52 protein-coding genes, 1 tRNA gene and 2 pseudogenes (1 of these 55 running past the window's edge) are annotated in these 57,671 nt (G+C 72.3%); 41 read left to right on the top strand and 14 right to left on the bottom strand.

Going from position 1 to position 57,671, the window contains the following annotated elements:
* Positions 1–59, bottom strand: partial view of a sigma-70 family RNA polymerase sigma factor gene (locus IF99_RS0120960; RefSeq protein ID WP_030998145.1) — the 5' end (the start) only. 529 nt of this gene lie to the left of the window's left edge; the window shows 59 of its 588 coding nt (coding positions 1–59); the start codon lies at positions 57–59; its stop codon lies off the left edge, out of view.
* 597 nt (positions 60–656) lie between these two features.
* On the opposite strand from IF99_RS0120960, the gene IF99_RS0120955 reads away from it, so the two are divergent.
* From IF99_RS0120955 to IF99_RS0120925, 7 genes and pseudogenes are all read left to right on the top strand, one after another.
* Entirely contained in the window at positions 657–1,118 is a 462-nt protein-coding gene (locus tag IF99_RS0120955; RefSeq protein WP_030998144.1) for a hypothetical protein, read from the top strand.
* Positions 1,119–1,121: 3 nt separating this feature from the next.
* Positions 1,122–1,682, top strand: a complete 561-nt coding sequence (locus IF99_RS0120950; protein WP_030998143.1) for a hypothetical protein — start codon at positions 1,122–1,124, stop codon at positions 1,680–1,682.
* 444 nt (positions 1,683–2,126) lie between these two features.
* Positions 2,127–3,305, top strand: a complete 1,179-nt coding sequence (locus tag IF99_RS0120945; RefSeq protein ID WP_234340787.1) for an MAB_1171c family putative transporter — start codon at positions 2,127–2,129, stop codon at positions 3,303–3,305.
* Positions 3,302–3,889: a hypothetical protein gene (locus IF99_RS0120940; protein WP_030998141.1), complete on the top strand. Its 588-nt coding sequence runs from the start codon at positions 3,302–3,304 to the stop codon at positions 3,887–3,889. Before IF99_RS0120945 ends, IF99_RS0120940 begins: the two co-directional genes overlap by 4 nt.
* Before the next feature lie 247 nt (positions 3,890–4,136).
* The gene (locus IF99_RS0120935) at positions 4,137–5,603 is read left to right on the top strand and encodes an FAD-dependent monooxygenase (RefSeq protein WP_030998140.1); all 1,467 of its coding nucleotides are present in this window, start codon (positions 4,137–4,139) and stop codon (positions 5,601–5,603) included.
* A 93-nt stretch (positions 5,604–5,696) separates the two neighbouring features.
* A pseudogene (locus tag IF99_RS30980) lies at positions 5,697–6,463 on the top strand (class I SAM-dependent methyltransferase).
* Between the two features lie 301 nt (positions 6,464–6,764).
* The gene (locus IF99_RS0120925) at positions 6,765–8,093 is read left to right on the top strand and encodes an alkaline phosphatase (RefSeq protein WP_030998139.1); all 1,329 of its coding nucleotides are present in this window, start codon (positions 6,765–6,767) and stop codon (positions 8,091–8,093) included.
* A 101-nt stretch (positions 8,094–8,194) separates the two neighbouring features.
* Here IF99_RS0120925 and IF99_RS0120920 read toward each other — a convergent pair whose 3' ends face one another.
* The 4 genes from IF99_RS0120920 to IF99_RS0120905 are packed head-to-tail and all read right to left on the bottom strand — an operon-like array spanning position 8,195 to position 12,436.
* Positions 8,195–9,055, bottom strand: coding sequence for a DUF1295 domain-containing protein (locus tag IF99_RS0120920; protein ID WP_030998138.1), 861 nt, complete (start codon positions 9,053–9,055; stop codon positions 8,195–8,197).
* Entirely contained in the window at positions 9,052–10,371 is a 1,320-nt protein-coding gene (locus tag IF99_RS0120915; protein WP_030998137.1) for an SAM-dependent methyltransferase, read from the bottom strand. The genes IF99_RS0120920 and IF99_RS0120915 overlap by 4 nt, the downstream gene beginning before the upstream one ends.
* A complete protein-coding gene (locus IF99_RS0120910) occupies positions 10,368–11,132 on the bottom strand; it encodes a DUF1365 domain-containing protein (protein WP_078655189.1) in 765 nt (254 codons plus the stop codon). The genes IF99_RS0120915 and IF99_RS0120910 overlap by 4 nt, the downstream gene beginning before the upstream one ends.
* Positions 11,129–12,436: an NAD(P)/FAD-dependent oxidoreductase gene (locus IF99_RS0120905; protein ID WP_030998135.1), complete on the bottom strand. Its 1,308-nt coding sequence runs from the start codon at positions 12,434–12,436 to the stop codon at positions 11,129–11,131. Before IF99_RS0120905 ends, IF99_RS0120910 begins: the two co-directional genes overlap by 4 nt.
* A gap of 176 nt (positions 12,437–12,612) precedes the next feature.
* Between IF99_RS0120905 and IF99_RS0120900 the strand changes: the two genes are divergently transcribed.
* The 3 genes from IF99_RS0120900 (at position 12,613) to IF99_RS0120890 (ending at position 17,104) form a co-directional block, all read left to right on the top strand.
* The gene (locus IF99_RS0120900; RefSeq protein WP_030998134.1) at positions 12,613–14,472 is read left to right on the top strand and encodes a molybdopterin-dependent oxidoreductase; all 1,860 of its coding nucleotides are present in this window, start codon (positions 12,613–12,615) and stop codon (positions 14,470–14,472) included.
* Between the two features lie 150 nt (positions 14,473–14,622).
* The gene (locus tag IF99_RS0120895) at positions 14,623–15,288 is read left to right on the top strand and encodes a fasciclin domain-containing protein (protein ID WP_030998133.1); all 666 of its coding nucleotides are present in this window, start codon (positions 14,623–14,625) and stop codon (positions 15,286–15,288) included.
* An 895-nt stretch (positions 15,289–16,183) separates the two neighbouring features.
* Complete coding sequence (locus IF99_RS0120890; protein WP_199806530.1) at positions 16,184–17,104, top strand: chitosanase; 921 nt, start codon at positions 16,184–16,186, stop codon at positions 17,102–17,104.
* A gap of 125 nt (positions 17,105–17,229) precedes the next feature.
* Here the strand turns inward: IF99_RS0120890 and IF99_RS0120885 are convergent, their stop codons facing one another.
* On the bottom strand, positions 17,230–17,595 hold the full coding sequence (locus IF99_RS0120885; RefSeq protein WP_030998131.1) for a PH domain-containing protein: 366 nt from the start codon (positions 17,593–17,595) through the stop codon (positions 17,230–17,232).
* A gap of 196 nt (positions 17,596–17,791) precedes the next feature.
* On the opposite strand from IF99_RS0120885, the gene IF99_RS0120880 reads away from it, so the two are divergent.
* Positions 17,792–18,403: an MSMEG_1061 family FMN-dependent PPOX-type flavoprotein gene (locus IF99_RS0120880; protein ID WP_030998130.1), complete on the top strand. Its 612-nt coding sequence runs from the start codon at positions 17,792–17,794 to the stop codon at positions 18,401–18,403.
* A 143-nt stretch (positions 18,404–18,546) separates the two neighbouring features.
* Positions 18,547–18,942, top strand: coding sequence for a hypothetical protein (locus IF99_RS0120875; protein WP_234340785.1), 396 nt, complete (start codon positions 18,547–18,549; stop codon positions 18,940–18,942).
* A gap of 74 nt (positions 18,943–19,016) precedes the next feature.
* Here the strand turns inward: IF99_RS0120875 and IF99_RS0120870 are convergent, their stop codons facing one another.
* The gene (locus IF99_RS0120870; protein WP_030998128.1) at positions 19,017–20,240 is read right to left on the bottom strand and encodes an MFS transporter; all 1,224 of its coding nucleotides are present in this window, start codon (positions 20,238–20,240) and stop codon (positions 19,017–19,019) included.
* Between the two features lie 442 nt (positions 20,241–20,682).
* Here IF99_RS0120870 and IF99_RS0120865 point away from each other — a divergent pair, with 442 nt between their 5' ends.
* From IF99_RS0120865 to IF99_RS35785, 6 genes and pseudogenes are all read left to right on the top strand, one after another.
* On the top strand, positions 20,683–21,723 hold the full coding sequence (locus IF99_RS0120865; protein WP_030998127.1) for an aldo/keto reductase: 1,041 nt from the start codon (positions 20,683–20,685) through the stop codon (positions 21,721–21,723).
* Between the two features lie 241 nt (positions 21,724–21,964).
* Positions 21,965–22,261: a hypothetical protein gene (locus IF99_RS0120860; protein ID WP_007824959.1), complete on the top strand. Its 297-nt coding sequence runs from the start codon at positions 21,965–21,967 to the stop codon at positions 22,259–22,261.
* Between the two features lie 195 nt (positions 22,262–22,456).
* Entirely contained in the window at positions 22,457–24,637 is a 2,181-nt protein-coding gene (locus tag IF99_RS0120855) for a hypothetical protein (RefSeq protein WP_030998126.1), read from the top strand.
* The gene (locus IF99_RS0120850; protein ID WP_030998125.1) at positions 24,634–29,691 is read left to right on the top strand and encodes a DNA repair ATPase; all 5,058 of its coding nucleotides are present in this window, start codon (positions 24,634–24,636) and stop codon (positions 29,689–29,691) included. The genes IF99_RS0120855 and IF99_RS0120850 overlap by 4 nt, the downstream gene beginning before the upstream one ends.
* 311 nt (positions 29,692–30,002) lie before the next feature.
* Positions 30,003–30,773 (top strand): polysaccharide deacetylase family protein, encoded by a 771-nt coding sequence (locus tag IF99_RS0120845; RefSeq protein ID WP_030998124.1) that lies wholly within the window; start codon positions 30,003–30,005, stop codon positions 30,771–30,773.
* A 217-nt stretch (positions 30,774–30,990) separates the two neighbouring features.
* Positions 30,991–31,490: pseudogene (locus IF99_RS35785) on the top strand (hypothetical protein).
* A 41-nt stretch (positions 31,491–31,531) separates the two neighbouring features.
* Here IF99_RS35785 and IF99_RS0120835 read toward each other — a convergent pair.
* Positions 31,532–32,365, bottom strand: a complete 834-nt coding sequence (locus IF99_RS0120835) for a PIG-L family deacetylase (protein ID WP_030998123.1) — start codon at positions 32,363–32,365, stop codon at positions 31,532–31,534.
* A 377-nt stretch (positions 32,366–32,742) separates the two neighbouring features.
* Between IF99_RS0120835 and casA the strand changes: the two genes are divergently transcribed.
* From casA to IF99_RS0120790, 9 genes are all read left to right on the top strand, one after another.
* Entirely contained in the window at positions 32,743–37,518 is a 4,776-nt protein-coding gene (gene casA / locus IF99_RS0120830) for a type I-E CRISPR-associated protein Cse1/CasA (protein ID WP_158716633.1), read from the top strand.
* Positions 37,515–38,216 (top strand): type I-E CRISPR-associated protein Cse2/CasB, encoded by a 702-nt coding sequence (casB, locus tag IF99_RS0120825; protein ID WP_030998121.1) that lies wholly within the window; start codon positions 37,515–37,517, stop codon positions 38,214–38,216. Before casA ends, casB begins: the two co-directional genes overlap by 4 nt.
* Positions 38,213–39,463 carry a type I-E CRISPR-associated protein Cas7/Cse4/CasC gene (gene cas7e / locus IF99_RS0120820; protein WP_030998120.1) on the top strand — a complete coding sequence of 417 codons (1,251 nt, stop codon included), beginning with the start codon at positions 38,213–38,215 and terminating at the stop codon, positions 39,461–39,463. Before casB ends, cas7e begins: the two co-directional genes overlap by 4 nt.
* Positions 39,460–40,188: a type I-E CRISPR-associated protein Cas5/CasD gene (gene cas5e / locus IF99_RS0120815; RefSeq protein ID WP_030998119.1), complete on the top strand. Its 729-nt coding sequence runs from the start codon at positions 39,460–39,462 to the stop codon at positions 40,186–40,188. Before cas7e ends, cas5e begins: the two co-directional genes overlap by 4 nt.
* Positions 40,185–40,895, top strand: a complete 711-nt coding sequence (cas6e, locus tag IF99_RS0120810; protein WP_030998118.1) for a type I-E CRISPR-associated protein Cas6/Cse3/CasE — start codon at positions 40,185–40,187, stop codon at positions 40,893–40,895. The genes cas5e and cas6e overlap by 4 nt, the downstream gene beginning before the upstream one ends.
* Before the next feature lie 3 nt (positions 40,896–40,898).
* Positions 40,899–41,912 carry a type I-E CRISPR-associated endonuclease Cas1e gene (gene cas1e, locus IF99_RS0120805; protein WP_030998117.1) on the top strand — a complete coding sequence of 338 codons (1,014 nt, stop codon included), beginning with the start codon at positions 40,899–40,901 and terminating at the stop codon, positions 41,910–41,912.
* A complete protein-coding gene (gene cas2e, locus IF99_RS0120800; RefSeq protein ID WP_030998116.1) occupies positions 41,909–42,262 on the top strand; it encodes a type I-E CRISPR-associated endoribonuclease Cas2e in 354 nt (117 codons plus the stop codon). The genes cas1e and cas2e overlap by 4 nt, the downstream gene beginning before the upstream one ends.
* A gap of 617 nt (positions 42,263–42,879) precedes the next feature.
* A complete protein-coding gene (locus IF99_RS34080; protein WP_030998115.1) occupies positions 42,880–43,194 on the top strand; it encodes a hypothetical protein in 315 nt (104 codons plus the stop codon).
* On the top strand, positions 43,191–43,877 hold the full coding sequence (locus IF99_RS0120790) for an HAD family hydrolase (protein ID WP_030998114.1): 687 nt from the start codon (positions 43,191–43,193) through the stop codon (positions 43,875–43,877). The genes IF99_RS34080 and IF99_RS0120790 overlap by 4 nt, the downstream gene beginning before the upstream one ends.
* A 278-nt stretch (positions 43,878–44,155) precedes the next feature.
* Here IF99_RS0120790 and IF99_RS0120785 read toward each other — a convergent pair whose 3' ends face one another.
* From IF99_RS0120785 to IF99_RS0120775, 3 genes are all read right to left on the bottom strand, one after another.
* A complete protein-coding gene (locus tag IF99_RS0120785; protein WP_030998113.1) occupies positions 44,156–44,557 on the bottom strand; it encodes a hypothetical protein in 402 nt (133 codons plus the stop codon).
* A complete protein-coding gene (locus IF99_RS0120780; RefSeq protein WP_030998112.1) occupies positions 44,554–44,802 on the bottom strand; it encodes a type II toxin-antitoxin system CcdA family antitoxin in 249 nt (82 codons plus the stop codon). Before IF99_RS0120780 ends, IF99_RS0120785 begins: the two co-directional genes overlap by 4 nt.
* A 455-nt stretch (positions 44,803–45,257) precedes the next feature.
* A tRNA-Gly gene (locus IF99_RS0120775) sits at positions 45,258–45,328 on the bottom strand.
* 383 nt (positions 45,329–45,711) lie between these two features.
* Between IF99_RS0120775 and dcd the strand changes: the two genes are divergently transcribed.
* Positions 45,712–46,287, top strand: coding sequence for a dCTP deaminase (dcd, locus tag IF99_RS0120765; protein ID WP_030998111.1), 576 nt, complete (start codon positions 45,712–45,714; stop codon positions 46,285–46,287).
* Between the two features lie 4 nt (positions 46,288–46,291).
* Complete coding sequence (locus IF99_RS0120760) at positions 46,292–46,804, top strand: phosphoribosyltransferase (RefSeq protein ID WP_030998110.1); 513 nt, start codon at positions 46,292–46,294, stop codon at positions 46,802–46,804.
* A 793-nt stretch (positions 46,805–47,597) separates the two neighbouring features.
* Here IF99_RS0120760 and IF99_RS0120755 read toward each other — a convergent pair.
* Positions 47,598–48,161: a GNAT family N-acetyltransferase gene (locus IF99_RS0120755; protein ID WP_030998109.1), complete on the bottom strand. Its 564-nt coding sequence runs from the start codon at positions 48,159–48,161 to the stop codon at positions 47,598–47,600.
* On the bottom strand, positions 48,158–48,931 hold the full coding sequence (locus IF99_RS0120750) for a GntR family transcriptional regulator (RefSeq protein WP_030998108.1): 774 nt from the start codon (positions 48,929–48,931) through the stop codon (positions 48,158–48,160). Before IF99_RS0120750 ends, IF99_RS0120755 begins: the two co-directional genes overlap by 4 nt.
* A gap of 158 nt (positions 48,932–49,089) precedes the next feature.
* On the opposite strand from IF99_RS0120750, the gene IF99_RS0120745 reads away from it, so the two are divergent.
* From IF99_RS0120745 to IF99_RS34070, 12 genes are all read left to right on the top strand, one after another.
* Positions 49,090–49,425 carry a hypothetical protein gene (locus IF99_RS0120745; RefSeq protein WP_030998107.1) on the top strand — a complete coding sequence of 112 codons (336 nt, stop codon included), beginning with the start codon at positions 49,090–49,092 and terminating at the stop codon, positions 49,423–49,425.
* A 3-nt stretch (positions 49,426–49,428) separates the two neighbouring features.
* Positions 49,429–50,781, top strand: a complete 1,353-nt coding sequence (locus IF99_RS0120740; protein ID WP_030998106.1) for an FtsK/SpoIIIE domain-containing protein — start codon at positions 49,429–49,431, stop codon at positions 50,779–50,781.
* Positions 50,782–50,786: 5 nt separating this feature from the next.
* Positions 50,787–50,969: a hypothetical protein gene (locus IF99_RS0120735; RefSeq protein WP_030998105.1), complete on the top strand. Its 183-nt coding sequence runs from the start codon at positions 50,787–50,789 to the stop codon at positions 50,967–50,969.
* Between the two features lie 6 nt (positions 50,970–50,975).
* Positions 50,976–51,677, top strand: a complete 702-nt coding sequence (locus IF99_RS0120730) for a DUF2637 domain-containing protein (RefSeq protein WP_030998104.1) — start codon at positions 50,976–50,978, stop codon at positions 51,675–51,677.
* 14 nt (positions 51,678–51,691) lie between these two features.
* Positions 51,692–51,880 carry a mobile element transfer protein gene (locus tag IF99_RS0120725; protein ID WP_009067238.1) on the top strand — a complete coding sequence of 63 codons (189 nt, stop codon included), beginning with the start codon at positions 51,692–51,694 and terminating at the stop codon, positions 51,878–51,880.
* A gap of 18 nt (positions 51,881–51,898) precedes the next feature.
* Positions 51,899–52,201: a hypothetical protein gene (locus IF99_RS0120720; RefSeq protein WP_030998103.1), complete on the top strand. Its 303-nt coding sequence runs from the start codon at positions 51,899–51,901 to the stop codon at positions 52,199–52,201.
* The gene (locus tag IF99_RS0120715; RefSeq protein WP_420705690.1) at positions 52,198–52,764 is read left to right on the top strand and encodes a GGDEF domain-containing protein; all 567 of its coding nucleotides are present in this window, start codon (positions 52,198–52,200) and stop codon (positions 52,762–52,764) included. Before IF99_RS0120720 ends, IF99_RS0120715 begins: the two co-directional genes overlap by 4 nt.
* A gap of 87 nt (positions 52,765–52,851) precedes the next feature.
* The gene (locus IF99_RS0120710; protein ID WP_030998101.1) at positions 52,852–53,040 is read left to right on the top strand and encodes a hypothetical protein; all 189 of its coding nucleotides are present in this window, start codon (positions 52,852–52,854) and stop codon (positions 53,038–53,040) included.
* Positions 53,037–53,222: a hypothetical protein gene (locus tag IF99_RS34075; RefSeq protein ID WP_158716632.1), complete on the top strand. Its 186-nt coding sequence runs from the start codon at positions 53,037–53,039 to the stop codon at positions 53,220–53,222. The genes IF99_RS0120710 and IF99_RS34075 overlap by 4 nt, the downstream gene beginning before the upstream one ends.
* Positions 53,223–53,227: 5 nt before the next feature.
* Positions 53,228–54,418, top strand: a complete 1,191-nt coding sequence (locus IF99_RS0120700) for a DNA cytosine methyltransferase (RefSeq protein ID WP_030998100.1) — start codon at positions 53,228–53,230, stop codon at positions 54,416–54,418.
* The gene (gene repSA, locus IF99_RS0120695) at positions 54,415–55,803 is read left to right on the top strand and encodes a replication initiator protein RepSA (RefSeq protein WP_030998099.1); all 1,389 of its coding nucleotides are present in this window, start codon (positions 54,415–54,417) and stop codon (positions 55,801–55,803) included. Before IF99_RS0120700 ends, repSA begins: the two co-directional genes overlap by 4 nt.
* Positions 55,790–55,945 (top strand): hypothetical protein, encoded by a 156-nt coding sequence (locus IF99_RS34070; protein ID WP_158716631.1) that lies wholly within the window; start codon positions 55,790–55,792, stop codon positions 55,943–55,945. The genes repSA and IF99_RS34070 overlap by 14 nt, the downstream gene beginning before the upstream one ends.
* A gap of 3 nt (positions 55,946–55,948) precedes the next feature.
* Here IF99_RS34070 and IF99_RS0120685 read toward each other — a convergent pair whose 3' ends face one another.
* Positions 55,949–57,382 carry a recombinase family protein gene (locus IF99_RS0120685; protein WP_030998098.1) on the bottom strand — a complete coding sequence of 478 codons (1,434 nt, stop codon included), beginning with the start codon at positions 57,380–57,382 and terminating at the stop codon, positions 55,949–55,951.
* Positions 57,383–57,671: the final 289 nt, after the last annotated feature.

Below are 57,671 nucleotides of genomic sequence, written 5' to 3'. Positions count from 1 at the left end.
AGCTCTTCGAGCGGGGGCGCGGCGGCCGGGTTCCCCACGATGTAGACGGGCTCTTTCACGCGTACCTCGCTCGCTCCCACTGCCTCGGCCCCGGGCCGGTGCCTTGTCGCCCCGGTGGCCCTTGCCCCGTATGCCCCGAACGAGGGGCGCGGCGTCGGCGTTACGGGGGTGATTCGGAGCGGGGGGCGGGACGGATGGGTGCGGGATTCCGCAGGGCGGTGGGGCGGGGAGCGGACCCGGCTCTCGCCGGGAGGGGCTTCCGCATAAGTCGGCTTCGCCCCAAGTCGGCTCCGCCGGGGGCCGGTCTCCGGGCGCGCGTGCGGGCCGGGCGCCGTCCCCGGTGGTGTGCGCACGCGAAAAGGGCGCCCGGTGCGCGTCGCCCTTCCCGCAGGTGGTCCGCCTGCGGTCCGGGCGCGCGCCCCGTACGCCACGGCGCGTTCCGCAGCCGGAAGCGACCTTTCCGTCGGGGGAAACCCCACGAAACGGACACAAGCGGCTGGCGGACGCGCGTAGTCACATCGTCAGGGGACTCCCCTCGCGGCCCCCTGGCGTATGTTTTTTCGAGTTAACAGTGACGTAGAGTGTTTACGCAAGCCTGATTTCGCGTTCGGGGCCACGGAACCTCATGTTCCGGGCGAGCGGAGGGGGGAACGGGGGTGGCCGTGGAGGAGCCTGCGCCGCAGTTCAGCAGCCTGCGCGCCAAGGTCGAATACATGATCGAAAAGACGTTTCCCGGGCAGCGGGTCTCGGGACGTTTCTTCGCCGAGCATGTCCGCCGCAAGGGCGGTGCCCTCTCGCACAGCTACTTCTCCAACATCCTCGCGGGGAAGGTCACCCACCCCTCCGAGGACATCCTCAAGGCGCTCGGGCTCGGCTTCGGGGTCGACTGGCGGTTCTTCAAGGACGAGTCGGAGGTCGTCGAGGACGTGCTCTCGGGGCTGCGCTTCCTCGCCCGGCACCGCACGGGCGAGGTGAGCGGGGTCGCCGCGCGCGGGCCCGTACGGGACGGACTCCCGCCGGAACTGCTGGACTTCGCGCTGAGCCTGCTCGCCGAGGAGGACGGCGCGGCGGCGCTGGACGGCGGGCCCACCGTGACGTCCGCCGAGCCGGAGGGCTGAGCCGTGTCCCTGCGTGCGCTGCGCAAGGAGTGCGAGGAACACCTCGCGGGGCTGCCGGTGCCGAGCCCGTTCACGATCGAGGGGCTCGTCGCGGCGATGGAGGCCGCGCGCGGGCGCCGCATCGTGCTGCGCGAGCTTCCCGAGCACCTGGCCCGCCCCGGCGGCGCCTGCGGCCTCCGGCTCGCCACGCCGCGCGTGAGCCTCGTCCTCTACCGGCGCCGCCCGACCCCGTACCAGACCCAGCACGTCGTGCTCCACGAGCTGTGCCACGAGTGGTTCGACCACGGCGCCTCGCCGGACGCGGACCAACTCGCGCGGCTCCTGCCGGTCTTCGACTCGGACCTGGTCCGCAGAGTGCTCGGCGAGGGCGGCTCGGTGCAGGCGCGGGCGGGCTATGGGACCCACGACGAGCGCATGGCGGAACTGGGCGCCTCGCTCATCCCCCGGATGGCCCGCGACGCCGGGAGCGACGACATGGTGGGCCGCCTCGCCAGTTCCCTCGCCCGCCCGGTCGCCCACCGCAGGCGCGGCCTGTTCGGGAGGCGGGGGCCGGAGGAGGGCTGAGCCGGAGCGGGTGGACGACCCGGCGCGCGGACCCCCCGCGGGCACGAGGGGGCCACACGCCGGCCGGCCGAACCGTGGCGCCGGTCCCGCCCGGGTCCGGCCCGCTCGCGCCCGGGTCGCTGCCAACCCCTTTGCGCCCGGGCTGCGTTCAACCCCCTTGCGCCCGGGTCGCATTCGGCCCCCCTCGCCCGCCCGCCTGCGCGGCCCCCACGCCCAGCCGTCGCCCCCGCCCGCCCTCGTGCGCGTTCCCCCACCTCATCGGCCGCCCCCCATCGGCCACCGCCCCTCACCCCCCGCCGGTCCGCCCGCGTCCGCCCTCGCCTCGCCGGAAACCGTGCGCCCGGCCTCCGGAACCCCCGTACGCCTGTTCGTGGTGACGGCCTAGGATTTCGCTCCGTGTCCCCCACACCGCTCGACCTCGCCGGGTACGCCGTCGCGTGCCTCATGACCGCCGTCGCCCTGTGGCGTATGCCCGCCGCCCTCTGGGGGGACGAGGAGGACCGAAGACGGCGGGCGCTGTGGGGGTGCTACGCGGGGTTCGCCGCGGCCCTGTGGACGAAGACGCAGTACGTGCGCGTGCGGCTCAACGACAGTGCGGTGATCGACCTCGCCGTGATCGTGAAGCACTACACGGCGACCATCGCGATCCTCGCCATCCTCAGCTACATCGTGGCGATCTACGGGCGGTACGAGAGCGACGTCGACATCCCACGCCACGTCCGTTTCGCCCGGACCGTCCAACGCGTCGCCGCCCGCGCCGCCTTGGCCACGCTCGTCCTCCTGACCGTGCTCTTCTTCACCGTCGTCGACCGCTCGCACCCCTCGGACCGCTTCGTCGCCGACCACGCGGGCGAGTGGGGCGCGACGCTCTACTACACCGTGTTCTACGTGTACTTGGGCGCCGCCTCCGCCGTGTGCGCGGTGCAGTGGTGGCTCGCCGTGCGCTTCGCTCCGCGCCGGCACCTGCGGATCGGGCTCGGGATGATGGCCGTCGCGATGGTCATCGGCGTCGCGTACACGCTCAGCCGCAGCGTCTTCCTGTGGATCAGCGTCGCCGACCGCCCGAGCGAGAGCTTCGCGCTCTCCTTCGACAAGTGGACCGAGGCAGGGCAGGTCGTGCTCTTCACGCTCTTCGCCATCGGCGCCTCGATCCCCGCCTTCGCCACCGGGGCCAGGCGGCTGCGCCTGTGGCGCGCGCAGGCCGCGCTGCACCCGCTGTGGCGCGACCTCATGACCGCCTTCCCCGAGCAGCCCTTCGCGCCGCCCGCGCCCCTCGCCAGGGAACTCCTGCGGCTCGGCACGCCCGCGGATGTGCGGATCGACCGGTGGGCGGCCGATATCGCGGACGCTCTTGAGCAGTTGCGGCACTGGGCGCCCGAGGGCCCGGCGGCGGGCGGCGGGCCCGAGGAGTCCGCGCGCTGGATCAGGACGGCCCTCGCCGCCCACGCCTCCGGTGCCCCCGCCGGTCCGGCGGGCCCCGCCCTCGTCCCGCCGCAGGCGGCCGACCAGGACGGCGAGATCGCGTGGCTGCTGCGCGTCTCGGCCGCGTACCGCGACGCCGTGCGCAAGCCCGCGGCCTCCCTCACCCCTCCCGTACCGACCCCGAAAGGCACCCCTTCGTGAGCACGACGACCGCGCAGGACCACCGCCTGGCCCGTACCGTCACCGACGTCTTCCAGCCGCGCAACCTCCTCCTCGGCGGCATGGCGGCGGTCGGGCTCGCGGCGGCAGGTGACTGGACGGGCCTGCCCTGGGGCCTGCTCGGCGCGCTGTGCGCGGGCATCATCCCCGCCGCGTACATCGAGTGGGAACGCGGGCGCGGCACCTGGGGAGACCGGCACGTCGTCGACCGCAGGCAGCGCGCGCCGATCTTCTTCGTCATCCTCGCCTCGATCGGCACGGGCGCCGTCATCATGCTCCTGGGGCACGCCCCGAACGGCATCCTGCGCGCCATGCTCGCGCTGTGGCTCATGACGATCATCCTGCTCGCGGTCAACACCGCCTGGAAGATCAGCGTCGACGCCTCCGTGGCCTCGGCGGTCGTCGCCCTCCTCGCCTGCGTCCACTCCCCGTGGTGGCTCTGCGCCTACGCCCTGACGGCGGCGGTCTGCTGGTCGCGCGTGGCGCTGGGCTACCACACGGTGGCGCAGGTGTGCGCGGGGACGGCGCTGGGCGCGGCGACGGCGCTGGCGTACGTGGGGGCGTGAGGACGGGCTCCCGACGGGCCGGGACGGCGAGCTTCCCGCAGGCCGGGAGGGGGCGGCCGTTCCGGCTCGTGTGACCCGTCGCGTCGGCGTTTCGGGCCCGGACAGACGAAAGGGGAGCGTCTCCGCTCCCCGCCACTCTCAAGGTATAGCGCAAGGGGGGTCTTGCCGCAAGACCCCCCTTTTCGCGCAGAATCTCCCGCCTGGGGCCGGACCAGGCCGCCGGAGTAGACCGAGGGGGAACACGTACATGAGCCATGTCGTCATCGCGGGTGCCGGGCCGACCGGACTGATGCTCGCGGCGGAGTTGCGGCTGCACGGTGTCGAGGTGCTCGTGCTCGACAAGGACCCCGCGCCGTACGCGTGGTCGCGGGCGCTGGGGCTGCACGTGCGCAGCATCGAGATCATGGAGCAGCGGGGGCTTCTGGAGAAGTTCCTCGCGCGCGGGAAGGTCTTCCGCGTGGGCGGGTTCTTCGCCGCGCTCGGGGACCGGTGGCCGGAGGGGCTCGACTCGGCGCACGCGTACGTGCTGGGCATCCCGCAGACGGTGACCGAGGAACTGCTCACGGAGCACGCCACGGGGCTCGGCGCGCGGATCGTGCGCGGCGCCGAGGTGACCGGCTTCGCGCAGGACGCGGAGGGCGTCGACGTGCGGCTCGCGGACGGGAGCACGCACCGCGCCGGGTGGCTCGTGGGGTGCGACGGGGGGCGCAGCACGGTCCGCTCGCTGCTCGGCGTCGGCTTCCCCGGGGAGCCGACGCGCAACGAGACGCTGCTCGCCGAGGCGGAGGTGACCGCGCCCGCCGAGGAGGTCACGGAGGTGGTCGCGCGGGTGCGCGAGACGCAGAAGCGGTTCGGGCTCGGGCCGCTGGGCGACGGGTACTGGCGGATCGTCACGCCCGCGCGGGAAGTCGCGGGGCCAGAGGCGCCCGCGCCCTCGCTCGACGAGCTGCGGGACTCCCTGCGGGCCGCCGCGGGCACGGATTTCGGGGTGCGGGCGCCGCGCCGCCTGACCCGCTTCGGTGACGCGACCCGGCTCGCCGAGCAGTACCGGGTGGGCCGCGTCCTCCTCGCGGGCGACGCCGCGCACATCCACCCGCCGACCGGCGGCCAGGGCCTCAACCTCGGTATCCAGGACGCCTTCAACCTCGGCTGGAAGCTCGCGGCGGAGATCACGGGCCGGGCGCCGAAGGGGCTGCTCGACACCTACGAGAGCGAGCGGCGGCCCGTCGCGGAGGAGGTGCTCGACAACACGCGCGCGCAGATGGAGCTGCTGGCGACGACGCCGGGGGCGCGGGCGGTGCGGCGGCTCCTGGGCGAACTGGTCGTCTCGTACGACGCCGTCAACCAGCACCTGATCGAGAAGCTGACCGCGATCGGCGTGCGGTACGACGTGGGCGGGGGCGAACACCCGTTGCTGGGCATGAGGTTGCGGGACCTCGCGGGCGGCCGGGTGTACGCGGCCATGCACGAGGGGCGCGGCGTCCTCGTGGAGGGCGGTCCCGGGCGGCTCTCCGTGGCCGGGTGGGAGGACCGGGTCGCGCACGTCGTAGGGGCGGAGGCCGCCGAGGACGAGGGGCCGGCCGGTGAGGTGCTCCGCCAGGGCGGCGCGGTACTGGCGCGGCCGGATGGGCATGTGGTGTGGGTGGGAACGGGTGAGGACGAGGGCCTGCGGGACGCCCTGGAGCGGTGGCTCGGGGCGGCGGGGGAGCGGTAGCGCCGGAGCCGGGCCGCGCGGCGGCGGTCGTCGGCCTTCCCGGCCCGGTGGACGGTCTTCCCGGGCGGGGCGCGGGGTGGTGGGATCAGGCGCATGAACCCGTCTGCTTCCGCCACTCCCGGCCCGTCCCCCGTCTACGACCGCATCGGTGTCGGTTACCGGCGGGTGCGGCAGCCCGATCCCCGGCTCGCCGCGCTGATCCGCGAGGGCCTGGGCGGGGCCCGCACGGTCGTCAACGTCGGCGCGGGCACGGGCTCGTACGAGCCGGCCGACGCGGAGGTCGTCGCCGTCGATCCCTCGCGGGTCATGCTCGACCAGCACCCCGGGGCGCGAAAGGTACGGGCCAGTGCGTCGGCTCTTCCCTTCGCCGACGGCGCGTTCGACGCGGCCATGGCTGTCCTGACCGTGCACCACTGGCCCGATCCGCTGCGGGGGCTCGCCGAGTTGCGGCGCGTGGCGCGCAGGCGGCTCCTCTTCACGTGGGACCCGGATCACCGGCCCGAACTGTGGGTGGTCGGGGAGTACGTCCCGGAGATCCGCGCGATGGAGCGGGCCCGGTTCGCGCCCCTGTCCGAGATGGCCGAGGCGATGGGGGCGCAAGCGTCGTGCCGTTCCCCATCCCGCACGACTTCACGGACGGCTTCCAGACCGCGTACTGGCGGCGGCCCGAGATGTTCCTCGATCCCGCCGTGCGGGCGGCGAGTTCGACGTTCGCGCAGCTCCCCGGCTCCGTCGTCGGGCCCGCCGTCGCGCGGCTGCGGGCCGACCTGGAGTCGGGGGAGTGGCACCGCCGCCACGCCGAGCTGCTGACCCGCGACGCCGTGGACTACGGGTACCGGCTGCTCATCGCCGGGGAGTGAGCGGGGGCGCTCAGGGCGAGCCGTGCCGGGCCAGGTGGAGGCCGGGCGCGGGGCGAGGGCGTGACGGGCGGACGGCCCGGCCACGTGCGGCCGGAGCGGGGCCGGTCCGGGCACCGTGCCCGCGACGGCCGGATTGTCCTGACACCCTTTTCGCCTCCGTCGCTCACCCGCCGTTCACCCCGGCGCCCGTTGCCGTCCTTAGCGTCCTCGGCGCGACGGTCCTCACCGGCCGGAGCCCGCACCGTCCGCGCGAAGCCCGCAGGGCCCGCGCGGTCCACCACGAGCACCGGGGAGCAGACCCGTGGACAGCATCAGCCGCAAGCCCCGCCGCCTCGGCACGACCCTCGCCGCCGTCGCGGCGACGGCGGTCGTCACGATGGTGGTCAGCCCCACCCTGGGGGCCTCCGCCCAGGCGCCGCAGGGCGAGAAGTCCCCTCGGGCCGCCGCCGGGAAGGCGACCAAGGCCAAGAACGTCATCTTCGTCAACGGCGACGGCATGGGCCCCGCCGCGCGCGAGGCCGCCCGGCTCTACCTCGCCGGTCTCGACGGCGAGCTGACCATGGACAAGCTCCCCGTCGCCGGGCAGCTCACGACGAGCCCGCACGACCCGAAGGCCGTCGTCACCGACTCGGCCGCCGCCGCCTCCGCCTGGGCGACCGGCGAGAAGACGTACAACGGCGCGATCAGCGTCGACGTGGACGGCAACAAGCTCGCCACGCTCGGCCAGCAGGCCAAGGCCGCCGGGAAGCGGACCGGTCTCGTCACGACCGCGCAGGTCACCGACGCCTCCCCCGCCGCGTTCTTCTCCCAGACCGCCGACCGGGGCCAGCAGGACGAGATCGCGCGCCACTACCTCGACGTCTCGAAGCCGGACGTGATCCTCGGCGGCGGCGAGGACTGGTGGCTGCCGAAGGGTACCCCGGGCGCCTTCCCCGACAAGCCCGCCGAGGACCCGAGCGAGGGGAGCAAGGGCACGAAGGGGAACCTCGTCGCGAAGGCGAAGAAGAAGGGGTACGAGTACGTCTCCTCCGCCAAGCGGCTCGGCGCGGCGAAGGCGAAGGACGGGAAGCTGCTCGGCCTCTTCGCCAACGAGGAGATGTTCCAGCAGAAGCCCGAGGGGCAGGGCGACGTCTACAAGCCGGTCGTCGACCTCGCGACGATGACGGCCAAGGCGCTCGACACGCTCGACGGCAAGGGGAAGAACAAGAACACGAACGGCTTCTTCCTCATGGTCGAGGAGGAGGGGGTCGACGAGTTCGCGCACGCCAACAACGCCGAGAAGACCCTGGAGTCGATGCGGCAGCTGGAGCGCACCGTGGCGGTCGCGCGCCAGTACGTGGCCACGCACCCCGACACGCTGCTCGTCGTCACCGCCGACCACGAGACGGGCGGCCTCGCCGTCGAGGAGAACGACCCGTCCGACGAGTCGGGCTCGGGCCAGTCCACCGAGGACGGGCCCTTCCCGGTCCGCAACTCGGACAAGTCCTTCACGATCGACTGGACCACGGGCCAGCACACCTCGGTCGCCGTGCCGGTCACGGCCGAGGGCCCCTCCGCCGACCGCTTCAACGGCAAGCACCCGAACACGTACGTGCACACGGTGCTGGGCGACATCCTGACCCGGCGCTGAGGCGCGCCCGGGGGCGGCCGGCCGGGGCGCTGCCGCCCGGCGCGACCCCCGGACCGGGCGCATGTCCCGGCTCGGCGCACGTCCCGGCCTCCGCCCCCGTGTCAGTCCCCGCGCCCCTTCGGCCACACCCCCCGCGGCCACGGCAGGAAGCCGCTCGTCCGGGCCGCGTACCGCTGCCAGCCCTCGCGCTCGGCCATGCCCCGCTCCGTGAGCCGCTTGCCGCTGCCGAAGACGAGCAGATACGTCATGAGCAGCGGCGAGACGAGGGTCGCGGCGGCGGGTCCCCAGGCGGCGGCGGGGGCGCCGGGGGGCGGGGCGGTGAGCAGCCACAGCCCCCACCACACCGCGAAGTCGCCGAAGTAGTTCGGGTGCCGGGTCCAGCGCCACAGCCCGGTGTCGATGAGCGCGCCCCGGTGCGCGGGCTCGGCCTTGAACCGGGCCATCTGCGCGTCGCCGACCGCCTCGAAGAACAGGCCGAGCGCCCACAGGGCCACGCCGAGCCACGTGACCCACCACGTCCCGTACGGCAGGAGCACCGCCGCCTGCACGGGGACGGAGACGAGCCACACGAGCGCGGCCTGGGGCAGCGTGACGACGCGGAGCGCGTAGCGCGGGCGCGGGGTGCCCTCCGGGGCCTTGGACAGCATCCGGTCGTAGCGCGGGTCCTCGCCCTTGCCCCGGCCCCGGCGGGCGATGTGCACGCCGAGGCGCAGCCCCCACACCACGGTGAGCGCGACGGCGAGGCCCGCCCGGAGGGGATCGCCGGGACCCCGCGAGCCGTCCCCGTACGCGAAAAGCCACGCGACCACCGCGAGGAGGGCGAAGGCGAAGCCCCAGGCGCTGTCCACGTACCGGTAGAGCCCGCGCCGCCGCGAGAGCAGCCATGTGCACCCGAGGACGAGCGCGGAGGCTCCGGCGGCGGGCGCGAGGCCGAGCGCGAAGGCTCCCCAGGGAAAGCTCACGACGAGCGCCCGGCTCGCGCGTCCTTCGTGAACTGGTACTGCCGCACGTCCAGGTAGCCCGACCTGAACCCCGCCTCGGAGTAGGCGAGGTAGAAGGTCCACAGGCGGCGGAAGACCGCGTCGAAGCCGAGCGCCCCGACCTCGTCGGCGCGCGCGGTGAAGCGCTCTCGCCACAGGCGCAACGTTTCCGCGTAGTGCGCGCCGAAGGAGTCGGCGCGGGTCGCGCGGAGCGCGGTGCGGCGCGCGGTGACGGCCTCGATCGACTCGGCGGAGGGGATGAGGCCGCCGGGGAAGACGTACTTGCCTATCCAGGTGTGGGTGTCGCGGCTCGCGCGCATCCGGTCGTCGGGCATCGTGATCGCCTGGAGCGCGGCCCGCCCGCCCGGGCGCAGGCGCGCGTCGATCGTCTCGAAGTAGACGGGCAGGAACTCGTGCCCGACGGCCTCGATCATCTCGACGCTGACGACGGCGTCGTACCTCCCCTCCGCCTCCCGGTAGTCGCACAGCTCAACGCGCACGCGGTCGCCGAGCCCGGCCGCAGCGACCCGCTCCAGGGCGAGCGCACGCTGCTCGGCGGAGAGGGTCAGCGAGGTGACGTGCGCGCCGCGCGCGGCGGCCCGCAGGGCCAGCTCGCCCCACCCCGTGCCGATCTCCAGCAGCCGGGTGCCCGAGCGGACCCCGGCGAGGTCGAGGAGCCGGTCGATCTTGTGGCGCTGGGCTCCCGCGAGGTTCTCCCAGCGGGCCGGGAGGGCGCGGAAGACGGCGGAGGAGTAGGTGAGGGTCTCGTCGAGGAAGACGCCGAAGAGGTCGTTGGAGAGGTCGTAGTGCGCGCCGATGTTGTCGCGCGCGTTCGCCGGTGTGCCCCGGTGTGCCTCGGGACGGCGCGGGGCCCACAGGCCGCGCAGGCGCTGGAGCGGCCCGGGGACCAGCCCGGCGGCGTTCCCGGCGAGCACGGTCAGCGCGGCGACCGGGTCGGGGGCGTCCCACTCGCCCGCCATGTACGACTCGCCGAAGCCGATGAGGCCGAAGCGGCCGAGGCGCGCGTGGAAGGCGTCGGCGTCGCGGATGTCGATGAGCGGGCCGCCGAGCCCGAGCCTGCTGCCGTCGGGGAAGCGGACGAGCAGCGGCAGCCGGCGCAGCGCGTGGCGCACGAGGCGGCGCGTGACCGCCGAGCGGGCCGCCGAACTGGCGGGCACGGAGGCGACGTCGGGCCAGCGCGCGGGGTCGATCGTGAGCGGCGCGACGGAGCCCGCGCGCGTGGTGCTCGTGGCGCGCGTGGCGTGCGTGGCCTGGGTCCTGGTGGTGGGGGCGGTCACCGCATTCCCTCCTGGAGCGGGTGGCGCGGTCGCCGGACGACGGGCAGACCGCGCAGGTAGAGACGGATGCCGTGGGCGCGGATCGCGGCCGACACGACGAGGGTCGAGAGGGGGTGCCGCAGCGAGGCGCGCAGCACGGTCGCGGTACGGGCGGGGACGCGGTGCCCGCGCACCGTCGCGAGGAAGGGCCGGGTGCCCTCGCGCTCCAGGCGCACGGCGAGCGAGAGACGCGCGCCCGGCTCGGGGAGCCGCATGCGGTAGGAGCCGTCGACGGGGAAGAAGGGCGAGACGTAGAACTCCTTCGGGACGCTGAACTCCCCCTCCCCGCCCTGTGCTTGCTCGGGCCCGAGCAGGTACGCGTGCCGCTCCCCGTACGTGTTGTGCACCTCCGCGACGACGCACACGAGCGCGCCCCGCGGGTCGTGGCACCACCACAGGCTGAGCGGGTTGAACACGTACCCGCACACGCGGGCGTGCGCGAGGAGCCGCACGGGCCCGCCGCGCAGGTCGATGCCGTGCGCGGCGAGGAAGCGGTCGAGCCCGGCGCGCAGCGTGGGCGCGGTGCCGCCGAAGTGGTCGCGCGGGTCGAAGCGGGCCAGGGCGCCCAGCGGGCGCGGGAGTCGCGGCGGGCGGTCGGCGTCCACGTACCACAGGTAGGTGCGGTGGCGGACGTGCCGGCGCACCGGACGGCTGCGGAGGTGGAAGACCTCGCAGGGGTAGAGGGCGGCAGGTCCCGGGAAGTCCGCGGTGCGCGCGGTCACCAGCGACCCCCCAGCGACTCGGCGGCGCGCGCCCCCGAGAGCGCCCCGTCCTCGTGGAAGCCCCAGCCGAAGTAGGCACCGGCGAAGGCCGTGCGGCCCTGGTTGAGCGCGGGCAGGAGCCGCTGCGCACTCACCGACTCCGGGGTGTAGACGGGGTGTTCGTACACCATGCGGGCGAGCACCGAGCGCGGGTCCACGCGGTCCTCGCCGTTGAGCGTCACGAGGTAGCGGTCCGGCGTCCTGAGCCCCTGCAAGCGGTTCATGTCGTACGAGATCCGCACGTGGTCGGCGGGCGCCGCGCAGCCGGGCAGGAGGTAGTTCCAGGAGGCGCGGGCGCGCGGGGCGCGGGGGAGCACCGAGGTGTCGGAGTGCAGGAGCGTCGGGTTGCGCGAGTAGCGGAAGGCGCCGAGCGCGGCGCTCTCGGCCTCGCTCGGGTCCGCGAGGAGGGCGAGCGCCTGGTCGGGATGGGTCGCGATGACGACGGACTGGTACGTACGGGTCGTGCCGCCGCCGTCCATGACGTCCACGCCGTCCGCGTGCCGCCGCACCGCGCGCACGGGCGTGCCCGTACGGACGCGGTGCAAGCGCTTGGCGAGCAGCTCCACGTACGTGCGCGAACCGCCGGACACCGTGCGCCAGGACGGCGAGCCGGTCACCGAGAGCAGCCCGTGGTGGTCGAGGAAGCGGAAGAGGTAACGGGCCGGGTAGCGCAGCGCCGTGTGCGCGTCGCAGGACCAGACGGCGGCGACGAGCGGCGTCATGAAGTGCGTGACGAAGTAGCGCGAGAAGCGGTGCGCGGTGAGGAAGCGGGAGAGCGTCTCGGGTGCCGCCTCGTCGGGTTCGGGCGCGGCGAGCGTCGCCCGCGCGGCACGGTGGAAGCGGGGCACCTCGCGCAGCAGCCGCCGGTACGGGGCGCGGAGCGCGTTCCGGGGTGCGGCGAGCAGCCCGCCGGGGCCGCGCGCGCCCGCGTACTCCAGCCCGCAGCCCTCGCAGCGCACGGACATGCTCATCTCCGACTCGCGCGTCTCGACGCCGAGTTCCGCGAAGAGCCGCAGGAGCGTCGGGTACGTGCGCCGGTTGTGCACGATGAAGCCCGAGTCGACGTGCACGGGCAGGCCGCGGCTGTCCAGCACCTCGTGCGTGTGCGCGTGCCCGCCGAGCCGCTCGTCCGCCTCGTACAGGTCGACCGGCCGCGACCCGGTGAGGACGTGCGCGGCGGTGAGCCCCGCGACACCCGCGCCGATGACGGCCGTGTGCGGGGCCGCGCCCGGCTGTGCCGGGCCGCCGTGGTCGTGGGTGCGCATCTCTGGTTCCTCCCGCCGCGCCTGTCCTGGCAACTGTCGTGGGGGATACGGAGCGGTGCGCGGCGGGGATGGGTCTCAGGTGCGCTCTTCTTCCTCTCGCCTCCCGGAATTCCCACGAACGGGTGAACCGGGCCTCGGCACCCATCCGGAGGCGCGGGTGGCTCCGAATGCCTCGCATGACCCGGAACACCGCACGGCGCCGAGCGCCCCGTCCCCTCGCCCGCCGGGCGGTGGGCGGGCTCGCCGGTCTGCTCGCGGGCTACGCTGCCCTCGCGGCCGGTCAACTCGCGGCCGGTCTCGGGCGGGCCGAGACGGGTCCGGTCGCCGTCGTCGGGAGCGCCGCGGTCGACCTCGTACCGACCCCGCTCAAGACGTGGGCGATCCGCGAGTTCGGCGGCAACGACAAGCGCGTGCTCGAACTGGGGATCCTCGCGGTCCTCGCCCTGCTCGCCCTCGCGCTCGGCGCGCTCGCCACCCGGTGGCGTCTGAGCGGCGCGGCCGGGGTCCTCGCGATCGGCGTCGTCGGCGCCCTCGCGGCCCTGGGCCGCCCGGACAGCGCGGGCGTCACGGACACGCTGCCCTCCCTCGTGGGGGCGGCGTCGGGCGCGGTCCTGCTGTACCTGCTGGTGGGACCGGTGTACGCCGGTGCGTACCTGCCGCCGTGGGTGTGGCCCGGATCGCTCGGGCGGTGGCGCATTCGGGGCGCCACCGCGCCCGACGGCCCCCGGGGGACCGAGGGGAACCCTGGGGGCCGTTCACACGAGGAGCAGGGGGAGCACGGGGAGGACGAGGGGCGCGGGGAGCGCACGCGGCGTGCGGGCGAGAGCGGTACGGAAGCCGCGGGGGCCGCAGGCGACGGCGTTGCCGAGCCCGCGCCGGCCGAGGCCAAGGGCGGTGCTCTCGGCGGCGGTACGGAGGCCGGGGCGCAGGCTCCTCCCACTGAGCCGTGGGACCGCCGTCACTTCGTCCTGCTCGCCGCCGCGACGGCTGTCGGCGCGACGGCGGCCGGGGCGGCCGGGCGGGCGCTCGCGGGCGGGGACATCGCGGACGCGGTGGCCTCGCGGGACGCGCTCAGGCTCCCGCGCCCGGACTCTCCGGCCCGCCCGGTACCGGCCGGAGCGCGGCTGCGCGTCCCCGGCCTGTCGCCCTTCACGACCCCGAACAAGGACTTCTACCGCGTCGACACCGCCCTCGTGGTGCCGCACCTCGACGCCGGTGCGTGGCGCCTGAAGGTCCACGGGGAGGGCGTGCGCGAGGACATCGAGCTGAGCTTCGCCGACCTGCTCCGGCGCGAGACGGTCGAGCGCGACATCACGCTGACGTGCGTGTCGAACGAGGTCGGCGGCCCGTACGTGGGCAACGCGCGCTGGCTCGGGGCGCCGCTCGCGCCGCTGCTCAGGGAGGCGGGCGTACGGCCCCCCTCGCGCGGCGGGAAGGCCGACCAGCTCGTGGCCCGCTCGGTCGACGGCATGACGCTCGGGACCCCCGTCGAGGACGTCATGGACGGGCGCGACGCGCTCCTCGCCTTCGGCATGAACGGCGAACCGCTCCCCTTCACGCACGGTTTCCCGGTGCGGATGGTTGTGCCGGGGCTGTACGGCTACGTGTCGGCGTGCAAGTGGATCGAGAGCATCGAGCTGACGAGCTTCGCCGCCTACGACCCGTACTGGGTCAGGCGGGACTGGGCCCGCGAGGCGCCCGTCAAGACCTCGGCCCGCATCGACACCCCGAAGCCGCTGGCGCGCCCGAAGGCGGGCACGGTGACGATCGCGGGCGTCGCCTGGGCGCAGCACCGGGGCATCGAGAAGGTCGAGGTGCGGGTCGACGAAGGACGCTGGCGCCCCGCCGTCCTCGCCGCGCAGGACACCCGGGACACGTGGCGGCAGTGGTCGCTCCCCTGGCGGGCGACCCCCGGCACGCACACCCTCACGGTGCGCGCCACGGACGGCAACGGCCGCCGCCAGACGGCGAAGCGGGCCGGGACGGTGCCTGACGGGTCGAGCGGCTGGCACTCGGTGGTGGTCACCGTGGACTGACGACCGCCGTGCACGGCGGCGGCAGGCGATGCCGCCGTAGCCGACCTCGTGACGTGAGCATGTCATACACGCCTGTTGGCCTGGCTGACCCGCGCTTTCACGACAGCAATCTCTCCTCCCCCTCACCTCCTCACCCTCTTGGAGAACCTCATGCACACCGCCCTCCGCCGTACCGCCCTCGCGCTCGCCGTCGCCGTCCTGCCGGTGGCGCTCAGCGCGTGCTCCGGTGACAGCGACAACAACGCCTCGGACAACTCGTCGAAGGGGACCGCCGCTTCCAAGGAAGCCTCGAAGGAAGCGAGTTCACCGGCGGCCGGCCAGGACCGGTCGAGGGACGAGGCGGCTCCCTTCGGGCCCGGCTGCGCGGGCGTACCGAAGAGCGGCGCGGGGTCGTTCGACGGCATGGCACAGGACCCGGTGGCGACGGCGGCCTCGCACAACCCGGCGCTCTCCACGCTCGTGGCGGCGGTGAAGAAGGCGGGGCTCGTCGACACGCTCAACAACGCGAAGGACGTCACGGTGTTCGCGCCGACGAACGACGCCTTCGCGAAGATCCCGAAGGCCGACCTCGACAAGGTCCTCGCCGACAAGGCGCAGTTGACGAAGATCCTGACCTACCACGTCGTCGGCGAGAAGCTCGCGCCGAAGGACCTGGAGAAGGGCACCTTCGAGACGCTGGAGAAGAGCACGCTCATGACCTCCGGCTCGGGTACGTCGTACAAGGTCGACGACAGCGCCGAGGTCGTCTGCGGGAATGTGAAAACCGCCAATGCGAACGTGTACATCATCGACTCGGTGCTGATGCCGAAGAAGTGAACGTAAGCACGCCGAGAGGGAGTCGGACTCTCGGTCAGTGCGCGGTGCGGGTCCGGGAGCTTGATCGGCTCCCGGGCCCTCTCGCGTGCCATCGTGTGGCCCCGGTCCTTGGGAGGTCACCGGGCCAGCCTCTCCCCGTGCGCTCCGCCTGTGCGTCACCGCGCCAAGTGCCTTTGCGGGAGCGGGGCTTGCAGGCGCAGGGGGCTCGGAGACTCGGAGGCTCGGAGGGGAGTCGCGCCTCATCTCGCGGAAGTGTCCCGTGCCGGCCGGACGGGGTGGGGCGGTCCGTCGTCAGGGTCTTCCCGGTGGGCGGTGACGCGGTCTCTCGGCGGGTGGGGTGGACGGCCGCCTCGGTGCGTGGGCGGGAGCGGCTTCGCGCCCGGCCCGCGCACCGCAGGCGGCATCCCCCGTACCCCCCGTGGTCCCGAAGGCTCCCCCCGGCTCCTTCGGTTCCCCGTCCCCCTGGTTCCCCCGAGGGGTTCTCGTACCGGCCCCGGCGGCCCCCCGCTCTCCCCCGAGTCCCCCGTGGGAGGCCGTCCCCCGTGGGGCCGGTGCGATGGATTGATGATGCATGGGCCCGGGGGCGGCACGCATTGCCTGATCCCGGCAGCGTTGGCGGGTGCGGCGGTGCCCGGGTGGTGCCGTGCCGGGTGGCGCTGTGCGGGGGACGAGCGGGGGCCGGGGGTGATGCGGTGCGGTGTCGGCGGCTACCCGGCTGCGACGGGGCGGCCTGAAGGCGTGGGGAAGGGGGCCGGGTGGCGGGCGTGGCGTGAAGGAGCGCGGTCGAAGGTCTGTACGGAGGGCGCGAGTTCTGTTAGGAAAGCTTCCTAACAGGCCGGGTGCCGGTCTGCGGCACGTCCCATGCACCTCTCGACTCTGCGATGGAGGAAGGGCGTTGAACTCCGAAACCCCCCACACCCCGAGCACCACCCCCCACACCCCCGACCACTCCCGCTCCGCCCGCGCCCGTCGGCTGCGGCGGCTCGCGCCGTTCGTCGTGGCGGTCGCGCTGGCGGTCCCGTCCGCCTCGTACGCCCTCGCCTCGCCCGCCCCGGAGCACGGCGCGAGGGGCGCGGCGCGGGCGGAGCAGGCCCGTACGGAGGCGGCGACGGGCCTCGACGACCCGGCGAAGAAGGAGATCGCGATGCAGCTCGTCTCCAGCGCCGAGAACTCCTCGCTCGACTGGAAGGCCCAGTACCGCTACATCGAGGACATCGGCGACGGGCGCGGCTACACGGCGGGGATCATCGGCTTCTGCTCGGGGACCGGCGACATGCTGGACCTCGTGGAGCTGTACGCGAAGAGGGCGCCGGGCAACGTGCTCGCCCCGTACCTCCCCGCCCTGCGCGAGGTGAACGGCACTGACTCGCACGCGGGCCTCGGCTCCGCCTTCGAGGAGGCGTGGCGCACGGCGGCCGAGGACCCGGCCTTCCAGCAGGCGCAGAACGACGAGCGCGACCGCGTGTACTTCGACCCGGCCGTGGCGCAGGGCGAGAAGGACGGGGTCGGCACGCTCGGGCAGTTCATCTACTACGACGCGCTCGTGATGCACGGGCCCGGGGACGACGGCACGAGCTTCGGCGGCATCCGCGCCCGCGCCCTGCGCGAGGCGAAGCCGCCCGCCGGGGGCGGCGACGAGACGGCGTGGCTGAACGCCTTCCTCGACGCGAGGGTGTGGGCGATGAAGCAGGAGGAGGCGCACTCCGACACGAGCCGGGTCGACACGGCCCAGCGGGTGTTCCTGGACGCCGGGAACCTCGGGCTGGAGCCGCCGCTGGAGTGGAAGGTCTACGGGGACAGTTACCGGATCGGATGAGGCGGGCCGGGGGCGGGGCCGTGTGCGCCCCGCCCCAGTTCCGTGTCGTGAAGCGCCGTGTCGGGAGGCTCCCCCTCACGCCCGCCCCGTGCGGCACCTGCCCCGTCGCGCCTCTCCCGTCCGCCTCACCGCGTCACGAACTGCGTGAGGATCGCCTGGACTTCGTAGATGTCGACCCCCTTCGTGAAGGTCTTCGTGATCGGCACCTCCGTCCCCGAGAGCCAGATCTTCAGCTCCGCGTCGAGGTCCAGGTGCCCGGCCGTCTCGACGGCGAAGTGCGTGATGCTGCGGTACGGGACCGAGTGGTACTCGATCTTCTTGCCGGTCAGGCCCTGCTTGTCGACGAGCAGCAGCCGCCGGTCGGTGAAGAGGATCGTGTCGCGGATCAGCAGGTACGCGGCGTGCACCTGCTCGCCGGGGCCGAGCAGTCGCGCGTAGTCGTGCGCGGCCTTGGCCGGGTCGATGGTGTGGGCGTTCCCGAACAGTGCCATGGGCGGGGCTCCTTGTCGTCGCGGCTCGTACGCGGCCCGCGTGCCGCACGCCGCGTACCTTCCGTGTGCCTCCCCCCGGCCTGCCGTATGCGCTCCGCGTCGGTGCGCCGCGACTTCCTCGCGCGCTCGTACGACCGGGGGACAGCGCCGGGGGCGGGTATCGGGCATACGTGCGGAAGAAAGTAAGGTATGCCTAATGTCCACGCTCACCGGCCACGACGGCCCCACCGCCCCGCCCGCGCCCCCGGCCCCCGGCACCACGGCGCCCACCCAGGCACCGGTGACGGAGGCGCCCGCCCCCCAGGCGCCCACCACCGAGATCCGCAGCCCCCGGGAACTGGCCGCCCTCCTCGGCGAGCCCTGGCCCGTCGTGATCGAGAAGGTCCACGACCGCCTCGCTCCCGAGGACCTGGACATCCTCGCCCGCGCCCCGTTCTGCGTCCTGTCGACCTCCGACGAGGCCGGTAACTGCGACGCCTCGCCGCGCGGCGACCTCCCCGGCTTCACGCACGTCGTCGACGCCTCGACGATCGCCCTGCCCGAACGCCCCGGGAACCGCAGGGGCGACAGCCTCCACAACATCCTGCGCAACCCGCATGTCGGCCTCCTCTACCTCATCCCCGGCGGCAAGGAGGTGCTCCGCGTCAACGGCCGTGCTCGCGTCCTGAGCGAGGCGCCCTACTTCGACGCGATGAAGGCGACGGCGGCCGGCAAGGCGCTGCGCCCCGCCCTCGCCATCGAGATAGCGATCGACGAGATCTTCCTGCACTGCCCGCAGTCGCTGCGCCGTGCGGCCCTGTGGAAATAGGTGCGGCTCCCCTATAGTTCTGCGCCGTACGGGAACTGGCGAGTAGTTCTGCGCCGTACGGGAATTGGCGAGACCGCAGTGACAACGGCAGTGACAGTGGGGGGAACGGGCGGATGGCGGCGGAGCCGGAGCATCCTTCGAGTGTGGACCAGCGGTTCCAGGCCGGTACCGAGCGGCGGCTGGCCTGGGGGATCGGGCTGCTGATCGTCGCGGGCCTGTGCTGGGCCTGGTCGGCCTGGCACACCTTCACCCCGTACGAGACCGCCAACGGCATTCACTGCTCCGCACCGTTCCACCGCGAGGACGGGGAACTCTACGCGGCCACCCGGCACTCACAAGCGGACGACTCGATCGAGGCCTGTGTCGTCCAGCGCAACTGGCAGAGCTCCACCGTGCCGCTCGTCCTCTCCTTCCCCCTCGCCGTCACCGGCGTGGGCCTCCTCTCCGGCGCGCTCGCGACACGGCGGTCGCACGCCCACCGGGCGGCGATGGAGCGCGCGGAGAGGGAGTGGGAGCGCGGCAAGGGCGGCCGCGCCTAAGGGCTGTCCCTCCGGCACGGGCACCACCCGGCCCGCTCTCGTGGCCCCGGGGCTCCGTCCCGTACGGGCCCGGCTCAGTCCCGGACCTCCACGGTCTCGGGAGCCGTCGGCAGCGGCGATCCGCTCGCCACCACCTTCGTCCGGCCGCGCAGCGACACGCCGCCGTCCATCCGGCCCGCGACGAGCGCGAGCGCGAGGCCGCCGACCGCGAGGGCCGTGCCGACGAGCGCGGGCGAGGTCCAGCCCCAGCCCGCCGAGATCACGAGGCCGCCGAGCCACGCGCCGCCCGCGTTGGCCAGGTTGAAGGCGGAGTGGTTCGAGGCGGCCGCCATCGTCGGCGCCTCCTCCGCCTTCGCCATGAGGAGCATCTGCACGGGCGTCGTGATGAGCGCGCCCACCACTCCGATCAGCAGGACGCACAGGAGCGCCGTCGCGAGGACGTGGATCGCGAAGTAGAAGGCCGCGAGCGTCACCGCGAGGACGATCAGGCCGCCGTAGAGCGTGGGGCGCGGGGCGCGGTCGGTGAGCGGTCCGGCGAGGAGCGTGCCGAGCGTCATGCCGACCCCGTACAGCGCGAGGACGAACGTCGTCGACGACTCGGCCATGCCCGTGACCTCGGTGAGCATCGGCACGAGGTAGCTGTAGACGGCGAAGCAGCCGCCGAAGCCGACGACCGCCGTGGCGAGCATGATCGCGATGTGGCGGTTGCCCATCGCGCGCAGTTCGCGGCCGATGCCAGCCCCCTCGCCGCGCGGCTGGTGCGGTACGAGCTTCCCGAGCGCGGCGAGCGCGACGAGGCCGATCCCGGCGACGGCGAGGTACGCGGCGCGCCAGCCGAGCGCCTGCCCGAGCGCCGTACCGGCGGGGACGCCCACGATGTTCGCGACGGTCAGCCCGAGGAACATCATCGACACCGCGCGGGCGGCCCGCTCGGGCGCGACGAGCCGGGAGGCGACGACCGCGCCGACGCCGAAGAGCGCGCCGTGCGGCAGGCCCGCGAGGACGCGCGCGGCGAAGAGCGTGCCGAAGCCGGGCGCGAAGGCGGAGGCGGTGTTGCCGATGACGAAGAGGCCGGTGAGCCAGAGCAGCAGCTTCTTGTGCGGGATGCGGGCACCGAGCCCGGTGAGGAGCGGTGCGCCGATGACGACGCCGAGCGCGTACGCCGAGACGATGTTGCCCGCCTGCGGCACGGAGACGCCGACGCCGTCGGCTATCTGCGGCAGCAGGCCCATCGAGACGAACTCCGTCGTGCCGATGCCGAAGGCGACGACGGCGAGCGCGAGCAGGGCCAAGGGCATGGCGGGGTACCTCCGCAAAGGGGGCTGGGGACGGCCACGGAAAGAAGGGGGACGTGTGGCCGCGCCGGGCGTCCTTGCCCGCGCGCACACCGAAGCGAGGACCGGTGCGCGGTCCCCGCCACGGGTGCCAGCGCCGGGAGGCCCGCCGGGCATTCCGCCCGGACCGGCCGAAGCGGCGTGATACGTGTCACAGCAGGCGGGCCCCGTCCACCCGGACACCGCCCGCCCGGACACTGCCCTCCCGCCGCGCCCCCGCTCCGCCGGTGCGGGTCGCGAGGGCGGGCGGGGGCGTCTCCGCAGGGTCCTAGGAGGTCGCCAGGGGGCCGCGACCCCGCCGTCCAGGCGCCCCGTGACCCGTGCGGACGCTCACCGCTTGCGATCCGGAACACTGCTCCGTATTGTCTGGCTGAACGTTGTTCCGTTTTCCGTCAGGAGTTTCACCATGCACTACCGACCCCTTGGCCGGACAGGAATGAAGGTCAGCCCCTACGCCCTCGGCACGATGATGTTCGGGGCCCACGGGAACACGGACCACGAGGACTCCGTGCGGATCATCCACCAGGCGCTGGACGCCGGGATCAACTTCGTCGACACCGCCGACTTCTACGCGCAGGGCGAGACGGAGGAGATCGTCGGCAAGGCGCTCAAGGGACGCAGGGACGGGGTCGTGCTCGCCACGAAGGCGCACCTGCCGATGGGCGAGGACCCGAACATGCAGGGGAACTCGCGGCGCTGGCTGACGCGCGCCCTGGAGGACTCGCTGCGGCGGCTGGGCACGGACCACGTGGACCTCTTCCAGATCCACCGCCCCGACCAGGACACCGACATCGAGGAGACGCTGTCGGTGCTCACCGACCTCGTGCGCGCGGGCAAGGCGCGCGCGATCGGCACCTCCTCGTTCCCGGCCTCGTACCTCGTCGAGGCGCACTGGGTCGCCGAGCGGCGCGGACTCCATCGCTTCCGCACCGAGCAGCCCAACTACTCGATCCTCGACCGCGGCATCGAGAGCGAGGTCCTGCCGGTCGTCGAGCGGTACGGGATGGGGGCGCTCGTCTTCAGCCCGCTCGCCGGCGGCCAGCTCACCGGGCGCTACCGCAAGGGCCAGAGCTCGGACGGGCGGCGCGGCGCGCTGTTCTCGTACTTCGCCGACGAGCGGCGCGTGGACGCGGTCGAGCGGCTGATCGCGCTCGCCGAGAAGACGGGTATCTCGCTCACGCACATGGCGATGGCGTTCGTCCTCGCCCACCCGGGCGTGACCTCGGCGATCATCGGCCCGCGCACGAAGGAGCACCTGGACGACCTCCTCGCGGGCGCAGGCATCGCGCTGAGCGACGACGTGCTCGACGAGATCGACGCCATCGTCCCGCCGGGGACGGACATCGGCCGCCTGGACATGGTCTTCCAGCCCCCGGCCCTCACCGACCCGGCCCTCCGCAGGCGCCCGGCCCCCCAGCGCTCGGCGGCGGACGCCCCGGCGGCCTGAGCGGCGGGCCCCGGCCCGGCCCGTGCGTCAGCGCGGACCGGGCCGGGGCGCTTTCCAGGGGCGGTCGCCGGACCTCCCCCACCGGATGGTTCGCGCGAGACCTCCGCGCGCCCCGTCCCCACTCCGGCACCGACCTCCCGCCGAACATTGCCGGAACCGCGCAGTGCGCCCGGGGTGTGGAGAGGGGCAGGATCGGGGGAGCGGCCCGGCGCCAGGGCCGTGGGAACGGGGGTGGGTGACCGTGGGGGGCCGGAAGCCTTGGGCGCGTTTCGCGGGGGACGAGGGTCCCTCGCTACGGGAGTTCGTCGGCGCGCTGTGCGTCATCCGTACCGGCTGGGTCGATGTCCGCTTCGGACAGGCCGAGGTCCGCGCGGCGGACGGTTCCACCGCGCTCGTGCAGGTACGGCAGTACGAGGGCGAGGAGTTGGCGCTCGGGAGCACCGGGCTGCTCTACGCCTACGAGGAGGACCAGGGGTTCTTCTGGGTCACGCCCTTCGATCCCGGCCTCGATCCCGCCCCTCCCGAACCGGGCCGCTGAGGCCCCGCCCCACGCCGTCCGGCACGGGGCCCACCCGGGCGCGTACGTCCCCAGGACCGCCGGTCGCGGCACCACCACGTACCGGCCCGCCCGGCCGCACCACCACGTAGCGCCGCACCACCGCGCCCCGCCGCACCACCTCGCACCCCATTCCTCCGCATACACGCTGATTCGTTCCTGACCGGGGGGTCACTCGTGAATCTGCTCCTGGGGGTCGGTATTCCGGCCGTCGTCCTGCTCCTGCTGATCGCCTGCGGGCTGCTGCTCGTCAGCAAGCTCTTCCGGAAGGTCGAGCAGGGGCGGGCGCTCATCGTCTCCAAGTACCGCAAGGTCAGCGTCACGTTCACCGGGCAGGTCGTGCTGCCGGTGTTCCACAAGGCCGAGGTCATGGACATCTCGGTGAAGACCATCGAGATCTCCCGCACCGGCGCGGACGGCCTGATCTGCCGCGACAACATCCGCGCGGACATCCGCATCTCGTTCTTCGTGCGCGTCAACAAGACCGTCGAGGACGTCATCAAGGTCGCCCAGGCGATCGGCACCGCGCGCGCCAGCGACCGGGCCACGCTCCAGGAGCTGTTCAACGCCAAGTTCTCCGAGGCGCTCAAGACGGTCGGCAAGCAGCTCGACTTCACCGACCTCTACACGATGCGCGAGGAACTGCGGGACCGGATCATCCAGGTCATCGGAACCGACCTCAACGGCTACAGCCTGGAGGACGCGGCGATCGACTACCTGGAGCAGACCCCGCTCGCCCAGCTCGACCCCGCCAACGTCCTCGACGCGCAGGGCATCCGCAAGATCACCGAGCTGACGGCCGTCGAGCACGTGCGCACCAACGAGTTCCAGCGCACGGAGGAGAAGGAGATCACGCGGCAGAACGTCGACGCGCGCGAGGCGATCCTGGAGCTGGAGCGGCGGCAGTCGGAGGCGGAGAGCAAGCAGAAGCGCGAGATCGAGACGGTACGGGCGCGCGAGGACGCCGAGACGGCGCGAGTCGTCGAGGAGGAACGCCTGCGCGCGCAGGCCGCCTTCCTGCGGACGGAGGAGCAACTCGGCGTCCAGCGCGAGAACCAGGCGCGCGAGATCGCCGTGGCGCAGAAGAACCGCGAGCGGGTCATCGCGATCGAGAACGAGCGCATCGAGAAGGACCGCCTCCTGGAGGTCATCGGCCGCGACCGCGAGACGGAGCTGACCCGGATCGCCGCCGAGAAGGAGGTCGAGGGCGAGCGCCGCGCGATCGCCGAGGTCATCCGCGAGCGTGTGGCCGTGGACCGGACCGTCGCCGAGCAGGAGGAGGCGATCAAGCGGCTGCGCGCGGTCGAGGAGGCCGAGCGGCTGCGGCAGTCGGCGGTCATCGCGGCCGAGGCGGAGGCGCAGGAGCGGCTGGTCAAGGACATCAAGGCCGCCGAGGCGGCGGAGCAGGCCGCCGTGCACCGCGCGGCCGAGCAGCTCACGCTCGCGGAGGCGCGCGACAAGGCGGCCTCGCTCGACGCGCAGGCGAAGGTGCGGCTCGCGGAGGGCGTGCAGGCGGAGGCGGCGGCCGAGGGGCTCGCGGCCGTGCGGGTGCGCGAGCAGGAGGCGGCCGTCACCGAGAAGGCCGGGCTCGCCGAGGCCCGCGCCACGGAGGCGCGGCTGCGCGCCGAGGCGGCGGGCGCGCGCGAACTCGCCCTCGCCGAGGCCGAGGGCACGCGCGAGAAGGCGCTCGCCGAGGCAGCGGGCGCGCAGGAGAAGGCGCTCGCGGAGGCCGCGGCCGTGGAGAAGAAGCTCAAGGCGGAGGCGGCGGGCCTCACCGACAAGGCGGCGGCGATGGCGGCGCTCGACGAGGCCTCGCGCGGCCACGAGGAGTACCGGCTCCGTCTGGAGGCGGAGAAGGACATCCGCCTCGCGGGCCTGGAGGCGCAGCGGCACGTCGCCGAGTCGCAGGCCACCGTCCTCGCGACGGGACTGGAGCACGCGAACGTCAGCATCGTCGGTGGCGAAGACGTGTTCTTCGACCGGCTCGTGCGCTCGGTCTCGCTCGGCAAGGGACTCGACGGCTTCGTGCAGGGCTCGGAGACGGCCCGTACGCTCGCGGGCCCGTGGCTCGACGGCACGGCCTCCTTCACCGACGACCTGACCCGCGTCCTCGGCTCCGTCTCGACGGGCGACATCAAGAACCTGACCGTCTCGGCCCTGCTCACGAAGCTCATGGCCCACGGCGGTGACCCGCGACTGGCCGAACTGACGGCGACGGCACGGAGCCTGGGCCTGGCGGACCTGCCGCTCGCGGGCCTGCTCGGCGCGGGCGGCGGTACGGGCACGACCGCGGCGCCCGCCCCGGCCGCCGCCCCCGCCGCCCACAACGGTGCCGCGACCCCCGGGAGCCCCGCGTGAGCCCCGCCCCCGGGGCGGGGCTCGGCGCCGACCACGCCCGCCTCCGCGCGCGCACCGACCTCCTCGCCACCCGGCTCGCCGCGCTCGACGCCGCCCGCCGCGAGGCGTTCGGCGGGACGGACGTCGTTCCCGACCGGCACGGCGAGATCGGCGTGCCGCGCCCCGCGCACCCCGGCGACCTCCTCGCCGTCGCCCCCGACACCCTGCTCCTCGGGCAGGTGCCGGGCCCCGGGACCGTACGCGGGGAGCCCGCGGTCGGCGACGTCCTGCGCCTCTACGACGGCAAGCTGCGCCCGCTCGCCGACGACGCCGTGCCCGGACTGCTCGACGACCCGGCGTTCCGGCGGGAGTTCGCCGCGCTGCACCGCTACTTCCGGCGCGCCGCGCTCGTCCGCCTGCGCCGGGTGCCCGGCAGGCTCCTCGCCGTGTTCCGCACGGGCGAGCGCGAGGGGGACCTCAAGGTCCTCCGCTGGGAGGACACCGGGGACGGCACGTACCGCTTCCTCGACGCCGCGGGCGAGCGCGAGCACGCGGCTGCCGGGCGCTACGACGTCGACTGGCACGAGGCGGACCGCGCCGACCACGTCCCCGGGCGCCACCCGCACGTGCGCCTCGCGGGCGGCGCGCTCTACGTCTCGACCGTCGGCGGTCGGCTCAGCGTCAAGACGGAGAACGACACCGAGACCAAGGACGTCCTCCACGAGGAGCCCGTCGACGAGCCCTTCCAGTCCCTCGGCGACGCGGAGTTCGCGCACGCGCAGGCCGGGGCGCTCGTCCTGCTCCGCGTGCGCCCGTACAAGGAGGAGCCCCGCTACTTCGTCTTCCACCCGCTGACCCGCACCGTGACCAGGCTCGACGCGCTGGGCCGCTCGTTCCGGCGGCTCCCCGGCGGCGAGGGGCTCGTCTACCCCGGCGGGTACGTGCTCGCGACGGGCGAGGTGCGCCGCTTCGACCTCACCGGGCGCGAGGAGGACGGGCCACGCTTCGAGCAGGAGGTCGCCTCCCCGGACGGCGAGCAGGTCTTGTACGTCTTCCGCGCGCCGGAGGGCGGCCCCGCGCTCCTCCTCCCGTACCACAGGGTCCGCAAGGAGGTCGCGACACCGCTCACGACCCACGGCCACGCGCTGCTCGACGACGGCACGCTGTACGCGCTCGAAGCGCCGGGCACCGAGGCCACGACCGGGCACGCGGTCCGCTCCTGGCGCACGCCGTTCGCGGCCAGGGCACGCGAGGCGCGGGCGGCGGGGCCCCTGGCCCGGATCGGCGCGGCGGCGCTCGTCCGGGGCATCGCGGACTGCCTCGACGCGGTACGGCTCGCGCGGGCGGCGACCGGGGACGCGAGGACGGGGACCGCGGGGGTCGCGGTGGCCGCGGCGCCGGGGGACGCGGGGGCCGGGAGCGCTGAGGCGGGGGAGGCGGGACCCGGGGGCGGCACGGCGGACGAAGACGCCATCGAAGCCGGGTCCCCCGCACCCGGCGGCTCCGCCGACGCCGCCCCCCGGCCACCCGGCGACGCGGCCACCGACACCCCCGCCGACGCCACCACCGAGCCCGCCCACCAGGCCCTCCTCACCGCCTGCGACCGCGCGCTCGACCGCCATCCCTGGCTCGCCGCCGACGACCTGCCCGTCGATCTGCGGACCCCGCTGCGCGAGGTGCGGGAGGCGGCACGGCGGACGCTGGAGTCGTACGCGACCGTGCGGGCGCTCGCCGCCGAGTCGGCCGCCGAGGTCGCGCGCGTCGCCGAGGAGGTACGGGGCCTGCTGCGCCGTGTCGCGGGCGAGCCGGCGTCCGGGGTCTTCACGTGGATCGAGCGCCTCACGGAACTGCGCCGCGCGCAGGGCGCAGTCCTCGCGCTCGCCGGGCTGCGCCACGCGGACCCGGCGGCCGTCGACGCGCTCGCCGCCGAGACCGAGCAGGGCCTCGACGCGACCGCCCGCCAGGCCCTCGCCGCACTGGAGGACACAGCGGCCTTCACGGCCCAGGAGGAGCGGCTCGCGGCCTACGAGGCCGAAGCCGGCGCCCTCGCACAGGCGTCAGCGGCGGTCGCGTTGACGACCCGCATCGACGACCTCGCCGCCGGGCTCCGTTCCCTCACCGAGACCCTCACCTCGCTCGACGGCACCGAGGCCACCGCCCGCACCCGCGTCCTGCACCGCGTGACCGGCCTCCTCGGCGGTCTCAACCGCGCCCGCGCCCTCGCCGCCGGACGCGCCGAGGAACTGGGCGAGGCGGAGCGACAGGACGCCTTCGCCGCCGAGTTCGCCCTCTTCGGGCAGGCGGTGACGAGCGCGCTCGCCGCGGCGAGCACTCCCGAGGAGTGCGAGAGCGGGCTCACCGCGCTGCTCGCGCGCCTCGAAGGCCTGGAGGCCCGCTTCGCCGGGCAGGACGCCTTCCTCACCGCGCTCACCGAGAAGCGCGCCGAGGTGAGCGACGCCTTCGCCGGTCGCGGCCAGAGCCTGCGCGACGCCCGCGCCCGCCGCGCCGAACGCCTCGCCGACTCGGCCCGCGCCCTCCTCGCCACGGTCGCCCGCCGCGCCGCCGCCGCGCGCGAACCGGCGGCGCTCGCCGCCTACTTCGCCTCCGACCCGATGCCCCTCAAGGTGCGGGACGTCGTGCGGAACCTGCGCGCGCTCGGCGACTCCGTACGGGCCGACGAACTGGAGGCCCGGCTCGCCGCCGTCCACGAGGAGGCGCGCCGCGCCCTGCGCGACCGCGGCGACCTGTACGAGGACGACGGCGCGACCGTCCGCCTGGGCCGCCACCGCTTCGCCGTCACTCGCGAGACCCCCGTCCTGACCCTCGTCCCCGCCCCCGAGGACGACGGCCTCGTCCTCGCCCTCACCGGAACCGACCACCGCACCCCCGTCACCGACCCCGTCCTCACCTCACAACCCGACTTCTGGACCCAGGAGTTGCCGAGCGAGAACGCCGACGTCTACCGCGCCGAGCACCTCGCCGCACGCCTCTTCGCCGCCCACGGCCCGGCGGCGCTCGACGCGCGTACCGCCGAGGAGCGCGCGGCACTCGTACGCGACGAGGCCGCCGCCGCGTACGACGAGGGTCACGAGCCCGGCGTGCACGACCACGACGCCGCCCTCATCCTCGAAGCCCTCCTCGCGCTCGCCGGTTCCGCCGGGCTCCTGCGCCACCCGGCCGCCGACCGCGCCGCCGCCCGCCTGTACTGGGCCTTCGGCGCGACGGACCGCGAGGCGCTCGCCCGCGCCTGCGCGTCCCTGACCCGCGCCCGCGACACCTTCGGCGTCGAACCCGGCGCCCTCACCGCGCTCCGCACCCGCCTCGGCGCGGAGGCCGGACGCGGCGTCTGGGGAGACGGTCTGAGCGAGGGGGCGACCGCGTACCTGATCGAAGAACTCGCCACCGGCCAGGCTGATTTCGTGACGGGCCCGGGCGCGCGCGGTCTCCTCGCGGGCTTCCGCGCGCAGGTCGGCACGGTCCCGTACGCGGAGGAGGTGCGCGAGCGCCTCGCGGCGGACGACCCGGAGGGCGCGGGCGCGCTCGTCCGCGGCTGGCTGGAGGCGTACGTACGCGGCGGGACGGACCGCGAGGCGGGCCCGGAGACGGACGGTGACCTGGCCGAGGCGGTCGCGCTGGAGCTGTGCGCCCCGCGAGCGCACGACCCCGCCACCCCCGACGCTCCCCAGTCCGCCACGGTCACCGGCCTCCTCGGCACCCATCCCCGCCTGACCCCCGGCGCCACCGGAGGGCGCGAACTCACCCTCCGCATCGACGAGTTCCTCCCGCGCACCCACGCCTTCCGCACCACCACGGCCCCCGCCTTCCGCGCCTACCAGCGCCACCGCACCCGCTACCTCGCGCGGGCCCGCGCGGAACTCGGCCTCGACGGCTACGTGCCGCGCGTGGCGGGCTCGTTCGTCCGCGGACGGCTCGTCGACGAGGTGTACCTGCCGCTCGTCGGCGACAACCTCGCCAAGCAACTCGGCACCCAGGGGGCGGAGCGCCGCAGCGACCGCGGCGGCCTCCTCCTGCTCCTCTCACCGCCCGGCTACGGCAAGACGACCCTCACCGGCTGGGTCGCCGCGCGCCTCGGCCTCCTCCACGTCCGCGTCGACGGCCCCGCGCTCGGCAGCGCGACCACGTCGCTCGACCCGGACCGCGCCCCCGACGAGGGCGCCCGCCGCGAACTGGAGAAGCTGCGCTTCGCGCTCACGGCAGGCAACAACGTGCTGCTCCACATCGACGACATCCAGCACCTCTCGCCGCGCCTGCTCCAGCAGTTCATCCCGCTGTGCGACACGAGCCGCACGCTCGACGGGCACGACCTGCGCGGCAAGCGCTTCGCCGTCGTCATGACCGGCAACCCGTACACCGAGTCGGGCGAGTCCTTCCACGTCCCCGACATGCTCGCGAGCCGCGCCGACGTGTGGAACCTCGGCGACGTCCTGCGCGGCAAGGAGGACGCCTTCGCGCTCAGCTTCCTGGAGAACGCCCTCACCGCCCATCCCTCCCTCGCCCCGCTCGCCTCGCGCGCGCCCGCCGACATCCCCGCGCTGCTCGCGGACACGGCGACGGAACACGCCTACGGACCCGCCGAACGCGCCGAGATCCGCGCGGTGCTGAGCCACCTCGCCCACGCCCGGACGACGCTCCTGCGGGTCAACGCCGCGTACATCGCCTCGGCGGCCCGCACCGGCGCGGCCCGTACCGAACCCCGCTTCCAGCTCCAGGGCTCCTACCGCGACATGAACAAGATCGCGGCCCGCGTCACGGCCGGCATGACGCCCGCGGAGGTGGACACCCTCGTCACCGACCACTACCGCGCGGAGGCCCAGACCCTGGGCCCCGAGGCCGAGGCGTCCCTCCTCAAACTCGCCCACCTGCGCGGCGACCCGACCCCGGAGGAGCAGTCCCGCTGGCAGGACCTCTGCGAGGCGGAACGCAGGGCGAGCGCGCTCGCGGGGACGGGCGAGGACCCGGTGGGGCGCGCGGTGGCACTCCTCGCCGACCGCCTCGCGGACCGGCTCGCGGGGCTGGAGCGGGCGATCGCGGCGAGGCGGGAGGACGGCATGTGAGGGCGCCGGACGGCCGCGCGGAGAGGGGCGTCCGTGGGGAGGGGGCCCGCCTGGAGGGAGGGTGCCCGCGCGGAGGGGGCCCGCGCGGTGGCGGGGGCGCCCACGGGGTGGCGGGGTGTTCGCGCGGAGAGTGGCCCGCCCCGCCGCGTCGTCCGCTCTCCCGTCTGCCGTCGCGTCATCCGCCCCGGTATGTCGCCGCCGCCTCGCAGCTTTGTCCGCGTCCGGTAACCGGGGTATCACCGCAGGCCGGACGTATGACTAGATGGAGGCACGGCAACGGGGACGACGACACCGAGGGGCGGGCGGCGGAGATGGCACGGCACAGGGAGAACGGCTGGCGCGGGAAGTGGGCCGCGGCGGTGCTCGGCGTCTCGGCGCTCGCCGCGGTGACCTCGCTGTGGACCGCGCAGGCCGACACCCTCTCGGGCCCCGCGCCGCACCCGAGCCCGTCCACGACGCACGCCGCGCATCCGAAGAAGGTCGCGACCGGCATCGCGCACGCCTCGGACAAGGGCCCGCGCGGCGTCAACATCACGGTCGACGACGGCCCCGACCCCACCTGGACCCCGCAGGTCCTCGCGGTGCTCAAGCAGTACGGGGTCAAGGCGACGTTCTGCATGGTCGGCAGCCAGGCCCAGGCGTACCCGGACCTCGTCAAGCAAGTTGTGGCGGACGGCCACCGGCTCTGCGACCACACGATCTCGCACGACACCGCCATGGACCACAAGTCCGAGGCGTACCAGGCCCAGGAGATCCTCGACGCCGAGCGCATGATCACCAAGGCGTCCGGCGGCGTCCACCCCCAGTACTACCGCGCCCCGGGCGGCGCCTTCACCCCCTACAGCCGCCGGCTCGCCGCCTCCCACGGCATGCGCCCGCTGGGCTGGAACGTCGACACGAAGGACTTCGAGCACCCCGGCGTCGCGGCGATCGTCTCGACGGTCAAGAACGAACTCCCCAACGGCCCGACGATCCTCTTCCACGACGCGGGCGGCGACCGCGCCGAAACCCTGGCGGCCCTCCGCGAGGTCCTGCCGTGGCTGAAGCAGCAGGGGTACGCCTTCGGCTTCCCGGTCCGGTGAGGCACGCGTGACCACGGAGATCTGGGCCTCGGCCTAGGGTCTGTCTTCAATCTCGCCTCTGCCGCGCGACGCCCGGTACGCACTCTCGCCGTACCGGCCGAAATCCCAAGTACGCCCAGTACGAGGGGTTCCGGCCGGCACGCCGAGAGTACGCACCGGACGCCGCGCGGCCGCCCTGCGGGCGACGAGGCGAGATTGAAGACAGACTTCCTGGTCCCTGACGGGCGTCGCGCTCGGCGCCGGCCTGACCGCGCTCTCCCAGCGCGCCACCCAGCGCTCCGCCGACCGGGCCGAGGAACGCCGCCTGCGCACGGCCACGAGCGAGTCCCGCCGGGCCGAACGCCTCCAGTCCGTGAAGGACTTCCTCGCCCGTGCCCAGGAAGCCGAACGCGCCGCCAACAGCCGCCCGGACTCCTGGGGCGAGGACGCGGACTGGCGACAGCGGGCCGACGGACTGGCGACAGCGGGCCGGGGACGCCATGACGGCCCTGTGGATCGCCGAACGCCACATGGCCCTCCTGCGCCCCCCGGCCCTGGACGGCCCCCGCCCGCACCTACGCCCGCGCTCTCAACCAGGCCGTGTGGCGCGAGACCGGCGACACGGAGGTCAACGAGCACCTGGAGGCGGCCAAGACGGCCTTCATGGCGACGGCCCGCGCGATCCTCGCGCCGCCCACGGACCCCGTGGGGAACGCGCGGGGCCCCCGGGAGCGGTGAGGGTGGCGCGAGGGGCGGTCAACTCCCCGCGTACGGGCTGATCAGCGCAGCCCCGCGAAGAGGTCGTCCTCCGGCAGGGCCGCGCCGGTGGTGTCAGCGACCCGTACGAACGTCTCCGTGCCCATCAGCTCCCGGAACCGCTCCTTGCCCATGCGGAGGAAGAAGATGTTCTCGCCCTGACTCGCGTGCGCGGCCAGGGCGTCGAACTTCTGGTCGCTGAAGGCGGCGGTGTCCACCCACGTGGTGACCTCCTCGTCCGGCAGACCGATCTCCGCCATCGCGGCGAGCTCCGCGGGGTCCGGCTCCGGCATGTCGGGCTGGAACTCGCGCATGGTCTCGCCGTACCGCCGCATCGCGGAATGGGGCATCGTCGTCCAGTAGACCTTCGGCGTCAGCCCGCTCAGCTCCACCGCGGCCATCGTGACGCGGTGGGCCTGGATGTGGTCGGGATGCCCGTAGAAGCCGTTCTCGTCGTAGGTGACGACGACATCGGGCCGGTAGTGCCGCATGAGTGCGGCGAGCCGCGCCGCGGCCTCGTCGACGGGCGTCCGCCAGAAGGCGTCGGGCAACTCGTTGCTCGGCCACCCCATCATTCCGGAGTCGCCGTAGCCGAGCATCTCCAGGTCACTGATCTTCAGCACCCCACAACTCGCCTCCAGTTCCTCGCGCCGCATCGCGGCCACAACCGCTCCGTCGTGCCCCTCGTCCCCCGGCTTCACACCCCCCGGCCCGTCCCCGCACCGCCCGTCGGTACAGGTCACGAGCACGGTCCGCACCCCCTCCGCCGCATACCGCGCCAGCACCCCACCGGTCCCGGTGGCCTCATCATCAGGATGAGCGTGCACAGCCATGAGGGTCAGGGGCCGGTCGTTCATGGGGAGCATTCCTCCGGGAAGCGGGAGAGGTACGGGGTTGGTCCGCGTACGCCCGTACAAATATGCCCCACTTCCCCGAACAAGGCCCCGCCGCCCGGAACCGTCCCCGCCGAGGGACACGGCAGGGGCGGCAGCGCGGGCACGCGAGCCGACCGGGCGAGCGGGAGGAGGGCCCGGCGTTCCTGACCCGCAGGGGTGTTCACGCGGCTATGTACCTCACGGGAGGGGGAGGCAGGGAGGAGATCTCAACCGCGACAAAGCCGCGTTCCGTATTACACGCGGTACATAATCTTTTCAAGATTGATTGAACTGGAAAAATTCTGATCAATTTAGAACATCGCGCATATGCCTTTCCAGTTCCCTGTTCACTAGCCGCCGTGCCCGATCACCTCAATGCACCCACGCCGCTCGGCGATCGGCTGACCGGCGCCGCCCGTACCGTGTGGGCCAAGCACGACCGAGATACGGGGAAGTGGCTGCCGTTGTGGCGGCACATGGCGGACAGCGCAGCGGTCGCGGGGCTGCTGTGGGATCACTGGTTGCCGCGGAACATCAAGGATTTGATCGCGGAGCCGTTGCCCGGCGGGGCGGCTGACGCGCGCTCCTTGTGCGTGTGGTTGGCGGGGACGCATGACATCGGTAAAGCCACTCCGGCTTTCGCCTGCCAAGTCGAGGAGCTGGCGGGCGTGATGACTGCGGCTGGGCTCGATATGCGGACCAGCAAGCAGCTCGGCGAGGACCGCCGGATGGCCCCGCACGGGCTCGCGGGACAGGTGCTGCTTCAGGAGTGGCTGGAGGAGCGGCGCGGCTGGACGCACAGGGCATCCGCTCAGTTCGCTGTCATGGCGGGAGGACACCACGGCGTCCCGCCGGACCACATGCAGCTCCACAACCTCGACGCGCATCCGGAACTCCTGCGCACGCAGGGTTCCGCCGAGCCGCAGTGGCGCGCCGTGCAGGACGAGTTGCTCGACGCGTGTGCCCTCGCCTTCGGGGTGGAGGATCGCCTCACCGCATGGCGGACGGTGAAGTTGCCGCAGACCGTTCAGGTGCTGCTCACCGCGACCGTCATCGTTTCCGACTGGATCGCGAGCAATCCGGATCTCTTCCCCTACTTCCCCGAGGAACATCCGCGCGAGGAGGCGGAGCGGGTAGCCGCAGCCTGGCAGGGCCTCTTGCTCCCCGCCCCTTGGGAGCCCGAAGAACCGGAAGCCTCCGCCGCGGAGTTCTACGCCTCTCGCTTCGCGCTGCCGCCCGGCGCCGTCGTCCGGCCCGTGCAGGAACAGGCCCTCGCTATGGCCCGGGACATGGAGCGGCCGGGCATGCTCGTCATCGAGGCGCCGATGGGGGAGGGGAAGACCGAGGCCGCGCTCGCGGTCGCGGAGGTGTTCGCGGCGCGCTCGGGCGCGGGCGGCTGCTACGTCGCCCTGCCGACCATGGCGACGAGCAACGCGATGTTCCCCAGGCTGCTGCGGTGGCTCGACCGCCTTCCCTCCAGCGCGGGCGAGAGCATCGGGCGCGGTCGTGAGCAGCGCTCCGTCCTGCTGGCTCACGCGAAGTCGGCATTGCAGGAGGACTACGCCGCGCTGATGCGCGAGAGTCACCGCACCATCGCGGCTGTCGACGCCTACGACGAAGGCGACAGCTCCCACAGCCTCCGGCAGGAACGCCCGGACAGCGCATGGAGGGCGGCACCCGCGGAACTCGTCGCGCATCAGTGGCTGCGCGGCCGGAAGAAGGGCTTGCTCGCCTCGTTCGCGGTCGGCACGATCGACCAACTGCTGATGGCGGGCCTCAAGAGCAGGCACTTGGCACTGCGGCACCTGGCGATGGCCGGCAAGGTCGTCGTCATCGACGAGGTCCACGCCTACGACACCTACATGAACGCGTATCTCGATCGCGTGCTGGCGTGGCTGGGAGCGTACCGGGTCCCCGTCGTCGTGCTGTCGGCGACGCTCCCCGCGCGGCGACGCGCCGAACTGGCAGCCGCGTACACCGGGGAGGACGCGGCGCCCCTCGCCGACGCGACCGGCTACCCCCTCCTCACGGGGGTCGCCCCCGGCCGGGAACCAGTGCAACGTGTCGCCGCCGCGTCCGGGCGTGGCGGCCCCGTACTGCTGGAGAAGCTGGACGACGACGCGCTCGCCGACAGGCTCGACGCCGAATTGGCGGAAGGCGGCTGCGCGTTGGTGGTGCGGAACACCGTGGACCGGGTGATGGACACGGCCGCGGTCCTGCGGGAGCGGTTCGGCGCCGACCACGTCACCGTGGCCCACGCCCGCTTCGTGGACCTCGACCGCGCGCGCAAGGACGCCGAGTTGCTCGCCCGGTTCGGACCGCCCGGCCCCGACGGCAACTCCTCTCAACGCCCGCGAGACGCGCACATCGTGGTCGCCAGCCAAGTGGCCGAGCAGTCGCTCGATGTGGACTTCGACCTGCTCGTGAGCGATCTATGCCCCGTGGACCTGCTGCTCCAGCGCATGGGCAGGCTGCATCGGCATCCGCGCGGTCAGGACCAGGAGAGGCGTCCCGCGCGACTGCGGCAAGCACGCTGCCTCGTCACCGGCGTCGACTGGGAGACGGGCCCGGCCCCCGAGCCTGCTCCCGGCTCTGCCGCGATCTACGGCTCGTACGCGCTGCTGCGCAGCCTCGCGGTACTCGCCCCGCACCTCGGGACAGCCGGAGCGGCGGGACGTCCACTGCGCCTGCCCGAGGACATCAGTCCGCTCGTGCAGCGGGCGTACGGCGGGGAGGACCCCTGCCCGCCCGAGTGGGAGCCGGTGCTCGTCCCAGCCCGGGACAAGCACCGCACAGCGCGCGAGCGCCAGAGCCAAAAAGCTGAGGTCTTTCGCCTCGACGAGGTGCGCAAGGCCGGACGTCCCCTCATCGGCTGGATCGACGCCGGTGTCGGAGACGCGGACGACACCCCCGTCGGGCGCGCACAGGTCCGGGACACGAAGGAAGGCCTGGAGGTCCTGGTGGTCAGACGCCGCGTCGACGGCAGCCTGTGCACCCTGCCCTGGCTGGACAAGGGCAGGGGAGGTCTCGAACTGCCCGTCGACGCCGTGCCCTCGGCACGGGCCGCCCGTGCGGTGGCGGCGAGTGGCCTGCGACTGCCGTATCACTTCACGTCGTCCCCCCAGACGCTGGACCGGACGCTCGCCGAGTTGGAGGAGGTGTACGTCCCCGCCTGGCAGGAGAAGGAGAGCCACTGGATCGCCGGGGAACTGATCCTCGCGCTGGACGAGGAGGGTCGCGCGGCCCTCGCCGGTCAGCAACTCGTGTATGACCCCGAGGAGGGATTGCTGGTGACGAGTGCGGACGCGAACGCGGAGGGGAAGCCGGACCGCGTCACGGACGGGAAGTCGGGCCGTGCGGAGGGCGGGAATCCGGACCGCCCAGCAGGAATTAAACCGCCCGCGGATCAGCAGACGCGCCAGCCTCCAGACGGCGGGCCGCACCCCGCCCCGCCCTCCGCGGCCCCCTCCTTCGACCTCACCAGCCGCCCGTGGCTCCCCGTTCTCCTCAAGGACGGCTCCGAGCGTGAACTGTCCCTGCCGGAGGTTTTCGACCAGGCGCGGGACATCCGCCGGCTCGTCGGCGACCTGCCGACGCAGGACTTCGCGCTGACACGGCTGCTGCTCGCGCTCCTGTACGACGCACTCTCCGAACCGGGCGGGGACATGGCGCCCGCCGACATGGACGCGTGGGAGGAGCTGTGGCTTTCGCAGTCCGCCTACGCCGCCCCCGTGGCCGCCTATCTGCACCAGCACCGCGAGCGCTTCGACCTGCTCCATCCCGAGTACCCGTTCTTCCAGGCCCCGGGACTCCGTACGGCGAAGGACGAGGTCTTCTCGCTCAACCGCCTCGTCGCCGACGTGCCGAACGGGGACCCGTTCTTCAGCATGCGCAGGCCCGGCGTCGACCGGCTCGGCTTCGCGGAGGCGGCCCGGTGGCTCGTGCACGCGCAGGCGTACGACACCTCCGGCATCAAGTCCGGTGCGGTGGGCGATTCCCGGGTGAAAGCCGGTAAGGGGTATCCCCAAGGCCCGGCGTGGGCGGGCAACCTGGGCGGTGTCCTGCTCGAAGGCGACAACCTCCACGAGACGCTGCTGCTCAACCTGATCGCGGGCGACACCCCGGGGGTGCACGCGGCTAAGGCCGACCGCCCCGCCTGGCGAGCGGAGGCGAGCGGCCCCGCCCCGGCCCTGGACCTCGGCCAGCGCCCGTACGGCTTGCGTGACCTCTACACCTGGCAGTCCCGCCGCATCCGGCTGCACCACGACGCGGACGGCGTGCACGGCGTGGTCCTCGCGTACGGCGACGGCCTCGAACCGCACAACCGGCACGGGCACGAGCCGATGACGAGCTGGCGGCGCAGCCCGGCCCAGGAGAAGAAGCGCCAGGAGAGCCTCGTCTACCTGCCAAGGGAACACGATCCATCGCGTATGGCGTGGCGCGGCATGGACGGGCTGCTCGCCGGCCGCGAGACCGGCACTGCGCAAGGGCCGGACGGTGCGGAGCGGCTGGCTCCGAAGGTGGTGCAGTGGGCCGCGCAGCTCACCACCGAGGGGCTGCTCCCACGGGGCTACCTGATCCGCACCCGTGTCATCGGTGCGCGCTACGGGACGCAGCAATCGGTGATCGACGAGGTGGTGGACGACGGAGTGCTGATGCCCGCTGTCCTGTTGCACCAGGCGGACCGGCGGTACGGCGACAAAGCCGTGGATGCCCTGCACGACGCCGAGAAGGCGGTCGGCGCACTCGCCCAGCTCGCCGCCGACCTCGCCCTCACTGTCGGCACCGACCCGGAGCCGGGCCGGAACACCGCCCGCGACCTGGGATTCGGGACCCTCGACACGCACTACCGCCGCTGGCTGCGCGACCTGGGCGGCACCTCCGACCCGGAGGAACACCGCGACCGGTGGAAACAGGAGGTCCGGCGACTCGTCACGGAGCTGGGCGAGCGCCTGCTCGACGGTGCCGGGCCGGCGGCCTGGGAAGGGCGCCTCGTGGAGACCGGCAAGGGCACGCGCTGGCTCAACGAGGCCGCCGCCGAACTGCGGTTCCGGACCCGCCTCCGGGAGTTCCTGACCACCGACCACGACACACCCAATTCCCCCCGGCCCGCTCCCGTGGAGTCGCCCGCATGACCTCGTCGCCCCCCGCCCCCGCCCCCTCCGCCGACGCGCGCCCGGCCCCCCGGCTCGGGCCGGTGGGCAGCGCCGTGCACCAGCACATCAAGGCGCTGCAGAGCCGGTACCTCAAGGACCAGAGCGACGCCGTGGCCGCCCTGGCCCGGCTCCGCCGGGGCGTGGGGCGCGCCCCCGGTGAGGTGCCCGACCTGTGGGGCCTCACCGGAACCGAACCGCTTTACGAGCGCTACGCGCAGGGCACGTTCAGCGAGGAGGAGTTCCTGCGCGCCGAGGAGGCGGCGCACACGGCCGTCACGCTGTGGTCGCTGCACCAGCAGTCCCACCACGTCTCGCGGATGCACCGCAGGCCCGGCCCCGAACTCGGTACAGCGGTACGGCGGCTCACCCCCGGAGCGGCGATCGACGAGCCGACGCGCAGGCGTTTCGTCCGCGCGGGGACGGCCGCCACTCCGGTGGTGCTGGCCACGAGGCTGCGCGAACTCGTACTGCTCCTGCGCCGGGAGGAAATCCCGCTCGACTACGGGCTGCTCGCCGACCAGCTCCACCGGTGGACGCTCCCGGGAGGCGCGCAGGGCGTGCGCCGCTCGTGGGGCCGCTCCTACCTCGTACTCGCCAAGCCCGCGACGCCCGCGTCCAACTCCGGCGAGGACCACCAGCCGCTCGACCCGATCACGACGGAGGACGACACCCCGTGACCCGCACCATCATCGACGTACACGTGCTGCAAACGGTGCCGCCGAGCAACCTCAACCGCGACGACACCGGCGCTCCGAAAAGCGCTTTCTACGGTGGTGTGCGCCGCGCACGGGTCAGCAGCCAGGCGTGGAAACGGGCGACGAGGCAAGCGTTCAACGCATTCCTCGACCCACGGGAACTCGGCGTGCGCACCCGCCAGGTCCCGGTCCAGCTCGCCTCTCGCATCAAGTCCCTGGACCCCTCGCTCAGTGAGGAGTCGGCAATGAACCTGGCCGTGGAGACGCTGACCGCCGCGACCGGCTCGAAGTTCCCGATCCCGCTCCGCAAGGCCGAGAAGGCGAAGAAGAACGACCTGCCGGAGCCGCCGCCGGAATCCACGTACCTGATGTTCCTCAGCCGGCGGCAACTCGACGGGCTCGCGGAGCACGCCGTCAGCGGTGCCGCTGACAGCAAGGCGTTCTTCAAGGTCAAGGCGAACAAGGAGAAGGCGAAGAAGATCGCCGATACCCAGCACTCGGTGGACATCGCCCTGTTCGGCCGCATGGTCGCCGACTCCACCGACCTCAATGTCGACGCGGCCGCGCAGGTCGCCCACGCCCTCAGCGTGCACGCGGTGGAGAACGAATCGGACTACTTCACGGCGGTGGATGACGAGAACGAGGGCGCGGAGGATTCCGGCGCCGGCATGATCGGCACCGTCGAGTTCAACTCGGCGACGCTCTACCGCTACGCCGCTCTCGACGTGGACCGGCTGCAGGACAACCTCGGTACGGGCGTACGTTCCGACGAGGACAAGGACCAGCCGGTCCACCGCGCGGTGGACGCCTTCCTGCGCGCCTTCGTCCAGTCCATGCCCACGGGCAAGGCCAACACCTTCGCCAACCAGACGCTCCCCGACGCGGTGATCGTCACCCTCCGCTCGGCCCGCCCCATCAGCTTCGTCGGCGCGTTCGAGGAGCCGGTCGTCGCTCCCCTCGGCGCCGGCGGGCACCTGCGCGGCGCGTGCGCCCAACTGGCCGGCTATGTGGCGGACATCGAGAAGGCGTACGGGGTGAGCGGGGACCCGAGCTGGGTGCTCAGGGCAGGCACCGCCACCGAACCGCTCGCCGCGCTCGGAACCGCCGTGGGCCTGGAGGAACTCGTCCGCGAGGTGGGGGAGGCCGTCGCGGCGCGCCTGCCCGCCCGTACGCCCGAGGCCGGCGTACCGGAAGCCCGTATGCCCGAGGCCCGGACGGCTCGGGCGTGAACCGGAGTACAAGCGTCCTGACCCTGTGCCTCGCGGGTCCCCTCCAGGCATGGGGGACCTCGTCACGGTTCACGCGGCGTGCGACGGAGCGGGCCCCCACCAAGAGCGGAGTCATCGGGCTGCTCGCCGCCGCCCAGGGGCGCGAACGCGGCGCCGATCTCTCCGATCTCGCCGCCCTCCGCTTCGCCGTCCGGCTCGACCAGCCGGACACCCGCGTGCGCGACTTCCAGATCGCGCGGCACCTCGATACCGGCGCGAGCATGCCGGTGTCGGAACGCTTCTACCTGTCCGACGCCGTCTTCGTCGCAGCCGTGGAAGGGGCCGCCGACCTCGTGGACGAATTGCTGGCGGCCGTCCGCGCGCCGGTGTTCCTGCCGTTCCTGGGCCGCCGCTCCTGCCCACCGTCCCGCCCGATCGATCTGCGCGTCCGGCGCGGGGACCTCGCGACGGCGCTGCGGTCCGAGCCCTGGCAGGCATCCCCCCGATGGCAGCGGCGGTACCCGAGGGACCGCCGCGTCGAACTGGAGGTGATCGGCGACCTCGCGGCCGACGGCGATCCCGGCGAGAGGCAGCGGGACCAGCCGCTCAGTTTCGACTCGCGCCACCGCAGGTACGGGCTGCGCGAGATCCGTACGACCGTGGTCTCGCTTCCCCATCCCCTGGGCACCACGCGCCGCTCCTTCGTCCCGCCTGCCCATGACCCGATGAGCCTCCTGGAAGGATGACCGTGTACTTGACCCGCTTCCGTCTCAATCCCGCGCGCGTCGGCGCGCGTCGGCTCCTCGGATCGCCGCAAAGCCTGCACGCGGCAGTCCTGGCGTCCTTCGCGGAGCCGCCGCGACAGCGGCCGGACGGTTCACGGGTGCTGTGGCGGGTGGACCAGCAGGCGCGCAGCGAAGTGGTGCTCTACATCGTCAGCCCGGACGAGCCCGACCTCACCCACCTCGTCGAGCAGGCGGGGTGGCCGGCGACGGGAGGCTGGCAGACAAGGCCGTACGGCACGTTCCTCGACCGGATCACCGCCGACGACGTCTGGTCCTTCCGGCTCACCGCCAACCCCGTGCACAGCATCCGGCGCGTCCCCGCCGAACAGACCAAGCGCACCGCGCACGTGACCCCGCGCCATCAGGTGGAGTGGCTGCTCAACCGGCAGCAGGAAGCGGGCTTCGCGGTCCTGGAGAAGCCGGAGCCGCGCGAGGACCTGCCCCCGATCGACGCCTACGAGGTCATCGCGCACAGCCGCAAGGACCTGATGTTCCAGAAGCGCGGTGAGAAGGACACTCGTACGCACCAGGTGAAGCTGACCCGGGTCACCTTCGACGGTCGCCTGCGGGTCCTCGACCCCGCCGTCTTCCGCCGCACCCTCACCTCGGGCTTGGGCAAGGACAAGGCGTACGGCTGCGGGCTCATGACCCTGGCGCCCACGGAGTAGCGGATGGCCACTGTCAGCAAGCGTCCCGCCTCCGGTCCGCGCCGGCTCACCCGCGTCGGTGAACGACTGTCCTTCGTCTACCTGGAACGCTGCACCGTCCACCGCGACGCCAACGCCCTCACCGCCGAGGACGCGGAGGGCGTACGCCACATCCCGTCCGCGACGATCGGTTGCCTGCTGCTCGGCCCCGGTACCCGGATCACCCACCAGGCCATGGCTGTTCTGGGGGAGAGCGGCGCGGTGGTGGTGTGGGTCGGCGAGCACGGCGTGCGCTTCTACGCCGGGGGACGGGCGTTGAACCGCTCCTCGGCCCTCCTGGAAGCCCAGGCCACGGCCTGGGCGAACCAGCGCACCCGGCTCGATGTCGCCAGGGCCATGTACCGCCTCCGCTTCCCGGACGAGGACCCGGCCGGATGCACCCGCCGCCAGCTCCTCGGCCGGGAGGGGGATCGCGTCAAGCGGTGCTACGCCGAACAGGCGGCCCGGACCGGCGTCCCGTGGCACGGCCGGCGGTACACACCGGGAGACTTCAACTCGGGCGATGCCCCCAATCAGGCCGTGACCGCCGCGGCGCAGTGCATGTACGGCATCGCCCAGGCCGTCGTGACGGCCCTGGGCTGCACACCGGGTCTCGGCTTCGTCCACTCCGGCCACGAACTCTCCTTCGTGCTGGACGTGGCCGACTTCTACAAGACGGACATCGGCATCCCCGTGGCCTTCGAGGTCGCCGCGGAGGGACCCGAGGACATCGGCTCCCGCACCCGGCGCGCGCTGCGGGACCGCATCAACTCCACCCGGCTGCTCGACCGGTGCGTACGGGACATCCAGGCACTCCTCGCGCCCGCGGGTACCGGTCATCCGGACGAACGTGATCACGTCACCTTGCACTCCGACCGGGGCGCAGAGCTGGCAGCCGGCCGCAACTACGGCGATCAGGGGGCAACCGGAGGCGCCACCTTCGGCGCGCAGGACGTCTGGACCCAGGACGACAAGGTGCGGCACGGAGTCATCTGGTGACCGTCATCGTCCTCACCCATTGCCCGGTAGGTCTGCGCGGCCTGCTCACCCGCTGGTTGCTGGAAATCTCGCCCGGTGTCTTCCTGGGCAACCCATCCGCCCGCATCCGGGACTTCCTGTGGGACGAGGTCCGGCAGTACGCCGGTCAAGGCCGCGCACTGCTCGCCTACGCCACCGACTCCGAACAGGGCTACGCCTTCCGCACCCACGACCACAAGTGGCATCCAGTCGATCACGAGGGCCTGACCCTCATCTTCCGCCCCTCGGCCCGCTCCGCGCCTTCCCCCGCATCGACTTCCAGGGGGTGGAGCAAAGCCTCCAAACGCCGTCGCTTCGGCAACAAGCCGTAGCTCGCCCACCCGGACACGGCTCTTCGCCGGTGACCACGGTCCTGACACACACGCGCGACGGCGCCCGAGGACATCGGAGCGCCTGCGCGCCGTAACGGCCCGCGTAGCCCACCTGGCGTCACACCCACGCCGGGAGGAACCGAACCGAGGCGTGAGCACCGGAGAGCGGAGCTCCTTGGGAGGGTGGCCTCGCGTACGGCAGGGGGGATTACCCGAGACACTAGATTTCCCCTTCGCTCTATATGCCCGTTCCTCTCATTCTTGCTCAACGGGGCTCCGCACGTTGACAAAAGCCCAGCTCACGCAGCCCGCTCCCCGCGCGTGCGGGGATGAGCCCCGGCACGGCCGGTGCCCTGGCCCGGTCGGCGGCCGCTCCCCGCGCGTGCGGGGATGAGCCCTCGGGGCCACCCTGCAACGCGAGCAGGAGCGACCGCTCCCCGCGAGTGCGGGGATGAGCCCTACGTCGCCCGGCTCCAAGGCCGGGTTCGGGACCGCTCCCCGCGCGTGCGGGGATGAGCCCGAGCTCGCAGGAACCCTCCGGAACGTGTGGAACCGCTCCCCGCGCGCGGGGATGGGCGCACCCGGACGAGTTCTACGGACGACGGGATAGTTTCTGCTTGGAGTTTGGCAAGCCCACCGAGGCTGCGACAGCCTTCGCGTCGGCCCGAGGCTCACTGGCTGAGGATGCAGCGCGGACGAAGGCGCAGTTCCTCTCCCGCGCGGCCACGGCCCAGGTGCGTGCGGGTGATGCCGACGCCGGGTGCGCGACCGGGGAGGAGGTCCTCGCGATGGTGCGGGACGTGCGGTCCGCGAGGCTGGACGATCACCTGCACGCGATGCTTGCCGAGGCCCGCCGCTTCGGCGGGGCGAGGGCCGTGCGGTCCTTCGTCGAGCACGGCGAAGAGGTCCTCCGGGAGCGGGTGCCGGCATGATCCTCGTCCTGTGGGACATCGACCGGACCCTCCTCTACGCGGGCGACACCGACCGCCTCGTCTACCGCGAGGTCTTCCGCACCGTCGTCGGCCGCCCGGCGACGAAGCTGCCCGCGAAGGGCACGGGGGTCACGATGCCCGTGGCGGTACGGGAACTTCTCGCCGCCAACGGCGTACCGGAGGTGGATCGTGTGGCCCCCCTCGTCGTCGCGCGCCTCCCCGCCGCATTGCGCCGCCACCGGGCTGAGTTGCTACGGGACGGTCACCTCATGCCCGGCGCGGTCGAAGCCCTCGCGGCGGTACGCGCGGACGCGGACCTCGTCCCGTCGATCGTGACGGGGAACCTGCGGGAGAGCGCCGAGATCAAACTGGCCGCCTTCGGCCTCACCGACTACCTGGAGATCCCGCTGGGCGGCTACGCCTCCGACGACCCCCACCGTCCCGCCTTGGTCCGCATCGCCCAGGACCGGGCCGAACGCGCCCACGGCCATCCCTTCACCCGCGCCAACACCGTCATCATCGGCGACTCGTTCCAGGACGTCCGTACGGGACGTGAAGGGGGCGCCCGAGTCATCGGTGTCGCCTCGGGCACGACTGCGGCCGAGGACCTGGCGGAGGCCGGCGCCGATCACGTCATCGATGATCTGACCGACCCGAGGCGGGTTCTGGAGCTGATCCGTTGACCCGCATCCGCGAAAAAGGCCCCGGGCTGAAAACCCGGGTGCCTTTACAGAGAGCGGGTGACGAGAATCGAACTCGCGCTCTGAGCTTGGGAATCAGTGGTTCTCGGACGTCCGTATTGGCTCTGAACTGCGTGTTTGGCCGAGATGTGCGCCGTTGCAGTGGTCTCCGAGCGCCGTACATGACCGTTCTTGTCCGCTCCGCTGGGCACGGAAGGGGCACGGGAGCGCTGGGGCGCACCAGAACCTGTTGAGGCTCATGCACCGGGTGGCCTGGAGGGTCAGAGAGGGATGATGCGGACCTGGCTGCCGCAGAGCTTGGTCATGTCGTCGCTGTCGGAGGTCAGCAGGGCGACGGGTTTCGGCTGGCGGAGCGCGACCTCGGCGACTGTGGCGTCGATGGCGTACTTGTGCCCGTGCAGTCCTGCGCCCTTGAGGAGCTCAGCCGCCGCTTTCGCCGCCTGCTCCGTGACCGGCTCCACCTTGATGCGGGACAGGGCCCAGTTCAGGCGAGGCATGTTGGTGCGGGAGTGGGTTACTTCCACGATGGTGTTCGCCCCGATCACCAGGTCGGCTCCCATGTCGTGAAAGACCTGAAGCATGGCGAGGAGCTTGCGGTCCTGCGCGATCCAGGCGGAGAGCCCTTCCAAGTCCAGGACAACGGTTTCGACGCGCTCGCTCACGCGGCGTCCGCCTCGCCCGCGGAACCGGCGGCACCGAAGATCTTCGTACGGGCCTCGGCGAGTTCCTCGTCACTGAAGGCTCCGTGCTCCTCCTCATGGCGGCGGAGGTCCTCGCCCAGGAGTTGGTGCCGGATCTGGCGGGCTACGGCTTCCGCCACGTAGCCGGAGACGTTGTCCGTGAGCTTGCGGAGCTCCGCAACCTGGTCGCTGGGCAGCGTGACGGTGATGCGAGTCGTCGAGGACATGGGGCAAGCATACTGAAGTATGCGCAGGAGTGCTTGGGACTTCTCCTGAAGCTCGCTGCCGAGGTCGCGGGATGAAATCGGGGCGGCTCTTGTCGCTCCAGCTATTCACGGCGGAATGAGAGCCGTAATAATGCACTGCTGGCAGCGGCCCGGTGCTCGACCGGACGTGGAAGTTCTGGAGCGGGTCTGGCAGGGCGCCAGGCCCCCCTGGCGGGTGGGTAGTGCGGCTCGTCCGTAGAGTCGGCTTTCGCGTCCCCGGGCTGAATGCTGCTCAGCGGGTGATCGGCGAGCGCACGGCCCGTGCTGGTGAGCGCTGACTCCTCGGCAGGCTCCCCATGTGCCGCCGTATCCGGCCCGATGTATCCGCAAGGAAGCCATGGCACGCGAGCGGCACGGTGGACCAGAACGCTCCAGAAAACAAAAATCCCCGGCCGTTGGCCGAGGATTTTTCAAAGAGCGGGTGACGAGAATCGAACTCGCGCTCTGAGCTTGGGAAGCTCATGTTCTACCATTAAACTACACCCGCGAAGAAATACCCCCATAGCCTACCAGATGATGTGAGTCCGGTGGTGGCGGGGTGTTTCCTTGGGGGAACTCTACCGTATGGGGGCGGGGGTTGGGTGTGGGGCGGGACGGGGTGGGGCGTAATGTGGCGTTCGTCCTGGATCGTCGGTTGGTGGAAGGGGCCTGTGGGTTGATGGGGGACACCGTCGTGCGTTGTGCTGAGGGGCATGTGTTCGCCACGTCCTCGTTCCCGATGCGGCGGCTCGGGGCCGCGCGGATCGGGCCCGGGCGGTTGGTGCGGTGCCCGAGGTGTGCGCGGTTGAGGTACGCGGTCCCGGTGGAGGCCGGGGCGCGCTGAGCGGGGTGGGGCCCGTCCCGGCGCGGGGCGGGCCGTACCCTTGACGGGTGCTTCTCTCAGACAAGGACATCCGGGCCGAGATCGATGCCGGTCGGGTGCGGATCGATCCGTTCGACGAGTCGATGATCCAGCCCTCCAGCGTCGATGTGCGTCTCGACCGGTATTTCCGGGTGTTCGAGAACCATCGGTACCCCCATATCGACCCCGCCGTCGAGCAGGTGGATCTCACGCGACAGGTCTCGCCCGAGGGCGACGAGCCGTTCATCCTGCACCCGGGGGAATTCGTGCTCGCCTCGACGTACGAGGTCGTGACACTGCCCGACAATCTCGCGTCCCGCCTTGAGGGAAAGAGTTCGCTCGGCCGCCTCGGTCTCGTCACGCATTCCACGGCCGGTTTCATCGACCCCGGTTTCTCCGGGCACGTCACTCTTGAGCTGTCGAATCTGGCGACCCTGCCGATCAAGCTCTGGCCCGGCATGAAGATCGGGCAGCTGTGCCTGTTCCAGCTGAGTTCGGCCGCCGAGTTCCCCTACGGCTCGGAGCGGTACGGCTCGCGCTACCAGGACCAGCGGGGGCCCACGGCCTCCCGTTCCTATCTGAACTTCCACCGGACCGAGGTGTGAGCCCGTGAGCAGCGGCAAACGCGAAGAGCTTTCGTACGAGGACTTCGGCGGCGCCGTCCGCGCGCTCGCGCAGACCATCGCCGACGACGGCTACGAGCCCGACATCGTGCTCTCCATCGCCCGCGGCGGTGTCTTCGTCGCAGGTGGTCTCGCCTACGCCCTCGACGTGAAGAACATCAATCTTGTCAATGTCGAGTTTTATACCGGTGTGGGCACCACGCTCGAAATGCCGGTAATGCTCGCTCCCGTTCCCAACGTCATCGACTTCAGCAACAAGAAGGTCCTTATCGCTGACGACGTCGCTGATACGGGCAAGACCCTCAAACTCGTCCACGATTTCTGCGTCGAACACGTCGCCGAGGTCCGCAGTGCCGTCATCTACGAGAAGTCGCAGTCCCTCGTCAAGTGCGAGTACGTGTGGAAGCGCACCGACGACTGGATCAACTTCCCGTGGAGTGTCTTGCCTCCGGTACGTAGGTCGGGAGAAGCAGTCAAGGCGAATAGGGAAGCTCTCTGACCTGCGCCCGGGAGAGGGTGGCAAAGAGCCCACGTAGTTGAGCGCCCCACAGATACAGTTGCCGCCTGCATTGTTGAACGTCGGGGGTGGTGGGGATGAACTGGTTGGACCTCGTGCCGGCGATCTCGTCTGTCGTCGTGACTCTCGCGGCCCCTCCTCTTCGCCGGGTCCTTGTTGCGATCTTTCGCGGTCGGCGGACGAGTGGTGGAGGCGTGACCATCGGAGAGAGGGTCTCTGAGGCTCTCAGGGGCAATTCCGATTCGTCTCGGGGGCCCGGTGATGGCCATGTCTGACGAGGCGGTCGCGGCACAGGTGGTGGCGGATACGGCAGATACCACTGCGGCTCCCTCAGCCGCTGGTGGCGCAACTGTGTCGCAGCATTTTCGGCTCGTTTTCTTTGGTGTCTTGGCGATCACCTTGTTGACGTTGACTGCGAGTCTCTATATCGGAATATTTGTGGCAAAGCCGACCGAGGCGGCGAAATCCGTCATGGAGACATGTTCAAATCTGTCTCAGTTGGGGTTCGGTGCCATGGTCGGCCTGTTGGGTGTACGAACGACCTTGACGCCCTGGGCCGTGGCTGCTCGCCTCTGGCTGGGCCGAAGGTGGGCGGGATGGAAGCTCCCCACGCTCACCCCGACGATGCCGGCGGACGCCCGAGCCGCCCCCTCTCGGCGGAGCGGGGCGGAGCGGGCCGGAGGCAGGAGCGGCGCCCCGGTGGAGCCGGGAGCGCGCCCGGCGGAGCGGAGCGCAGCCGGGTGCCTTGATGAAGTAGAGAAACCTGTAACAGGGCTCAACGGGCGATAGATCGTGGAGGTGGGGTCTCGTCCGTGAAGCCGTGGTTGGCTGGTTGCGCTGGGCGCTGGGCGAGCCAGCCGGAGACACGCGGGCCGCCGTTGATGGCATCCCCTTCCGTCACGGTTCTTACATGCTCAAAGCCGTGGCGGATGTAGTAGCGCTGGAGGGCTGCATTCGTCGTCCACGCGTCGAGACGTAGCCACACGGCCCCCGCCTTGAATGCCCGATCACCTGCCCAGTCAAGCAACCGCCCGCCCAGGTTCTGCCCTGCGTAGTCCCGGCCGACCGTCAACTTGTTCACAAACATGGTCGGCTCCCGAAGCTCCCCCTTCGACCACAACCCCTCTTCGGCTTCCGGGGTGAGAGTGATCGTTCCTGCGGTCGCGTTTCCGTCTCGCAGCATGAAGACGACCCCCGCTTCGATCGTGGCCATCAGCCGATCAGCAGGGTAAGGGCGGCTCCATTGATCCGTTCCGAGAGCGCTGAGCCACGCTGCGGCTTCCTTCCGGAATGCCAAGAGGCTGGAGAGGTCGTCGGGTGTAGCTGGTGCAATCTTCACTGGTGCTTGGACTCGTCTCGGGCCGAGAGATCGCCGATCTCGTAGTTCATGCGGTTGAGGTCGCCACGGAAGGTGGTCACCGTGCAGCGAATTGGCCCCGTGGCGGAGTACCCGGTGCGCGTCCAGAGCAGGACGGGCACGCCGGCACCGATCTCCAAGAGACGTGCCTCTTCGGGCGTCGGCATTCGGGTTGCGATCTCGTCGGCGTACCCGACCTGTTCAATTTCGAGAGTGGCCAGGTATCGAGTGGTTCCCTGGGCTATGTCCCCGGGTTCGGTGAGTCGGGGGGCCTTCTCCACAAGCCACTCCGGGTAGTGCGTGGCCTGGGTGGACCACGGCACGTCATCGAGGAAGCGATGGCAGAAGCGGAGCACCGTCCGAGAACCGGCCTCGACCTTCAAGCGCTCGGCGATGTACTCCGGTGCGGTGGTCATCTCAACTCGGAACGTCTGGTGGGGCCGTCTTCCCGCATTGCGTACGTCCGTGGAGTAGGCGTCGCCGTCCTGCGGAAAGTTCAGGTTCTCGAAGTGGGAGGCGTTCAGTACGAACACCTCGTGCTTGCGGACCTCGTACCCGAGTCCCTGACTGGATGAAATGAGCCCTTCGCTCACCAGGAGATTGAGTCCTGACCGTACGGTGTTTCTCGACGCCTCGAATCGTGCGGACAGCTCGCTCTCTGATGGCAGGCGGGCGCCAGGCTGGTAGAGGCCGCCACTGATCTCGCGCCGGAGCGCGTCGGCGACCTGCTGATACTTCGGCTGCTTACTCATGTACCCATCATGACGCACACGGTCAACTTGTTGGTACATGTTGTCGCTCACCTCTTGACGTTCGCGCCACGCGGGTCCAAGCTCATACATGTCAGCTTGTACCAACAAGTTGAGCAAGGGGTCTGAGTGGCCCATGTCTGAGCTGTCAGGAGACAGTTATGGCCGTCTTCAAGATCGACCTTTCGACCGCGATCGTGTTCGTGGCGACCGCGCCGGCGCCGAAGCTCGTGAACAAGCAGACCGGGGAGCGTGCGGTGGACCGGGAGACCGGTGCCGGGCTCTCCACGGTGGGGCTGCTGATCTCGGACGACGGGGAGGGGAACCTCTACCAGGTCACCGTTCCTGAGACGGGCGTCTCGTCGGACCTGGCGCCGGGTTCGCCGGTGTCGGTGACGGGGCTCAAGGCGCGGGACTGGGAGAACGAGTTCAACGGCCAGAAGCGTCACGGGATCTCGTTCCGCGCCGTCGCGGTGACCAGCCTGGCGGGTGCGTGAGTCATGCCGGATCTGTCGCTGTGGCTCGAAGCCTCGGGGGCCTTGTCGGCCGCCGGCGGGCTCGGGGTCGCGAAGTACCGGGCGCCGCGCCTGTACTGGTCCACGGTGGGCCTGCCGCTCGCCTCGGCCCGGTTCACCTGGACGTACTCGTCCGTGATGGACGTGTGTGACCTGACGGTTCAGCCGTCGCGGCTGCGGGCGTTCATGGTCCGCAACGTCGCTCACCGTGAGGTGCAGCCGGTCCCGCCCAAGGTGCGCCGCCTGCGTGGCACGTCCACGGGGCTGCGGGTGTCGTTGCGGCTCCCGGCCGGTCTGGAACCCGCCGACGTGGCCGCCGCCTCGGAACGGTTGCGGCACGCCTGGGGCGTCCACTCGGTGACCGTGGTCCCGACGAAGCCCGGGTTCGTGGAACTGCGGATGACCGGCTACGACGTACTGCGCCGGGTACGGATGCCGCGCCACTCACCCAAGGGCAAGGGCCTGGTCGTCCCGGTGGCGCTGCGGGAAGACGGCACGGCCTTCGTACGGGACTTCCGGCAGGTGCCGCACTCGCTGACGCTCGGGGCCAACCAGTCGGGTAAGTCGATGTACCAGCGCAACCTCGTCAAGGGCCTCGCGCCGCTGCCGGTCGCCGTGGTCGGGATCGACTGCAAGCACGGCGTCGAACAGTCCGCGTACGCCCCACGCCTGTCCGCCCTGGCCACCACCCCCGACGACGCGGACCGGCTCCTGTCCGTCCTCGTGGCGGAGATGGAGGCACGATTCGACCTGATCGCCTCGCACGGCGCCTCGGACATGTGGGAGCTGCCCGCGAAGCTGCGGCCGGTGTCGCTGGTGGCCCTCGTGGATGAGGTGGCGGAACTCTTCCTCACCGCCTCGCGCAAGGACGAGGAGCGGCGGGAACGGCTGGTCACGTCGTTGATCCGGCTGGCGCAGATGGCCCGTGCGGTCGGGATCTACCTGGAGGTGTGCGGGCAGCGCTTCGGCTCCGAGCTGGGCAAGGGCGCCACGATGCTCCGCGCACAGCTCACCGGGCGGGTCGTGCACCGCGTCAACGACAAGCAGACCGCCGAGATGGGCCTTGGGGACGTTGCCCCGGACGCCGTACCGGTCGCCACGTCGATCCCGCCGGACCGGCCCGGCCTCGCGGTCGCCGCCGACTCCTCCGGCGGCTGGTCCCGCATCCGCACCCCGCAGACGACACAGGCCGAAGTCGTCGCCGTCTGCCGGGAGTTCGCCCACCTCGTCCCCGACAGCCTGCCCGCCCTCGACCCGTTCCGCCCGCCCGCCCCCGCGACCCCGGACACGGACACGGCTCCGGCCCCGGTCGTGCGGCCCCGCCCGGTGACGGAGTGACCGCCATGACCACCAGGAAGAAGACGCCGCCGGCGCCCGTCGCGTGCGAGGTGTGCCAGGGCTCCGGGGTGGTCGCGGTCGCCGTCCGGGTCGGTCGCAAGCGCCGCGTGGTCGGCAAGCAGGACGGCATGTGCCTCACCTGCTTCGGCAGCGGCGAAGCCACCCCGGCCGCTCCCGAGAAGGAGTGAACCACCATGTCGCGTATGCGAGTTGACGCGGTGCTCGTGCAAGCGGTCATCGCCGGCGCCCTGTCCTTCGCCCACATCCACGATGTCGCGGACGCGGCTGGGCAGGACGGGTGGAAGGCGTGGGCCTATCCGATCTCGGTGGACCTGCTCCTGGTCGCCGCATGGCGTCGGCTGCGGACCTCGCGCGGGGACCGCACGGCCTGGACGTGGTTCGGGATCGCCCTGACCGCCTCGCTCGGCGCCAACGTCGCCACCGCCGGTCTCCTCGACCTCGTGCACGTTCCCGCCTGGTTGCGCATCCTCGTCGCGGGCTGGCCCGCGCTGGCCTTCCTCGGCGGCAGCCTCCTCATCCACAACACCACCCCGGCCCCCGCGCCCGACCCCGATCCGGCGCCCCCGGCCTCGGTCCCGGCTTCGGCTGAGGTCGAGATCGACCGCGAGGAGGAACCGGCCCCGGCCGCGCTCCCCGCCGCCGACCCCGCACCCGCACCGGCTGTGGAGCCGCCACCCGCCCCGAAGCCTGAACCACCGGCTCCGAAGCCGTCCGCCCCCGGTGTTCCGCCCGCGCTGCTGGATCACGCGCGCAAGGTCGCGGACGCCCACCGTGCCGCCTCCGGCGAACCGATCCCCGCCGCCACGCTCCGGGCCCGCCTCGGCCTGCCCGAAGCCCTCGCCAATGCCGTCACCGCCGAACTCCAGCTCACCTGAACCGAGGAGACACCGTGCCCGTGCCCAACCGCTACCGCCGCACGATCCGGATCGGACCCGTGCAGGTCGGCACCTACTACGACCGCCACGGCACCGCCCGTCACACCGCCGCCTGCACCGCCCCCGGCTGCGGCTTCTCCGCCGACTACCGCGACCGCTCCGCCGCCGAACTCGCCGCCCGCACCCACCACTGCAAGCCCTGACCGGAAGGAACCACCACCGTGTTCACCCCGAAGTACCCGCCCCACGACACCCCGCCGACCACCCCGACCGTCCCCGTGGACGGCACCGTCCCGGCCCCCGTTCAGCCCGCGGCCCCGGCGCCCGTGCCGGTCTCGCGGCCCACGGTCCAGCTCACCCCGGCCGCCGTCATCACGGTCGCCGCCGGCGGGACGGCCGTCGTCCTCGTCGTCGGGACCGTCCTGGTGTCCATGCTCCTCGCGGTCGCCATCACCGGTATCTCCGTCGCCGTGGTCGCCGTCGTCCTGCGCCTGCTCCTCAACGACCTGCGCAAGGGCCGGTGAGCACGTTGGACGCCACCGCCCTCGCGGCCGTCGTCCCGGTCCTCGGCTGGGCAACCCACTCCGGCTACCTCATCCGCAGCCTGGCGACCGCCCGCCGCGACCCGCTCACCGACCTGCCCACCCGCGCCGCCTTCACCGCCCGCGCTTCCCGGCTCCTCGCTAAGTCCCCGAACGCCGTCGTGCTCCTGGTGGACCTGGACGACTTCAAGACGGTCAACGACACGTACGGGCACGACGCCGGTGACGCGGTGCTCACCGCGACCGCTCAGCGCCTCGCGCTCTGGGCCGGACCCCACGGGATCGCCGCCCGCATCGGCGGGGACGAGTTCGCCGCCGCCGTCCCCGACCTAGCCCGCACCCCCGGCCCCCGCGCCTTGGGCTGGGCCCTCAACCAGCCCGTCACCCACCACGGCAACCGGCTCCCGGTCGGCGCCTCGGCGGGCTTCTGCCACCGCCACGACCTGACCGTCCCGGACCTGTCCGCCGCGCTTACCCACGCCGACGCCGCCATGTACGCGGACAAGGACAGGGGCCGTCGCGGCAGGCGCAACACCCACAACTGACCAACCCCCGGAGCGGCCTCGGTCGCCAAACTTCCGCCGCTCCGGGGCGTACCCACCCGATCCGAAGAATCAGAAAGGCACGCCCCCATGATGCCCCAGCCCTACCCCGTCACGCCCATCTGCGGCTCCTGCGACGGCTTCGCGGTCGCCCACATCACCACCGGCCAGACCACCCCCACCGGGCAGCGCCACACCCTCCCCGCCGTCTGCCCCGCCTGCCACGGCACCGGCACCACCACCCGCACCGCCCCCGCCCCCGTCACGGCCGGGCGGTGACCGGAATGGCCTTCCTCGACTGGCGCTCGCCCGAGCACTACGACCACAACGGCGACAAGCCGTGCGTGATCTGCACGAAGCCGACCCCGCTGCGCTCCGACCGGGGCAAGCCCGTCCACAAGGTCTGCGCCGAAGAGTGGATCGACGCCAACACCCCGAAGGACGGGGAGGGCGAGAAGTGAACACCATCCCTCGCGTAGCCCTGGATCTTTTCGCGGGACCGGGCGGCTGGTCGCAGGGGCTGCGCGGCCTCGGCATGAGCGACGTCGGTATCGAGATCGACGCCTCTGCCTGTGCCACCCGCGCAGCCGCTGGACACACCACCATCCGTGCCGATGTGGCCGCCTACCCCACCGCCCCGCTCGCCGGGAAGGTGACTGGGCTGATCGCCTCCCCGCCCTGCCAGACCTTCAGTGCCGCTGGACTGCGTGCCGGATGTGACGATATCGACCTGTGCCACCAGGGCCTGGACGACCTCACCCGCGGGAACGACACCCGCGCCGTCCTGGGCACCGCGTGCGCAGATCCGCGCTCCCTGCTGGTCCTCGAACCGCTGCGCTACGCCCTCGACCTGCGCCCCGAGTGGATCGCCCTCGAAGAAGTCCCCGCCGTGGCGCCGCTGTTCGCCCACCTCGCGGCCCTCCTGCGTGCTCTGGGCTACTCGGTGTGGACCGGTGTCGTCAACGCCGCCGACTACGGTGTCCCGCAGACCCGCCGCCGCGTCCTGCTGCTCGCCTCCCGCATCCGCACCGCCTCTCCTCCGGAGCCCACCCACGCGAGGGAGCCTGGTCCGGAAACCCTGTTCGGGCCCGCCCTGAATCCGTGGGTGACCATGGCCGACGCGCTCGGCTGGGGGGCTACTGACCGTCCCACCCCGACTGTCACCGCCGGCGGCGGCAAGAGCGGCGGCCCAGAGCCCTTCCCCTCTAGCGCCCGCAAGGCCCTGCTCGACGCACAGCAGCGCGGCACCTGGATCTTGCACACCAACCGCAATCAGCAGCCCGATGGCACCCGGCAGACCACCGACCCGCACAACGCGCCTGCTCCCACGTTCACGGCGAGGGCAGGCAGTCAGTGGGTCCTGAAACACAGCAACCGCGCCAACGCCACCATCCGCCGGACCGACGAACCTGCCGCCACCCTCGTATTCGGGCATGCGGCCAGCGACGTCTCCTGGCACCCTGCCGCTCCTGCGGGGCCTGAGCCGGTCCGTATCAGTGTCCGGGAAGCCGCCGTCCTCCAGACCTTCCCGCCTGGCTACCCCTTCCAGGGTTCCAAGACCCGCCAGTTCGAGCAGATCGGTAACGCCGTCCCGCCTCTGCTCGCCACCGCAGCCCTTCGTCCGCTGGTCACCTCAGCTTTGGAGGTGGCCGCGTGACCCACCCCGCCCTCGCAGCGGCGGGCCTGACCCCGGCCATCCTCACCGACGTGTGCAGGGTGGCCGGGGCCCCCGGCTTCGACCGCTGGCAGGACCAGACGCGCCGCACCGGCGGCTGCGCCGACCCGATCCGCCTCACCGGCGGCACCAAGACCCTCGACGCCGCCACCCGCCAGGTCCTCCACGCCTACACCACCGACCATGAGCCCGGCGCTGTGCTCCGCGTCGCCTGCGGCAACCGCCGCGCCTCGCGCTGCCCCTCCTGCGCCCGCACGTACAGCGCCGACACCTACCATCTGATCCGCGCCGGGCTCACCGGCGACCCCGACAAGGGCACCCCGCACACCGTGCGCGATCACCCCCGCGCCTTCATCACCCTCACCGCCCCCAGCTTCGGCCCCGTCCACAACCGCCCCCGCACCGGCCGCTGCCGCTGCGGCACCGCCCACCCCGACGACGCCCCCGAACTCGGCATTCCGCTCGATGCGGACGCCTACGACTACGCGGGCGCCGTTCTGTGGAACAACCATGCCGGACAGCTCTGGCGCTACCTCACGATCTACCTGCCGCGCGAACTCGCCAAGCGCGTCGGCCTCACCCAAGCCGACCTCAAAGCACAGCTCCGGGTGTCGTACGGGAAGGTCGCCGAGTACCAGAAACGCGGCGCCATCCACTTCCACGCCGTCGTACGCCTCGACGGCCCTGACGGACCCGACACCCCGCCCCCGCCGTGGGCCACCCTCGATCTCCTCGAAGACGCCTTCCGGGCCGCCGCCACCCGCGCCGCCGTCGATGTCCCCGCCGCCGGTGACCAGCCCGCCCGCACCCTGCGCTGGGGCACGCAGCTCGACGTGCGCCCCATCGTCGCCTTCGGCGCCGGCGAAGACCTCACCGAACAGGCCGTGGCCTCCTACGTCGCCAAGTACGCCACCAAAGCCGCCGAGACCACCGGCACGGTGGATCGCCGCATCGGCAGCAAAGACGCCCTCGACCTCCTCGGCGTGCCCGAGCACCCCGCCCGCCTCATCGCCGCGTGCCTCGACCTGCACCCGCTCTACCCGGACTTCAAGCTCCGCGACTGGGCCCACATGCTCGGCTTCCGGGGCCACTTCTCCACCAAGTCCCGCCGCTACTCCACCACCCTCGGCGCCCTGCGCCAGACCCGCGCCGACTACCGCGCCGCCCAACAACGCGAAGCCCTCGGCCTGCCCGACCCCGACGACGCCGAAGCCACCACCCTCACCCTCGCCCACTGGGCCTACGCCGGCCACGGCCACACCCCCGGCGAATCCTGGCTCGCCGCCCGCATCGCCCACGAGATCCACACCAACCGCGAAACCGCCCGCGAAGAACTCGCCGGAGGGATGCTCGATGAGCGCGAATGAGAAGCGGCGTCGGACCGACAAGCGCGCCACGGCGGCGCCGGTCATGAGCACTGAGGAATGGGTGCGGATGCATCTCCGCCGGGCCCCGGAACGTGACGCGGAGTGGGTGCGGCGGGCGCTCGTGCTCCAGGGCCGGGCCTGATCCTCAGCGCCAGACAGGTTCGATGAGGGCGGGGTCGAACTTGCGCTTCCCCCGCCCCGCCGGGTGGATGAGCACGGCCGAGAGGCTGTGCAAGACGATCTCCTGCTGACGCTCGATGGGAAGCGAGAAGAACTCGTCAGCCGTGAGGTTCGCGGTGTCGCCTTTGGCTTCGGCCTGCTTCCGGTCTTTGTAGAACCGGGCCCGCTCCAGTTTCAGCGACTCGCGCGCCCGCTCCTTCGCCGGCAGGAGCTGCAACAGCGTGGTCACCGTGATCTGCTTCGTCCGCTCCGCCTCGACGAGTTGCGCGATCTCGGCGTTCACCTGGTTCAACTCGGACTCGCGCGGCCAACGTTGCTCGGTGGGAACCGCCGTCACCGATGCTCGATTCCGCTGCTCCTCCAAGACGAGCTGCGCTATCAGTCGGTCTACAGGCTCGCCCACGCGGCCGACCTTCCCGCACCCGCCGTTGACCACGGAGCACTGGTAGGTGAAGCGCGCGGCCTTGGACTCGGGCGTCCATCGCCGGTTGTTCTGCCCTCGGATCTTGGTCTTGCACAGGCCACAGCGAGCGATGCCCGAGAGCAGATACTTGCGGGCCAGGGACTTGCCCGGCTGCTGCCGTTTCCGCTCGGCGAGGGCGGCGCAGATGGCCTCCCACTCTTCGAGGGTGTTGATCGGGTCCCACTCGCCCATCACGGGCTGTCCGTCCTCGCCGTGCAGCACCTCGCCGTGGTACGTGCGGTAGCCGACCAGACGGGGGTTGGTGAGGATCTGTTCCACGTGGTGGTGCGCCATGCGCTTGGTACCCTCGCGCGGGTTCCCGAGGCCCTGTTCCTGCCACCGGGTGCGGATGGTGCCGATGCGTACGCCGGCAAGCACCTCTCGCTGTGCGTCCCGGATGGCTTTGGAGGCCACCGGATCGACTTTCGTCCGGTCGTCCTTCCGCCACCCGTACGGGGCCGGGCCGCCGCTGTCCTTCCCCTGCTGGGCCAACTCCAGGTGCTTGCGCTTGATGCGGCGTGACGCGTCGTGCGAGGACTTGTTGGCGAACGCGACCATGATGCGCGCCATCGTGCGGCCGTCCGGCTTCCCGATGTTCACGTCGTTCGTGACGGTGGCGAACTCCAGGCGGGGACGGTCGTCGTAGATCTCGATCAGGCGTTCCAGGTCCCGTGGTTGGCGGGCAAGACGGTCCAGGTCGTACGCCACGATGCCGTCAATCAGCCCGGCCCGCAGATCCTTCAACATCAGCTCGAACTCGTCGCGCACGACGTTCCGTTTGAACGCCGATACGTCGTTGTCCTCGTAGACCTTCACGGCCTGCCACGACCGCAGATCTGTCAGACGCTCGCAGTCCTGGCGCTGCCGGGCGACGCCGAGCGCATCGCCTTCGTCATCCCGCGAGATCCGGGTGTAGATCCCCACCTTGCGTGCCAAGACGGCCTCCCCTGCCTCTGAGCGGGAGTCATGCTACTACCGTCATGTAGTCAAGTCAGCCTGGAGCGTTCAGCCGCCCGTCGTGCGGCACGACGGCCAGGTGCTCGACGCCTGACGTCCGGACAGCACGAAGGGCCCGCCGGTCACCCCGGCGGGCCCTTTCGCGTCGGCCTACGTGTCCCGCACGTGTCCCCTTACGAGTTGGTGCGTGATAGCGGGTGAGGTGTCGTGCCAGGTGATGGCATGATCCGGCTGTGGCGATCATGGTCAATCGGGCGGTGCTGGCGCA

This window comes from Streptomyces sp. NRRL F-5630 (genome assembly GCF_000719475.1).
Lineage (GTDB): Bacteria > Actinomycetota > Actinomycetes > Streptomycetales > Streptomycetaceae > Streptomyces.
Note: the sequence above shows the minus strand (reverse complement) of the source record. Positions and strands in the feature narration are given on the sequence as shown.

Excerpts from the sequence above, each read along its gene's own strand:
- IF99_RS0120945 (WP_234340787.1), top strand. The coding sequence starts at position 2,127 with ATGACCGCCGTCGCCCTGTGGCGTATGCCCGCCGCCCTCTGGGGGGAC.
- IF99_RS0120935 (WP_030998140.1), top strand. The coding sequence starts at position 4,137 with ATGAGCCATGTCGTCATCGCGGGTGCCGGGCCGACCGGACTGATGCTC.
- IF99_RS0120905 (WP_030998135.1), bottom strand. The coding sequence starts at position 12,436 with ATGCGCACCCACGACCACGGCGGCCCGGCACAGCCGGGCGCGGCCCCG.
- IF99_RS0120900 (WP_030998134.1), top strand. The coding sequence starts at position 12,613 with ATGACCCGGAACACCGCACGGCGCCGAGCGCCCCGTCCCCTCGCCCGC.
- IF99_RS0120895 (WP_030998133.1), top strand. The coding sequence starts at position 14,623 with ATGCACACCGCCCTCCGCCGTACCGCCCTCGCGCTCGCCGTCGCCGTC.
- IF99_RS0120885 (WP_030998131.1), bottom strand. The coding sequence starts at position 17,595 with ATGGCACTGTTCGGGAACGCCCACACCATCGACCCGGCCAAGGCCGCG.
- IF99_RS0120880 (WP_030998130.1), top strand. The coding sequence starts at position 17,792 with ATGTCCACGCTCACCGGCCACGACGGCCCCACCGCCCCGCCCGCGCCC.
- IF99_RS0120870 (WP_030998128.1), bottom strand. The coding sequence starts at position 20,240 with ATGCCCTTGGCCCTGCTCGCGCTCGCCGTCGTCGCCTTCGGCATCGGC.
- IF99_RS0120865 (WP_030998127.1), top strand. The coding sequence starts at position 20,683 with ATGCACTACCGACCCCTTGGCCGGACAGGAATGAAGGTCAGCCCCTAC.
- IF99_RS0120845 (WP_030998124.1), top strand. The coding sequence starts at position 30,003 with ATGGCACGGCACAGGGAGAACGGCTGGCGCGGGAAGTGGGCCGCGGCG.
- IF99_RS0120835 (WP_030998123.1), bottom strand. The coding sequence starts at position 32,365 with ATGAACGACCGGCCCCTGACCCTCATGGCTGTGCACGCTCATCCTGAT.
- casB (WP_030998121.1), top strand. The coding sequence starts at position 37,515 with ATGACCTCGTCGCCCCCCGCCCCCGCCCCCTCCGCCGACGCGCGCCCG.
- cas6e (WP_030998118.1), top strand. The coding sequence starts at position 40,185 with ATGACCGTGTACTTGACCCGCTTCCGTCTCAATCCCGCGCGCGTCGGC.
- cas1e (WP_030998117.1), top strand. The coding sequence starts at position 40,899 with ATGGCCACTGTCAGCAAGCGTCCCGCCTCCGGTCCGCGCCGGCTCACC.
- IF99_RS0120790 (WP_030998114.1), top strand. The coding sequence starts at position 43,191 with ATGATCCTCGTCCTGTGGGACATCGACCGGACCCTCCTCTACGCGGGC.
- IF99_RS0120780 (WP_030998112.1), bottom strand. The coding sequence starts at position 44,802 with ATGTCCTCGACGACTCGCATCACCGTCACGCTGCCCAGCGACCAGGTT.
- IF99_RS0120750 (WP_030998108.1), bottom strand. The coding sequence starts at position 48,931 with ATGAGTAAGCAGCCGAAGTATCAGCAGGTCGCCGACGCGCTCCGGCGC.
- IF99_RS0120745 (WP_030998107.1), top strand. The coding sequence starts at position 49,090 with ATGGCCGTCTTCAAGATCGACCTTTCGACCGCGATCGTGTTCGTGGCG.
- IF99_RS0120740 (WP_030998106.1), top strand. The coding sequence starts at position 49,429 with ATGCCGGATCTGTCGCTGTGGCTCGAAGCCTCGGGGGCCTTGTCGGCC.
- IF99_RS0120735 (WP_030998105.1), top strand. The coding sequence starts at position 50,787 with ATGACCACCAGGAAGAAGACGCCGCCGGCGCCCGTCGCGTGCGAGGTG.
- IF99_RS0120730 (WP_030998104.1), top strand. The coding sequence starts at position 50,976 with ATGTCGCGTATGCGAGTTGACGCGGTGCTCGTGCAAGCGGTCATCGCC.
- IF99_RS0120710 (WP_030998101.1), top strand. The coding sequence starts at position 52,852 with ATGATGCCCCAGCCCTACCCCGTCACGCCCATCTGCGGCTCCTGCGAC.
- IF99_RS34070 (WP_158716631.1), top strand. The coding sequence starts at position 55,790 with ATGAGCGCGAATGAGAAGCGGCGTCGGACCGACAAGCGCGCCACGGCG.